General features: G+C 69.4%; 42 protein-coding genes, 1 tRNA gene, 1 pseudogene and 1 riboswitch (2 of these 45 cut by a window edge). Of the genes and pseudogenes, 10 read left to right on the plus strand and 34 right to left on the minus strand.

Features of this window, described 5'->3' with window-relative positions; all coding sequences use genetic code 11:
* Window positions 1-171, plus strand: the 3' portion of a protein-coding gene (locus SPR02S_RS26870; RefSeq protein ID WP_019060108.1) for an ABC transporter ATP-binding protein. Its footprint begins 591 nt before the window's first position; 171 of the gene's 762 nt are visible here — the last part of the coding sequence; its start codon lies beyond the left edge, outside the window; it ends in the stop codon at window positions 169-171.
* Window positions 168-1,253: a phosphotransferase enzyme family protein gene (locus SPR02S_RS26875; RefSeq protein WP_019060109.1), complete on the plus strand. Its 1,086-nt coding sequence runs from the start codon at window positions 168-170 to the stop codon at window positions 1,251-1,253. Before SPR02S_RS26870 ends, SPR02S_RS26875 begins: the two co-directional genes overlap by 4 nt.
* Here the strand turns inward: SPR02S_RS26875 and SPR02S_RS26880 are convergent.
* On the minus strand, window positions 1,228-1,677 hold the full coding sequence (locus tag SPR02S_RS26880) for a GNAT family N-acetyltransferase (protein WP_043258520.1): 450 nt from the start codon (window positions 1,675-1,677) through the stop codon (window positions 1,228-1,230). The genes SPR02S_RS26875 and SPR02S_RS26880 overlap by 26 nt on opposite strands.
* 49 nt (window positions 1,678-1,726) lie before the next feature.
* Here SPR02S_RS26880 and SPR02S_RS26885 point away from each other — a divergent pair, with 49 nt between their 5' ends.
* Window positions 1,727-2,101 carry a hypothetical protein gene (locus SPR02S_RS26885; RefSeq protein ID WP_019060111.1) on the plus strand — a complete coding sequence of 125 codons (375 nt, stop codon included), beginning with the start codon at window positions 1,727-1,729 and terminating at the stop codon, window positions 2,099-2,101.
* Here the strand turns inward: SPR02S_RS26885 and SPR02S_RS26890 are convergent.
* The 18 genes from SPR02S_RS26890 to SPR02S_RS26970 all read right to left on the minus strand — a co-directional run bounded on the left by SPR02S_RS26890 (window position 2,080) and on the right by SPR02S_RS26970 (window position 24,118).
* On the minus strand, window positions 2,080-3,219 hold the full coding sequence (locus SPR02S_RS26890; RefSeq protein WP_019060112.1) for an LLM class flavin-dependent oxidoreductase: 1,140 nt from the start codon (window positions 3,217-3,219) through the stop codon (window positions 2,080-2,082). The two genes, SPR02S_RS26885 and SPR02S_RS26890, sit on opposite strands and share 22 nt — an antisense overlap.
* 15 nt (window positions 3,220-3,234) lie before the next feature.
* Complete coding sequence (locus tag SPR02S_RS26895) at window positions 3,235-4,317, minus strand: LLM class flavin-dependent oxidoreductase (RefSeq protein WP_019060113.1); 1,083 nt, start codon at window positions 4,315-4,317, stop codon at window positions 3,235-3,237.
* Window positions 4,314-5,687 carry an NtaA/DmoA family FMN-dependent monooxygenase gene (locus SPR02S_RS26900; RefSeq protein ID WP_019060114.1) on the minus strand — a complete coding sequence of 458 codons (1,374 nt, stop codon included), beginning with the start codon at window positions 5,685-5,687 and terminating at the stop codon, window positions 4,314-4,316. Before SPR02S_RS26900 ends, SPR02S_RS26895 begins: the two co-directional genes overlap by 4 nt.
* Window positions 5,688-5,706: 19 nt before the next feature.
* The gene (locus tag SPR02S_RS26905) at window positions 5,707-6,927 is read right to left on the minus strand and encodes an LLM class flavin-dependent oxidoreductase (RefSeq protein ID WP_052347050.1); all 1,221 of its coding nucleotides are present in this window, start codon (window positions 6,925-6,927) and stop codon (window positions 5,707-5,709) included.
* A gap of 76 nt (window positions 6,928-7,003) precedes the next feature.
* Entirely contained in the window at window positions 7,004-7,123 is a 120-nt protein-coding gene (locus tag SPR02S_RS66190) for a putative leader peptide (RefSeq protein ID WP_366096911.1), read from the minus strand.
* Window positions 7,124-7,140: 17 nt separating this feature from the next.
* A complete protein-coding gene (locus SPR02S_RS26910) occupies window positions 7,141-7,896 on the minus strand; it encodes a GNAT family N-acetyltransferase (protein WP_019060117.1) in 756 nt (251 codons plus the stop codon).
* Window positions 7,897-7,975: 79 nt separating this feature from the next.
* Entirely contained in the window at window positions 7,976-9,004 is a 1,029-nt protein-coding gene (locus SPR02S_RS26915; RefSeq protein WP_019060118.1) for an ABC transporter substrate-binding protein, read from the minus strand.
* Window positions 9,005-9,083: 79 nt separating this feature from the next.
* Window positions 9,084-9,881, minus strand: coding sequence for an amino acid ABC transporter ATP-binding protein (locus SPR02S_RS26920; RefSeq protein WP_019060119.1), 798 nt, complete (start codon window positions 9,879-9,881; stop codon window positions 9,084-9,086).
* A complete protein-coding gene (locus SPR02S_RS26925; RefSeq protein WP_026150891.1) occupies window positions 9,878-10,858 on the minus strand; it encodes an amino acid ABC transporter permease in 981 nt (326 codons plus the stop codon). Before SPR02S_RS26925 ends, SPR02S_RS26920 begins: the two co-directional genes overlap by 4 nt.
* 334 nt (window positions 10,859-11,192) lie before the next feature.
* Window positions 11,193-11,300: riboswitch (SAM riboswitch) on the minus strand.
* A 78-nt stretch (window positions 11,301-11,378) separates the two neighbouring features.
* Window positions 11,379-12,263 (minus strand): glutathione S-transferase C-terminal domain-containing protein, encoded by an 885-nt coding sequence (locus tag SPR02S_RS26930; protein ID WP_019060121.1) that lies wholly within the window; start codon window positions 12,261-12,263, stop codon window positions 11,379-11,381.
* Between the two features lie 68 nt (window positions 12,264-12,331).
* Entirely contained in the window at window positions 12,332-12,445 is a 114-nt protein-coding gene (locus SPR02S_RS66195; protein WP_019060122.1) for a putative leader peptide, read from the minus strand.
* Between the two features lie 117 nt (window positions 12,446-12,562).
* Complete coding sequence (locus SPR02S_RS26940) at window positions 12,563-13,813, minus strand: alginate lyase family protein (protein WP_026150892.1); 1,251 nt, start codon at window positions 13,811-13,813, stop codon at window positions 12,563-12,565.
* Between the two features lie 27 nt (window positions 13,814-13,840).
* Complete coding sequence (locus tag SPR02S_RS26945; protein WP_373283337.1) at window positions 13,841-17,113, minus strand: alginate lyase family protein; 3,273 nt, start codon at window positions 17,111-17,113, stop codon at window positions 13,841-13,843.
* 167 nt (window positions 17,114-17,280) lie between these two features.
* Window positions 17,281-18,810: a glycosyl hydrolase family 28 protein gene (locus SPR02S_RS26950; RefSeq protein ID WP_019060125.1), complete on the minus strand. Its 1,530-nt coding sequence runs from the start codon at window positions 18,808-18,810 to the stop codon at window positions 17,281-17,283.
* A gap of 57 nt (window positions 18,811-18,867) precedes the next feature.
* A complete protein-coding gene (locus SPR02S_RS26955; RefSeq protein ID WP_019060126.1) occupies window positions 18,868-19,731 on the minus strand; it encodes a carbohydrate ABC transporter permease in 864 nt (287 codons plus the stop codon).
* Window positions 19,728-20,729, minus strand: a complete 1,002-nt coding sequence (locus tag SPR02S_RS26960) for a carbohydrate ABC transporter permease (protein WP_019060127.1) — start codon at window positions 20,727-20,729, stop codon at window positions 19,728-19,730. The genes SPR02S_RS26955 and SPR02S_RS26960 overlap by 4 nt, the downstream gene beginning before the upstream one ends.
* A complete protein-coding gene (locus SPR02S_RS26965; protein ID WP_026150893.1) occupies window positions 20,726-22,075 on the minus strand; it encodes an extracellular solute-binding protein in 1,350 nt (449 codons plus the stop codon). Before SPR02S_RS26965 ends, SPR02S_RS26960 begins: the two co-directional genes overlap by 4 nt.
* A 225-nt stretch (window positions 22,076-22,300) precedes the next feature.
* Complete coding sequence (locus SPR02S_RS26970; RefSeq protein WP_078623005.1) at window positions 22,301-24,118, minus strand: ABC transporter ATP-binding protein; 1,818 nt, start codon at window positions 24,116-24,118, stop codon at window positions 22,301-22,303.
* Between the two features lie 142 nt (window positions 24,119-24,260).
* Between SPR02S_RS26970 and SPR02S_RS26975 the strand changes: the two genes are divergently transcribed.
* Window positions 24,261-25,289 (plus strand): glycoside hydrolase family 43 protein, encoded by a 1,029-nt coding sequence (locus tag SPR02S_RS26975; protein WP_019060130.1) that lies wholly within the window; start codon window positions 24,261-24,263, stop codon window positions 25,287-25,289.
* Window positions 25,290-25,331: 42 nt separating this feature from the next.
* Here the strand turns inward: SPR02S_RS26975 and SPR02S_RS26980 are convergent, their stop codons facing one another.
* From SPR02S_RS26980 to SPR02S_RS26990, 3 genes are read right to left on the minus strand one after another with little or no spacing between them, the layout of a single operon-like run.
* Entirely contained in the window at window positions 25,332-26,201 is an 870-nt protein-coding gene (locus SPR02S_RS26980; protein WP_052347051.1) for a carbohydrate ABC transporter permease, read from the minus strand.
* 42 nt (window positions 26,202-26,243) lie between these two features.
* Window positions 26,244-27,239, minus strand: a complete 996-nt coding sequence (locus tag SPR02S_RS26985; RefSeq protein WP_019060132.1) for a carbohydrate ABC transporter permease — start codon at window positions 27,237-27,239, stop codon at window positions 26,244-26,246.
* 9 nt (window positions 27,240-27,248) lie between these two features.
* Window positions 27,249-28,739 (minus strand): ABC transporter substrate-binding protein, encoded by a 1,491-nt coding sequence (locus SPR02S_RS26990; protein WP_019060133.1) that lies wholly within the window; start codon window positions 28,737-28,739, stop codon window positions 27,249-27,251.
* A gap of 259 nt (window positions 28,740-28,998) precedes the next feature.
* On the opposite strand from SPR02S_RS26990, the gene SPR02S_RS26995 reads away from it, so the two are divergent.
* Together SPR02S_RS26995 and SPR02S_RS27000 are read left to right on the plus strand one after the other, a co-directional pair.
* Window positions 28,999-30,036, plus strand: coding sequence for a LacI family DNA-binding transcriptional regulator (locus tag SPR02S_RS26995; RefSeq protein WP_019060134.1), 1,038 nt, complete (start codon window positions 28,999-29,001; stop codon window positions 30,034-30,036).
* Window positions 30,033-31,994 carry a DUF2264 domain-containing protein gene (locus tag SPR02S_RS27000; protein ID WP_019060135.1) on the plus strand — a complete coding sequence of 654 codons (1,962 nt, stop codon included), beginning with the start codon at window positions 30,033-30,035 and terminating at the stop codon, window positions 31,992-31,994. Before SPR02S_RS26995 ends, SPR02S_RS27000 begins: the two co-directional genes overlap by 4 nt.
* Window positions 31,995-32,048: 54 nt before the next feature.
* Here the strand turns inward: SPR02S_RS27000 and SPR02S_RS27005 are convergent, their stop codons facing one another.
* Both SPR02S_RS27005 and SPR02S_RS27010 read right to left on the minus strand, forming a co-directional pair.
* On the minus strand, window positions 32,049-33,083 hold the full coding sequence (locus SPR02S_RS27005; RefSeq protein WP_019060136.1) for a glycoside hydrolase family 6 protein: 1,035 nt from the start codon (window positions 33,081-33,083) through the stop codon (window positions 32,049-32,051).
* Window positions 33,084-33,197: 114 nt separating this feature from the next.
* Window positions 33,198-35,459 carry a glycoside hydrolase family 9 protein gene (locus SPR02S_RS27010; RefSeq protein ID WP_019060137.1) on the minus strand — a complete coding sequence of 754 codons (2,262 nt, stop codon included), beginning with the start codon at window positions 35,457-35,459 and terminating at the stop codon, window positions 33,198-33,200.
* A gap of 369 nt (window positions 35,460-35,828) precedes the next feature.
* Here SPR02S_RS27010 and SPR02S_RS27015 point away from each other — a divergent pair, with 369 nt between their 5' ends.
* The 3 genes from SPR02S_RS27015 to SPR02S_RS27025 all read left to right on the plus strand — a co-directional run bounded on the left by SPR02S_RS27015 (window position 35,829) and on the right by SPR02S_RS27025 (window position 40,051).
* Complete coding sequence (locus SPR02S_RS27015; protein WP_019060138.1) at window positions 35,829-37,175, plus strand: GH1 family beta-glucosidase; 1,347 nt, start codon at window positions 35,829-35,831, stop codon at window positions 37,173-37,175.
* Between the two features lie 78 nt (window positions 37,176-37,253).
* A complete protein-coding gene (locus SPR02S_RS27020) occupies window positions 37,254-38,255 on the plus strand; it encodes a LacI family DNA-binding transcriptional regulator (RefSeq protein WP_019060139.1) in 1,002 nt (333 codons plus the stop codon).
* 143 nt (window positions 38,256-38,398) lie between these two features.
* The gene (locus SPR02S_RS27025) at window positions 38,399-40,051 is read left to right on the plus strand and encodes a glycosyltransferase family A protein (RefSeq protein WP_019060140.1); all 1,653 of its coding nucleotides are present in this window, start codon (window positions 38,399-38,401) and stop codon (window positions 40,049-40,051) included.
* Window positions 40,052-40,090: 39 nt separating this feature from the next.
* On the opposite strand, the gene SPR02S_RS27030 is transcribed toward SPR02S_RS27025, so the two are convergent.
* The 8 genes from SPR02S_RS27030 to SPR02S_RS64990 all read right to left on the minus strand — a co-directional run bounded on the left by SPR02S_RS27030 (window position 40,091) and on the right by SPR02S_RS64990 (window position 55,941).
* The gene (locus SPR02S_RS27030) at window positions 40,091-42,064 is read right to left on the minus strand and encodes a galactose-binding domain-containing protein (RefSeq protein ID WP_019060141.1); all 1,974 of its coding nucleotides are present in this window, start codon (window positions 42,062-42,064) and stop codon (window positions 40,091-40,093) included.
* 113 nt (window positions 42,065-42,177) lie between these two features.
* Entirely contained in the window at window positions 42,178-45,738 is a 3,561-nt protein-coding gene (locus SPR02S_RS27035; protein ID WP_019060142.1) for a choice-of-anchor D domain-containing protein, read from the minus strand.
* Window positions 45,739-45,990: 252 nt separating this feature from the next.
* Window positions 45,991-48,828, minus strand: coding sequence for a carbohydrate-binding protein (locus tag SPR02S_RS27040; protein WP_026150898.1), 2,838 nt, complete (start codon window positions 48,826-48,828; stop codon window positions 45,991-45,993).
* 228 nt (window positions 48,829-49,056) lie between these two features.
* Window positions 49,057-49,452, minus strand: coding sequence for an Imm7 family immunity protein (locus SPR02S_RS27045; protein ID WP_019060145.1), 396 nt, complete (start codon window positions 49,450-49,452; stop codon window positions 49,057-49,059).
* Between the two features lie 49 nt (window positions 49,453-49,501).
* A complete protein-coding gene (locus SPR02S_RS27050; RefSeq protein ID WP_019060146.1) occupies window positions 49,502-54,217 on the minus strand; it encodes a putative T7SS-secreted protein in 4,716 nt (1,571 codons plus the stop codon).
* Between the two features lie 42 nt (window positions 54,218-54,259).
* Entirely contained in the window at window positions 54,260-54,916 is a 657-nt protein-coding gene (locus SPR02S_RS27055; protein WP_019060147.1) for a hypothetical protein, read from the minus strand.
* Window positions 54,916-55,338 (minus strand): hypothetical protein, encoded by a 423-nt coding sequence (locus SPR02S_RS27060; RefSeq protein WP_020684217.1) that lies wholly within the window; start codon window positions 55,336-55,338, stop codon window positions 54,916-54,918. Before SPR02S_RS27060 ends, SPR02S_RS27055 begins: the two co-directional genes overlap by 1 nt.
* Window positions 55,339-55,677: 339 nt before the next feature.
* A complete protein-coding gene (locus tag SPR02S_RS64990) occupies window positions 55,678-55,941 on the minus strand; it encodes a helix-turn-helix domain-containing protein (RefSeq protein WP_245607624.1) in 264 nt (87 codons plus the stop codon).
* 481 nt (window positions 55,942-56,422) lie between these two features.
* Between SPR02S_RS64990 and SPR02S_RS64995 the strand changes: the two are divergent.
* Window positions 56,423-56,911: pseudogene (locus tag SPR02S_RS64995) on the plus strand (carbohydrate binding domain-containing protein); the annotation flags it as partial.
* Window positions 56,912-57,012: 101 nt separating this feature from the next.
* Here the strand turns inward: SPR02S_RS64995 and SPR02S_RS27080 are convergent.
* Window positions 57,013-57,086 (minus strand) — tRNA-Pro (locus SPR02S_RS27080).
* A gap of 60 nt (window positions 57,087-57,146) precedes the next feature.
* Window positions 57,147-57,671, minus strand: partial view of a YceI family protein gene (locus SPR02S_RS27085; protein ID WP_019060152.1) — the 3' portion only. 390 nt of this gene lie beyond the right edge of the window; the window shows 525 of its 915 coding nt (coding positions 391-915); its start codon lies off the right edge, out of view; the stop codon is at window positions 57,147-57,149.

The raw sequence follows: 57,671 nt of genomic DNA on the forward strand, positions 1-57,671 counted from the left end.
GCGGACACCGTGCACGTCCTGTCCCCCCGCCCGGCCACGATCGTCGACCGCGTCGAGGTCCCGCTGGCCCGCCCGCGCGGCGCCGACGACTTCACCGACCCGGACTTCGCGTCGACGGAACGCCGCGTCCTGGACGCCCTGCGCGGCACAACGGCGGTGCGCACACCATGAGTTCCCACCTCGCCCACGGCCTGGGCACCGACCCGGTCGAACCCGACTGGCCACCCCTGACGGACACCGAGGTCACGGACATCGTGGGCCCGGCCCGAGTGGTGTGGCGCAGCCCGCGCCCGCTGTCAGCGGCGGCCGTCGTGGAACGGTCCAACCGCCGCCTCTTCGTGAAGCGCCACCACACCTCCGTCCGCACGACAGAGGGCCTGGCCGAGGAACACGCCTTCCTACGGCACCTACGGCTGCGCGGCGCCCCGGTCGTCGAGGTGCTGGACGCGGCGACACGCGGCGAGTGGACGTACGAGGTGCACTCGGCCGGAGTCGGCACGGACCTCTACCGCGACGCCCTGTCCTGGTCCCCGTTCCGCTCCCCCGCCCACGCGAGAGCGGCCGGCGAGGCGCTGGCCCGCCTGCACCTGGCGGCGGAGGGCTTCGACGCACCGCGCCGCCAAGTACAGCCGCTGGTCGCGTCGTTCACGGTGTTCGCCTCGGACGACCCGCAGGCGGAGCTGGAACGCTACGTGGAGGAACGCCCCCAACTGGCCAAGGGGCTGGCGGAGTTCCCCTGGCGGGAGGACACGCGCCGCGCCCTGCTCCCGCTGTACGAGGAACTGGCGCCGCACCTCCCGGGCCTCACCCCTCTCTGGACCCACAACGACTGGCATGCCTCGAACCTCCTCTGGAACGAGGACGGTTCGGTCGCAACGGCCCTCGACTTCGGCATGAGCGACCGCACGACCGCCGTGCACGACCTGGCCACGGCCATCGAACGCAACACCGTCCAGTGGCTCCAGCCCGGCTTCCCGGTCCGCGAGGAGGATGCGCTCGCTCTTCTGGACGGCTATCAGTCGGTACGCCCGCTGAGCCCTGCCGAGTCGAAAGCGCTCCCGGCCCTACTCCCCCTGGTCCACGCCGAGTTCGCGCTGTCGGAGCTGGGCTACTTCCACGGCGTGACGCGGTCGGCGGAGAACACCCGGCTGGCGTACGAGTATTACGTGGGGCACGCGGAGTGGTTCGCCGGGGAGAGCGGGTGGCGGCTGCTGGACCTGTGCCGGGCTAGCGGGGCAGCAGGTCCCGGGTGAAGACGACACGTGGCCTGCCCGGTCCGTCGTAGTCCTCCACAACGCGTGCGTCGAAGCCGAGGGTGCGGTGGAAGGCCATCGAACCCTCGTTGGTCACCGAGGTGATGGCCTTGAGGCGGACCGCGCCCTGCCGTGCGGCGGCCTCAATGAACGCCGGGTAGAGGCTGCGGCCGAGACCGGTACCGCGTGCGTCGTCCCGGGTCGCCACCAGGTGCACGTAGCCGGTGTGGTCGGGCGTGACGAACCCGAAGAGGTAGCCACGGATGCCGTCGTCGGCGCGGGCGACCAGACAGGTGGACCCGAACTCCTGCACCAGCGCGGTGAGATGGAGGGCGCGAAGGTCACGCTCTCCCCAGTAGCGTGCGTGGTCCTCCAGGACCTGGTGGAGGTCGGTGACATCGGCGGGTTCGATACGGACGTCCATGGCATCGATCATGGCAGAGTGCCGTACCGAGTCGAGAAGGAGACGGGTCATGATCACGGGTTACGTTCTCGGTGAAAGCCTGCGCCCCGGTGCCGTGTTCGCGCCGCACGGACTGCGCATCCGGAAGGTCGAGCGGGTCGACAACTCGGCGAGTGCGACGGCCGGGCAGCCCGACGCCTGGACGTTCGTCGAGTGGGAGACCGACGACGACAGTGCCGCAGGTCCGATCGCGGACGCGCTTGCCGCCGCTTTGGAGCCGGCTCATGGCTGGTACGCCGACTTCACGGTCGGCGATGAGCGGGTGGTCGTCTTCGCCGGAAGAGTGTTCCGCTATCGGCGCGGCGATGAAGCCGGCCGCGCCGAAGCAGTCGCCTACGGGCGCTCCATGGGGACCCCGGAGCATCAGCTCGACTGGGAGGAGTAACCCCGGCGGCTCCATTCCTGTGCGAGCAACTCGTACGAGCGCACCCGGTCCGCGTGATCGTGGGTGATCGTGGTGATGAGCAACTCGTCGGCGCCCGTGGCCTCTTGGAGTTGTTCCAGCTGGTCGGCGACCCGGCCGGGTGCACCGACGAACTGGGTGTCGATGCGGTCCTGGACCAGTTCGCGGTCCTCGTCCGTCCAGACGTGGGCGCGGGCTTCCTGCGGCGTCGGGAACTGGATGGCGCCCTCCGCCGTACGGATGGAGCGCACCCACAGGCCGTAGCCGGTGGCGAGTTCGCGGGCCGTCTCGTCGTCCTCGGCGACGACGACGTCGGCCGAGACGGTGACGTACGGCTTGTCGAGGGCGTCGGAGGGCTGGAACGCGGCGCGGTAACCGTCCGCCGCCTCAAGGACGGTGGCCGGGCTGACGTGGTAATTCGCCGCGAAGCGCAGGCCGTTGCGGCCCGCGACCTCGGCGCTCGTGCCACCGCTGCTGCCCAGGATCCACACCTCTACGTCGGCGCCCTCGCCCGGTACGACATGCGCCTCGATGCCGTCCGGGGAGCGGTAGGTCCCGGCCAGCAGAGCGAGGACGTCGTCGACCTGCTCCGCGTAGTCCTGGGACTTGGCGTCGGGCAGCAGGAGTAGCTTGCGTTGGAGGGCGAATCGGGGCGAGCCGAGGAGGCGTTCGAAGGAGAAACGGGGTGGGATGCGCAGGCCGTTGGGGGCCTTGCCGTCGACGATCGGGGTCGCCGAAGGCAGCGGGGGTGACGGACGGCCGCCGGAGCGGCCCAGGCCCAGGTCGAAGCGGCCGGGGTGCAGCGCGTCGATCAGGCCGAACTCCTCGACCGTGGACAGGGCGGTGCGGTGGCCGAGTTGTACGGCTCCGGAGCCGAGCCGGATCGTGGAGGTGGCGGAAGCCGTCAGCGCCAGGACAACCGCGGGGGACGTGCCCGCGACGCCCGGGTTGAGGTGGTGCTCGGCGAACCAGTAGCGGGTGTAGCCGAACTCCTCAGCTCGGCGCGCGAGTTCGATGGAGTTGCGAAGAGCCTGGGGCGCGGTGGAGCCGGAGGAGATCGGGACCAGGTCGAGGACGCCGAGGGGGATGCCGGGAGACATGTGCTCACTCACTCCTCAGTGGTCGGCGGCGGAGGCGGGCTCGGGCAGGACCGGTCCCCAGTCGAACGGCGGGTCCGGGATGTCCTTGCGCAGTACCGGAGTCACCGCCGACTGGAACAACTCCAGCGAGTCCCGGTGCTGACGATACGTCAAACCGCTTGCGTCCGCGTGGAGATGGAGCACCGTGTGGCCGAACTGCTCGTGGTAACGGTGCACCTTGTCGATGACCTGCTGCGGGCTGCCGATCAGTGCGGAGCTGCGCTCGACGTAGTCCTCCAGGGTCTCGAAGACGATGGGCAGGCCCACCTGTTGCTGGAAGGCGAGGTTGTTCTCGAAGACCGGCCGGTAGGCGGCCAGCGCCTCCTGGGTCGTGGGGGCGACGTAGAGGCCGGCCGTGCCCGCGCCCACCGCGATGTCCGCCGGGTCGTGGCCGTAGTGCTCCCAGCGTTCACGGTAGTAGCGGATCAACTCGGCATACGGCTCTATGGGGTTGGTGACGTTCGCGGAGAACAGCGGGTCGCCGTAGCGGGCGGCGAGGTCGACGCTCTCCTTGCTCGTCGCGCTGCCGTGCCAGACCCGGATGGGTTGTTGGTACGGCCGCGGCCACACCTCCGCGTCCTTCAGCTCCGGGCGGAACCGCGTCCTCGCCGTCACCTTGTCCTGGCGCCAGAGCTGCCGGAACACCTCGTAGCTCTCGGCGTTGCGCTCCCACTGGTCCTCGGGCGTGACGTGGAACAGCTCGCGCTGGGCGGTGCCGTTGCCCTTGCCGATGATCAAGTCGAGGCGTCCGCCGGAGAGATGGTCGAGGGTCGCGTAGTCCTCGTAGGCCCGGACCGGGTCGAGGAGGCTCAGGGTGGTGACCGCCGTGAAGAGGCGGATGCGGCGGGTCAGCGCGGCGATGTGGCTGAGGACCACCGTCGGCGAGGAGGAGATGAAGGGCCGCTCGTGCCGCTCCCCCACGCCGAAGCCGTCGAAGCCCAACTCCTCGGCCAGCAGGGCGTTGTCGAGGACTTCGCGGAAGCGTTCGTGCGTCGACTTCTGTTCGCCGGTCGTCGGGTCCGGGCGGTGGACGATGAGGGTGATCGCGAGGAACTTCACGATGCCGCCCGTTCCTCGCGCACGTCGTCCGGGTGGGCGAGGCCGAGGTGGTCGCGCAGGGTCGGGCCTTCGTACTCGGTGCGGAAGACGCCCTGTTCCTGGAGGAGCGGGACCACTTTGTCCGCGAAGGGGTCGAGGCCGGTCGGGGTGATGTGCGGGACGAGGATGAAGCCGTCGCTGGCGTCGGCCTGCACGAAGTCGTTGATGGTCTTCGCGACCGTGGACGGGGAGCCGATGAAGGCCTGCCGGTTGCCGGTCTCGATGACCAGGTCTCGGATGGACCAGCCGTTCGCCTCCGCCCGCTCGCGCCATTCACGGGCGGTCGCCAACGGATCGCGGTACATGCGGACTTGGGCACGCCCCTTGGAGATGTGGTTCTCGCTGACGTCCGGGTCGACGTCGGGCAGCGGGCCGTCCGGGTCGTAGGAGGACAGGTCCCGGTTCCAGACGAACTCCAGGTGCTTGATGGCCGTGGCGCCGCTGACCTGCTGGCGGCGCACCTCCTTGGCCAGGTCCTCGGCCTCGGCGTCGGTGTCGCCGAGCACGAAGGTCGCGGCCGGGAGGATGAGCAACTGGTCCGACCTGCGGCCGTACTTGGCGAGGCGGGACTTGACGTCGGTGTAGAAGGCCTGGCCCTCGCCGAGGGTGCTGTACCGGCTGAAGATGGCGTCCGCGCTGGACGCGGCGAACTCACGGCCCTCGTCGGAGTCGCCGGCCTGGAAGATCACCGGGCGGCCCTGCGGGGAGCGCGGGACGTTGAACTGGCCCTGGATGTCGAAGTGTTGGCCCTGGTGGACAAAGGCTCCGGCCTTGGCATCGCTCAGGAACGTACCGCTCGCCCGGTCGGCGACGACCTCGTCGCCGTGCCAGGAGTCGAAGAGTTCCTGGGTGGTGGCGAGGAACTCCTTGGCGCGGGAGTAGCGCTCGTCCTGCGGCAGGAAGCCGCCCCGGCGGAAGTTCTCGCCGGTGAACGCGTCCCAGGAGGTGACGACGTTCCAGGCCGCGCGACCGTCGGAGAGGTGGTCGAGGCTGGCGAACTGGCGGGCCACCTCGTAGGGCTCGTTGAACGTGGAGTTGATGGTGCCGGTCAGGCCGAGGTGTTCGGTGACGGCGGCGAGCGCGGCGAGGATCGTGAAGGTGTCGGGGCGGCCGACCACGTCCAAGTCGTAGATCTTCCCACCCTGTTCGCGCAGCCGCAGCCCCTCGGCGAGGAAGAGGAAGTCGAACTTGGCGCGCTCGGCGGTGCGGGCGAACTTCGCGAAGGAGCTGAACTCGATGTGGCTGCCGGCCGCGGGGTCGCTCCACACGGTGGTGTTGTTGACGCCGGGGAAGTGGGCGGCCAGGTGGATCTGCTTCAGGGGCTTGCTCATGTCGTACGGTCCCTCCGGCTCAGGCGGTGGCTGCGGCAGCGGCGTAGCGGTTGGCGGGGCGGGCGAGCCCCAGTAGGCCGCGCAGGGTGTCGGCCTCGTAGGCCTGGCGGAAGGCGCCCCGGCGCTGGAGTTCGGGAACCAGCCCCTGGGTGATCGCCGGGAGGTCGTGCCCCGCGACGGCGGGCCGCAGCCGGAAGCCGGTCAGGCCTGTCGCCTGCAACTCCTGGAGTAGGTCAGCGAGTTGGGCGGGGGTACCGGTGAAGATGCGGGCGTCGCTGGTGTACGGCTGCCCCGCGAGGGCGTCGAGGCGTTCGCGGCGGGCCACCGCCGTGGCCTCGTCGTCGTCGAGGAAGACCACCAAGTCGCCGAAGATGTGCAGGAGTTCGTCGGCGCGTCCGGCGGTCTGCTGCTCGGCGCGGATCTCCGCGACGATCGCCCGCGCGTCGTCGGTGTCGTGCGGGGTGACGTAGCCGACGTCGGTGGCGCGGGCAACCAGCCGGTACGGGATCGTCTGGTGGGCGAGGGAGCTGACGACCGGCTGTCCCTGTGGCGGGCGGGGGGTGATGGAGGGGCCCTTGACGCTGAAGTGGCGGCCCTCGAAGTCGATGTAGTGCAGCTTGTCGCGGTCGACGAAGCGGCCGGTGGCGATGTCCCGGATCTCGGCGTCGTCCTCCCAGCTGTCCCAGAGGCGGCGCACGACCTCGATGTAGTCGGCGGCCTCGTCGAAGTGCTCGGAGAGCCGTTCCTGTCCGGCCTCGGTCCGCAGGCTCTCCAGGCTGATCGGCTCGAAGGTGCGGCGTCCGAAGTGGTCGGCCTCGTGCGGGCGGGCGGAGAGCTGCACGCGCAGGCCCGCGCGGCCGGTGCTGACGTAGTCGAGGGTGGCGATCGCCTTGGATATGTGGAACGGCTCTGTGTGCGTGGACACCACCGTCGGGACCAGGCCTATGTGGCTGGTGAGCGGTGCGATACGGGCCGCGATGAGCACGGCGTCGAGGCGTCCGCGGACCTGGTCGGTGCGGCCGTCCAGCTCGCCGTAGTGCGAGGACTGGAGGCCGAGGCCGTCCTCGAAGGTCACGAAGTCGAGCAGTCCGCGCTCGGCCTCGGCGACCAGGTCGGCCCAGTACGCGGCGGTGAACAGGTCGCGGGGCCTGGCCACCGGCTCGCGCCAGGAGGCGGGGTGCCAGCCGGTGCCGTCGAGGGCGACGGCGAGATGCAAGGGAGAAGGGGAGGTCGATGACACGAGTGGGTGCCTTCCTGGAAGTCCGTACGAGATCGCCGGCCCATGGACTTGGGCACACGGCGGCTGAGGGAACGGGTCAGGGGCGACAGAGCGCGCCGGCCACGCGCAGCAGGTCTATGTGCTGCCGCGTGGTGAGTCGCACGTGGAGGACGGATGCGCCACACATGTGCTCCACCTCCACAGATTCCGGCTTCATAAGGGGCAACGGCACAGCTATGCCGTTTCTTCCGGATCGGCGGCGGCAGTCGGACCTGTGTGGCGGACGAGCGAGAAGACGGTGCGGGCGCGCAGGGTGAAGCCGATCGACTCGTACAGCCGGATCGCGTTCGTGTTGGTGGCCGCCGCGTGCAGGAAGGGGTGCTCGCCGCGTTCCTTGATACCGGCGGCGACCGCGCGGACCAGGCGGGTGGCCAGGCCCCGGCCCCGGTGGTCGGGGTCGGTGCACACGGCGCTGATCTCGGTCCAGCCGGGCGGGTGGAGGCGTTCGCCGGCCAGGGCGATCAGCCGGCCCTCCTCGCGGATGCCGAGGTAGGTGCCCAGTTCGACGGTGCGGGGCAGGTAGGGGCCGGGTTCGGTGCGGGCGACCAGGTCGAGGATCTCGGGTACGTCGTCGGGGCCGAGGCGTACGGCCTCGGGGTCGGGCTCGGCCCGCAGTGCGGTGTCCACGAGCTGGACGCCCTGCCCCGAGCGGACGATCTCCCAGCCGTCGGGGACCTCGCTCACCCCGCGCACGGCGGCGGTGCCGCCGGGGCCGACGAGGGTGGCCAGGTCCGCCCAGGCGCGTGGGTCGTCGTTGTCGGTGATGGCGTTGAAGCCGGCCACGTCGACGGGGTAGCGGGCGGCGCGGCCGACGCGTTCGGCGAAGTGGGCGTGCGGGCCGGTGAGCGCGGCCCAGGCGGGGTTGTCCAGAACGTGGGACGTGGACGCGGACGTGGACGTGGTGGTTGCGATGCTGGCGGTGGAAGACATCGGGTGACGGCTCCAGTACTGGTCGCGCGGGTGGGGACCCCGCCGCGACGTGGCGGGGTCCCCTTGCCGAGAGGGTGGGTCAGGAGTCGGTCACCGGCAGTCCGGGCGGGTTGACCTCGGACTTGGCGACGGCCTCGTTCGAGAGGTTCCAGGCGGCCAGCCACTTGGCGTACTGCCCGTTCTTGATCAGGTAGTTGATGGCGTCCGCGAGGGGCTTGGCGAGGCCGCTGTTCTTCTTCGCGGTGGCCGCGATCAGACCTTGGAGGGAGGATCCGGCGCCGGAGTACGTGCCCGCGTTACGGACCGCCTTCGCGGAGCCCTTGGTCGAGGAGACCTGGTAGGCGACCGAGGGGTTCGGGGCGAGGTAGGCGTCGATCTTTCCGGCGGCCAGCGCGAGGTAGGTGCTGTTGTTGTCCTGGAAGTACTTGACGGCGAGCGCCTTCTTGCCTTCGGCGGCCAGCTTCTTCTTCCATTCCAGGAGGATCCGCTCCTGGTTGGTGCCCGCGCCCACGGCGACGGTCTCGCCGGCGAGGTTCTCGTAATTGCCGTCGAAGTTCCAGGAGTTGTCGGCCTTGACCGCGAAGCCGAGGTTGTCCTCGCGGTAGGAGGCGAACTCGTACTTCGCCTTGCGCTCCTCGGTGTCGGTGACGTTGGAGAAGGCGACGTCGACCTTGCCGCTGTCCAGTCCGATGAAGAGGTTCTCCCAAGTGGAGTTCTTCAGCTCGGGCTTGAGGCCGAGGACGGCGGCGACCAGGCGGGCGATGTCGGTCTCCGAACCGGTGAGGGTCTTCTGGTCCGAGCCGACGTAGCCGAGCGGCGGGGAACCGGCGGGCAGGAAGCCGACGCCGATCTCCAACGTGCCGCTCTTCGCTATGGACTTGGGCAACTCGGCGCTGATCGACTTCACTTCGGCGACCTTGAGCGTGGCCTCCTTGGCGGCGCCGTTGGAGAGAGCGCCCACGGTGACCGTGCCGGAGGCGGCGTTGCCGGACGTGGTGGCCGCGTCACTGTCTCCCCCGCAGGCGGCGAGCCCGCCCGCGAGGGAGGCGACGACGGTGCCGGCGGTGAGTCCGCGAGTGAGTCTGCTGCGAAGGCTGAGGGGAGACATGGCTGTTCCTAGGCTCGGTGTTCGGGGCTGGTGAAGGTGGGAGTGCGGGCCTGTAAAAGGTGGAGAGTGAAGGCGGGGTTCAGAGGACCTTGCTGAGGAAGTCCCTGGTCCGTTCGTGCTGTGGCTCGTCGAGGACCTCGTGGGGCGGGCCCTGCTCGACGATCTTTCCGCCGTCGATGAAGACGACCCGGTCGGCGACCTCGCGGGCGAAGCCGATCTCGTGGGTGACGATGACGAGAGTGGTGCCGCTGGTCGCCAAGTCCTTGATGACGGCGAGGACTTCACCGACGAGTTCGGGGTCGAGGGCGGAAGTCGGCTCGTCGAAGAGGATGACGCCTGGGCGCAGGGCGAGGGCGCGTGCGATGGCCACGCGCTGCTGCTGGCCGCCGGAGAGCTGCCTCGGGTAGGCACCGGTCTTCTCGGCGAGACCGACCCGGCCGAGCAACTCCCTTGCCAGTTCCAGGGCTTCGGGCTTGCCGAGCCTGCCGGTGGCGACCGGGGCGGCGGCCACGTTGTCCAGGACGGTCAGGTGCGGGAAGAGGTTGAAGTTCTGGAAGACGAACCCGATCCGGCCACGCTGGGCGAGGATGGCCCGCTCGCTCAACTCCTTGAGTCTGCCGCCCTGTTGCTTCACCCCGATCAGCTCGCCGTTGACGCTGACGTAGCCGATCTCGGGCTTCTCCAGGTGGTTGATGACCCGCAGCAGCGTGGACTTCCCGGAGCCGGAAGGGCCGAGGATCACGGTGACCTCGCCGGGTCGTACCGTCAAGTCGACGCCGTCCAGGACCCGGTGGGCGCCGTACCACTTGTGCACGTCGTGCACTTCTACGGCGGCGGGCGTGATGTCCGCGAGCGGTTCGGCTGTTTTCACGGTCATATCGAGGCCTCCCTGCGGATGCGGGCCCGCAGGTCGGTGACACCGGCGCGGAGTTTCTGGATCGGGGTCGGCGGCAGGGAGCGGGTGGCGCCCCGGGCGTAGTGCCGCTCGACGTAGAACTGGATGACGGACACGACGCTGGTCAGGATCAGGTACCAGACGGTGACGACCAGGAGCAGCGGCACGATGTCGCCGGGGTAGGTGGAGCCCATCGTCTGCGCGGAGCCGAACAGGTCGAGCAGCGAGACGTAGAAGACCAGGGAGGTGCTCTTGATCAGGCCGATCAGCTGGTTGACGTAGTTCGGGGTGATGGAGCGCAGCGCCTGGGGGAAGACGATCCTGCGGAACTGGTAGCTCTTCGGCAGGCCGAGGGCGGAGGCCGCCTCGTGCTGGCCCTGGTCGACGGAGAGGATGCCGCCGCGGACCACTTCGGCCGCGTAGGCCGCCTCGTTGAGGCTGAGGCCGACGACGGCGACGGCCATGTCGGTGGCGAGTTTCGACTCGTCGAAGGAGAAGAAGGCGGGGCCGAAGGGGACGCCGATGCTGAGGGTCTGGTACAGGGCACTGAAGTTGTAGAGGAAGATCAGCACCACGATGAGCGGGATCGAGCGCAGCGCCCATACGTAGGTCCAGCTCGCCGCGCGCAGCACCGGGCTCTTGGAGAGCCGGGCCAGGGCGAGCAGGATGCCGCCGAGGAGGCCCAACACGGCGCTCAGCGCGGCCACTTCGAGGGTGATGACGAGTCCGTCGAGGATCGTCGGGCGCAGGAACCAGTAGCCGAAGCGGTCCCACTGGTAGAAGGAGTTGGTGACCAGTCCGTGGATGAACTGGGCGACCAGCACCAGCACGACCAGGGTGACGAGCCACCGGCCGGGGCGGCGCAGCGGCTGAACGCGCTGTGCGGTGAGGGGTTTTGACGGGACATCAGTCGACGGGGCGTCGGCCAGGGACACGGTGGTGCCTGGGGGTTCACTCATGGTGGGCTCCGGCAGGTTCACAGACCCCGGTCCGTGGCGGTGGACGCGCGACGGCGGACGGCACGCGCGGGTGCACGGGACCGGGGGCGGGGAGGGGGCAGGCACACCGACGGGATCGGGTGTGCGTCAGAAGTGCGTCGGCCGACTGGTCGTCAGACCCGACAGCGGGCGCGGCCCGACGCGGTACACAGTGCGCTGCTGACCCGGAGCAGATCGACAGCGCGGTCGGCGACGAACAGGTTGGCGTACGACAGTACGCAGCCCTGCGGGCGGCATGTGGCCGTCCTGGGAGCTGCGTACATGGCGTCACCTGTCACTGTTCCGGCCCCGTGGGGCCTCGCGCTTACCGAACGTCATCCGGTCCGGTCGTCACCTGGGGCACCCCACCGCGTGCGAGGGTTGCCGGTCAGCAAGCCAGGGCTCGTCGCTGACACTCATGACCGTTCTGGGTCGCAAGTTAAGACAATTGTCCGAACGTATGTCAATGGGCCGTCCAGCAACTGGACGCCACAGAACGCGCTCAGCTGCGGCAAGCTCCCGTTTCGTCCGCCGCGTGGGCTGCCCAGTCCAGGATCTGGACAGCGGCACCGGCGGCCTCCAGACCCCGGCAATGGGCGTGGTGGCGGCGGGCGATGCCGTCGAGGTCGAGGTGGGTGCCGAAGGCCGGGTGGGCGGCCAGCCGGCGGGCGTAGGCCCACAGGTGGGGGTGGTCGGCGATGCGCTGCACGGCGGCGGCGTCCAGGTGGTTGCGGTGCACGGTGTCGAGTTGGACCAGTGACACCCACAACTCGACGTCGGCAGCGGTGAGTTCGTCCCGGATCAGGTGCTCGCGGCCGTCCAGCCAGCGGTCCAGTGAGCCGAGCGTCTCCAGCAACCGGCCCAACGCCTCGTCGCGCTCGTCCTGTTCGACACCGGCCGCACCGGCGCGCTGCGCGGCGTCCTCGATGCCTTCGGCGCACAGCCGCTCGACGGCCTCGATCTCCGACTCGGCGCCGCAGGGGTACAGCTGAGGTCCGCCCTCGCCGAAGTGCCGGGCGAGGTCGCGCATGATGTCGGGGGCGTGGGTGCTGACGATCCGGCCGGACCAGTCGTCGCTGAGCACCGGCGCGGCGGCCGGTCCTGAGTAGCGGTGCGCGCTCGCCTCGTAGAGCGGGCGCAGCGCGGAGTGTCCACCACTCGGACAGTCGGGTACTGCGGAGAGGAACACGGCCGGACAGCTCTCGTCGAGGCCGAGGAGGCTGTGGGTGACGGCGATGCGCAGGCCGTCGGCGCAGGCGGTGGAGAGATGGAGGCGGTAGCGGCGCGGCACGGCATAGTGCCCGCTGCGCGCGTCGCGGCCGATCCGGCCCCGGAACGTGGGGGCGGACCTGGGTGAGGGGATGGCGGCGAGAGGCGTGCTGGACATGGGACTCCCCGGGTACGGGCGCGTGGACGTACGCGCGGCGGAAGCGTCGTCGAGCGGAGGACGGGGGCTCAGCGCAGGGGGCTGATCGCGCTGCAGACCCGCAGCAGGTCGATGTGACGGCGGGAGGTCAGAAGAGGCGAACGGTCCACGCGGCTGGTGATGACCGACTCAAGGCGCCCCATTGTTTCCCTACCTGTTCACTAGGATTCCCTACTGGAGTGTCGATCCGCTGTCGCCCGGGGTCAAGAGGGCGTCCACGGGTCGGGCACCGATGCCCGACCCGTGGACGCGCCGTGCTGCTACTTGGCGTACATCAGGGTGCCGAAGCCGAGCTGGTCGTAGCCGCCGCTGTCGGAGCCGTAGTCACCTCCCCCGCCCTCGGGCGCGACGAGGTTGTAGTACATGGCCGAGATGTACTTGTCGTCGAGGCCGATCCGCCGGTTGTAGTGGAAGTGGAGCATCGCCCACACGGGCCGGATCTGGCCGCGCGAGGCGGAGGACACGACCGTCTGGGACGACTGGGCGCAGCTCTGCCCGGTGCCCCAGGTGTAGGTGGTGAAGGGCACGTCGCTGCCGCTGTTGTACTTCGCGACGTACTGGGCGGCCTTCATGAAGCGACGGCTGTCGTACGAGTAGAGGTCGTCGCCCTGGTTCCAGGCCATCTCGCAGATCGCGCCCATCTGGCCCATGCCCAGGACGGTGTGGCCCTGGTCGCGTCCGGACTCCTGCCACTGGCCCAGCGCGTAGCCGTCCGAGTCGGTGTACAGATACGGCACGGTATGCGCGATGGACCCGTTGCCCGCACCGGACTTGAAGTAGCTGACGGCCTGGTCGTACTTGGCGCTGTCCTCGTTGAGGATCGCGATGGCCAGGATCGAGGCCATGTTGCACAGGTCCCAGTTGGCCCAGTAGTTGGTGATGCAGGCGTCGTTGTGGTTGGTCAGGAAGCTGTTGTTGAGCGGGTAGAAGACGTTGGCCAGCATCTGCTGGGCGGCGGCGAGATTGAAGCCGCTGTAGTCCCGCATCAGCTCGCAGGCGTTGGCGAACTGCCAGCCGTAGAGGCCGCCCGCGAGGAACCGGTCGGCGTTGCCGGTGACCGAAGTCAGCGTCGACGACCAGGCGTTGAGGATGTTCGCGGCGCACACGGCGTTCGCCTCGGTGCCGCCGACCTTCCAGCGCAGGGCGTTCTGGTAGGCGGCGGCGATGTCGTTGTAGAGCAGGCTGTAGTTCTGGCCGTCGCCGCCGCGGATGATGGTGGCGGTGGCCCGGTTCGTCCAGGTCGACTGGGAGTGGGAGTTGGCTGTCAGCCTGTTCCAGCCGGACAGCCAGGGGTCGGTTCCCGCCGCGACCCTGACCTTGGCCCGGTTGATGTCTCCGGCGTTGTGGAGCATGCCGGGGTGGGTGAACGTGGCCGGGGCCGCGTGCGCGGCGGTGGCCACGGTGGCGCCGCCGAGGGCGACGGCTGCGGTGAGTCCACCGGCGGTCTTCAACAGACCGCGGCGGCTCAACTCTGTTCTACGGAGGTGCTCGTGGGGGGACGTGCGGCTCATTGCGGTGCATCTCCAATCCATGAAGGATCAGGTGGGCGTGATGCTCACCTCGTCGAACTCGGCGGTGCAGCGGACCAGTTGGCTGCGCGAGCAGCCCACCAGCCCGACGTAGTAGGGGGCGTCACCGAAGCCGGGGATCTCTCCGTCGGCGAGGGGGGTCCAGGTGACACCGTCATCGGTGGACAGCGCCACGCTGAAGGCGGTCCCGACGCGCTTCAGCCGCAGCAGGGCGGGGAGGGTGACAGCGGCTCCGCCGGTGAAGGCGGAGGCACCGGCCACGGTCTTGCGGAGCATGAGCTGGGCACTGGTCCCGCCGGTCACGATCACTCCGGCGGCCTGGTCGAACGGCGACAGCGACTTCGCCATGAGCAGCCCGACCCGGTCGGTGGTCACGCCACTACGGGAGACGATCCGCGCGACGACCTCACAGTCACCGCTGACCGGCCGCCGTACGAACTGCCCTGTCATTCCTTGGCCGTTGGCGTTCAGGTCGACGCCCGCGCCCCGCACGGTGAAGGTGCCGGCGTCGTACGACGTGCTGCCCGGCATGGTGATCGCCACCACGCCCAGCGTCCCGAAGGCACGGTCGTCGAGCACGGTGTCGCCGAGATCGCCGTACGTCCACGGCGATGGCGGCGCGGCGCCGACCGTGAGCGCGAGGGTGCCGGTCGCGGTCCCGGAGGCGTTGGCGGCGGTCGTCGCGACCGTGAACTCGCCTGTCTCCGTGGGGGTTCCGGAGATCAGGCCGGTGCTCCGGTCGATGCGAAGGCCGCCGGGCAGTCCGTCCGCCGTGAACCGTACGGGCTCGTGCGAGGCGCGCGGCAGATACCGGAAGGCCGCGCCCTGGTTGGTGAACGCGGCGGTGGCGGAGGTGAGTTGGGGCTGCGCCGGAGTCGGCATCACGGCCTGCGCCGGTGTCGAACGCGGCCCGCGTCCACCGGCGTTGGTCTTCGCGACCGTGTAGTGGTACGTCGTTCCGGGCGTCCCCGTCGCATCGGTGTACCGGATGCGGGTGCCGAAGCCGACCGGGCCGACGTGGGTGGCGAGGGTCTTGTACGGTCCCCCGGTCCGCGCGGCGCGCAGCACCGTGTACTCGGCGGACAGGCCCGGGTCGGTCCAGGTCAACTCGACTGCGTCGACGCCGGTTTCGGCCCGTAGGTCGGTGGCGGTGCGGGCGGGGCGGGGTACGCACCAGACCGTGCCGGACGAGGAGGTCACGCTGACGTTGTCGAAAGCGCCGGTACCGGCCTCGGCGTAGTCCTCGTCGACGCCGAGGCAGGAGGTGAGGGCGAGGCCCGCGTACACGGTGCGGCCCAACTCGACCTCGGTGGTGCCGACTTCGGTCCAGTGGATGCCGTCCGGGGAGATGGCGCCGGTGCAGCGCGCGCCCTTCCGGGTCACGCGTACCCAGTAGGGCTTCCGCAGCCGGTAGCCGTCGCCCGCGCCCTCGACGTACGGCGCCTCCAGCGGGGTCGCCGACTCGGGAAGGGTGCCGAGGTTGGAGATCGGGAAGGCGGCCGACGTCGTGATCGCCTGCTGCTGGGAGGGCGGTACGGGTGTGCTGCCGGTGGCGGAGATCTGCGCGCCGGTCGACCCGCGTGCCGTCCACACCCCGCTCCACGTGTGCAGCGGCAGGCCCTGGATCAGCATCGAGGCGTGCGCCGCGTTCGCGTCGAGGGACGCTCGGACGGTGACGCCGATCTTGGAGTACTGCGAGCTGAGCGGCCACACGATCCGTGCGGTGACCGTGCCGTCGCCGCGCAGTGGGAGGTGGACGAGGCGGTGGGTGTCGGCCGTGCCGCTCGCCTCCAGGACGAAGCGTTCACCGTCGAAGGCGGCGGAGCCGGGGATCTTCACGGCTCCGACGTCCTGGGTCGACCAGAGGTCGGGGAGACCGGCGGCAGCTGCCGACCATGTCGAACTACCGCTGCTGCCAAGGCTGTTGGAGGCAGCCACCGTGTAGTAGTACGTCCGTCCGGCGTGCACGTTACGGTCCGTGTACGTCGGCTGCCTCACCCCGGACGCGATCTTCTCGTAGCGGCCGTCCACGTCGGTCGCCCGCAGGACCGTGTACGAGTCGGCCCAGGTCGACGGCAGCCAAGTCACCGTCACCGAGCGGTCGTTGCCCACTGCCGTGACACCGGCCGGTGGTGTCGGCACGGTCGGTGAGGGGGCCGTGGCACCGGCGTAGGCGAAGGTGCCCCAGCTCGGCAGGTCGTCGTTGCTGCCCTCGACGATCCGGGTGCCGCCGGTGCCGCGGAAGACGGCGTTCTTCGTGTACGGGGTGTCGAGGCCGCGCACACCGGCGTAATGCGCGTACGCCATCTCGTAGATAGGTGGAAGGCTGCCGCGCGAAGTGGCCGAGACAGCCAGCTTGATGTACTTGCCGGTGCGGTCCAGGTCGGGGACGAAGGGGACGTCACCGCCGAGGTTGTAGCGGGCGGCGTACTCGACGTTGGCGAGGATGCGATTGTCGTCGAAGCCCCAGAGGTCGATGCCCTGGTTCCAGGCGACCTGCGCGGCGTCCGCCAACAGGCCGACCGCGAGCTGTTCGTGACCCTGGTCCCGGCCGCTCTCCTGGCCCTGGCCCGCGTCGGTGACGATGCGGTGGCGGACGCTGCCGTTGCCGGCGCCGGCCGCGGAGAAGCGGAGCGCGTCGTAGAAGAGGGTGGGTTCCTCGCAGAACACACCTATGGCCAGCAGGGATTGAAGGGACGTCAGGTCCCAGTTGCCGTTGGCGTAGAGCATGTAGCAGGACAGGGCCGGGTACCAGACGCGGAGGAAGGAGTCCTCGCAGCGGGCGATGTCGGCGGCGGTCCAGCCGTCGTAGCCGCTGTGGCGGAGGAGTTCGGCGGCGTTGGCGAACTTGAAGGCCTGGAGGCCCGCGCCGAGGGGGCCGTCGGCTCCGGTGATGGCGGTGAGCGAGGCGGCCCACGCGTTGAGGATGTCGCGGGCCTTGTCGGCGTGCGCGGTGTCGCCGGTGACGGACCAGATGAGGGCGTTCTGGTAGGCGGCGGCCGAGTCGGCGACGGCCTGGTTCTGGTAGTTGGCGGGCCCGCGGCCCCAGGTGGTGATCTGGCCGGTGTTCTGTACGGCGTACGACGACGAGGAGCGCGCGTGGGCGGCGAGCGCCAAGTAGCCGTCGTAGACCGGGGATTGCTTGGCGGCGACGGCAGCCTTCATGCGGGCGAGGTCGTCGGCCGTATGCAGCAGCCCGGGGTGGGAGAAGGTCACCTCGGAGTCGTTGCCGGACGCCACCGCCCGGCCGGGCACAAGCAGCCCGCTCGCGCCCGAGGCCAGCAGGAGGGCGGCGGCGCCGCCGAGGAAACCTCGGCGGCTAGGCGAAACCGGACTAGTAGACGCCGGTTCGCCAACCCCCTGAAGGGGCGCGGGGAACGGCGCGACCAGCCACGACGGAGCCGCAGCCAACCGACGGCCCCTCCCCGCCCTTCCAGCGGAGCGCTTCCTCATGACGCGGCAGCCGCCTCGGCCTCGGCGGTGGTGAGGAACTTCAGGTTGGTGACGTGCTCGTTGTAGAACCATTGAATCTCGTCGGTGGTGTAGAACCAGCTCGGCTTCTTCATCGAGTCGGCGACAACCAGCCCATTGATCACCAGGTTCTCGAACGTGACGTTGTTGATGGCGTGTTCGGCGTCGTAGCCGAGGAAGAGGGAGGGATTGGCGCGGGTGCCCGTGTAGCTGAGGTTCTTGACGTACACGTCCTCGATGCCGCGGCCGACCGAGGTGTTGTACTTCGTGTTGTACATGACCTTCATGTAGATGACCTGGCCCCAGCGGAAGTCCTCGATCCGTACGTCCTCGATGCGGACGCTCTTGATCAGGTTGGAGTCGCCGGGGTTGAGGGCGATGCAGCCCTGGTAGTTCATCTGGGGTTCGCGGTGGTCGAGGATGTCGATGTTCTTGATGACGAGGTTCTCGATCGTCTCGGGCGCGTCGGTGTTGCCGTGCGTGCCGACGTTGATCGGGTGGGCGACGTCCGCCCACAGGGTGCAGTTCTTGACGGTGATGTCGCGGGTGTCGCCGTAGTAGTCCCAGCGGTGGCAGTAAATGGCGATGCAGTCATCGGAGTTGCGCATGAAGCAGCCGTCGAAGGTGATCCCGGTCGAGGAGAAGACGTCGAAGCCGTCGCCGTTGCCCTTCGAGCTGAACGCGCGTGCTTTGGTGATGTGGACGTTCTTGCTCTCGCCGAACGTGCCCGCGTATCCGGCCGGGTTGAGGATGATGACGTCCTCGACGCGGATGTTCTTGCTGCCTTCGCAGAGGATGGCGCCGCCGGGGTTGTTGTAGAGCACCCCGTGTCCGATCAGGCGGGACTTTTCCACGTCCTTGAAGTAGACCTGTGCGGTCAGGACGGCGCCGCCCGCGAGGTAGACGGTCTTGCCGCTGGGGACGGTGAGGATGTTGCCGGTGACGGTGTGGACGCCGGGGCCGAAGTAGAGGACGTTCGGGTCGTCGGCGGACGGGGTGTGGTACTCGACGCGGTTGGTGATGAGGTGCAGGGCGTCGAAGGTCTCGTCGTTGATCTGTACGACGACGTCCTTCGGCTCGTCCAGGGTGAACCGCAGGGTGTCGCCGAGGAGTTCGGGCGTGATGCCGTACGAGTCCGGTCTCACCCTGGCCTTGGTGGTGCCGCCCTTGAGGTAGGTCACCTCGATCTCGACCGAGCCGTTGAAGTCGAAGTACACCATCGACGAGTTGTAGACCTTGCCCGACCCGGTGGTGGCGTTGATCTCCTCGAACTGCGGCCGGTAGATGTCGAGGGTCTGCCAGGTGCCGTCGGGGGTGCTGCGGACCCGCACCTGGAAGCTGGTGTTGGTCGGCATGGTCGCCGGACGCGGGTAAGTGACCAGCTTGGGGCGGGAGTTGTGGCCGTCGGAGGCGTGGGCCGCCGTCGCGGTCAGTCCGGAGAGACCGGCGGCGAGCGCGGTGGCGCCGACCGCCTGGAGGGCCGTACGGCGGGACAGGGGTGTGTTCATGGTGCGACTCCTTGCAACAGACGGAAACCTGGGCTTACTTGAGGCCGCTGGTCGGGCCTATTTGAGGCCGCTCGTCGACATCCCGGCGACGAACCCGCGCTGGGCGACGAGGAAGATCAGGAGGATGGGAACGACGTACATCACGGAGGCGGCGGCCTGGAGGTTGGTGTTGGGGGTGCCGGCCGCCGAGACGTAGGTGGTCATCACCGCGACCGCGAGGGTGGAGTGGTCGGTGGAGAGCAGGAGTTGGGGCGCGATGTAGTCGCCCCAGGTCCAGGTGAAGGCGATGACGAAGCTCGCCGAGAGCACCGGCCAGGACTGCGGCAGGAAGATCCGCCAGAAGATCGCGCCGTATCCGCAGCCGTCGACGATGGCCGCCTCCTCCAGCTCGCGGGGCAGGCCCGCGAAGAACTGCCGGAAGAGGAAGACCAGATAGGGGGCGGAGGACAGGCCCCACAGCACCCACGGCCAGTAAGTGTCGACCATGCCGAACTTGGCGAAGATCAGGTAGGTCGGCAGCAGGGTGATCATCTGGGGCAGCATCATCGAGCCGATGAGGATGCCGAACAGCACCTTCTTGCCGGGCGCGGTCAGCCGGGCGAAACCGAAGCCGACCCAGGCGGAGCTGAGGGTGACGAGGGTCGCGTAAATGGTCGCGATGATCAGGGAGTTGCGGGCGTAGCCGAGGAAGTCGATGGCCCTGTAGGCGGCGACGAAGTTGCGCCACTCGAAGTGTGTCGGCAGCCAGTGCACCGGCGCTGCCGCCAGCTCGGCCGGGGCTTTGAGGCCGGTGAGGATCAGCCAGCCGAACGGGCCGAGGAACAGGCCGGTGATGACGACGAGCGCCGTGTAGAGGACGAGCCGGTTGACGCGTATCCGCACGCGGGCCGGGGACTTGGGGTGCACGCTGGTGGCGGTCACTTCTGCGCCTCCGGGTCGACGTTGTAGAACACCACGCCCGAGGTGAACTTGAAGATGAGTCCGGTCGCGATGAGGATCAGGAGGAAGAGCACCCACAGCAGCGCGGAGGCGTAGCCGTAGCGGCCGAGCGCGAAGTACTCCGCGAACACATGGATCATGTAGGTGTAGTTGGACTGCGGGATCGAGGTGAGGCCGCCGGTACCGGCCGTGGGCGCGAGCAGCATCGGCATGATGGTCTGCACCGAGGCGATCACCCCGGTCACGGTCTGGAAGAGCAGCACCGGCGACAGCAGCGGCACGGTGATGCTGCGGAAGGTGCGCCAGGCGCTCGCCCCGTCGATGCGGGCCGCCTCGTGGAGTTCGCGGGGGACGTCCTGGAGCCCCGCCAGCGAGATGATCATGATGTTGCCGGCCGCCCAGAGCACCGTCATGACGAGGACGTAGCGGGCGTAGGGATCGGCCAGCCAGCCGATCGCGTCGAAGCCGAAGAAGGTCAACGCGCCGTTGGCGGCACCGGAGTTCTGGTCGAAGAGGTTCTTGAAGGCGATGCCCGCGCCCACCGGCGGTACCACGGCGGGCAGATAGAGCAGGGTGCGGAAGAGTCCGCGTGCCTTGAGGGGCCGGTTGACGAGGACGGCGAGCGCGAGTCCGGCGATGATCGACAGCGGCACGGAGGTCAGCGCGAACAGGCCGGCCCGGCCCAGGGCGTCCCAGGTGACCGAATCGCCCATCAGCTCGCGGTAGTTGCCGAGGCCGACGTAGTGCCAGTGCGGGGAGATGCCGTCGTAGGTGGTGAAGCTCAGCCACAGCGCGTAGGCCATGGGCGCGATGGTCAGCAGCGAGAAGCCGATGATCCACGGCGAGGCGAACATGTAGAACGCGCGGTGCTTGCGGGTCGTCATGGACGGCCCGGTGCGCGCGGTGGACCGGGTCCGGCCGGTCTTCGCGGTCGGGCGCGGCCGTCCGACGGCCGGCGAGGATGCCTGATCGACCGTCATCCCACCTGCTCCTTCCCGCGTTTGATCTGCTGGTTGATGACCGAGTTGAGGCGTCCGGCGAGCCGGTCGACGGACATCTCGCCGTGCATCGCGGGCGTGGCGGCCTGGTTGAAGAGGGACTCGAAGCCGTCGCCCGAGATGTACGGGGAGACGGCGACCACCGAGAAGTGCTTCAGCTCGTTCCGCTGTGCGCTCAACGTCCGTTTCTGGAAGTCCTCCTGATGGGGCATCAGGGATCGCAGGGACTTCAGGCTGGGGATGCCCCAGCCGCTGGAGGCGCGGGCCTTGGCCGGTGCCTCGCCGAAGAACCATTCGAAGACCCGCCAGGCGGCGTCCTTGTTCCTCGCCTTGCGGGGCATCCACATGCCGGTGCCGCCCTGGCAGGCGCTGATCCGGGGGCCACCCGCGAAGACGGGAGCGGGGGCGAGCCGGGAGACCTCGGCCAGTTTCTTGTCGGCGCCGATCATGCCGCCCATCCAGTAGCCGTTGTTGGACATGGCCATGCGGCCGGCCTGGTAGGTGGGGCCGTCCCAGCCGTTGGGGTCGGGCAGGACGGGGCTGGGGCCGACCTTGAGCCGGCAGTAGTCCAGGTACCAGGCCAGCACCTTGCGGGCCTCGGGGGTGGTGAAGTCGACCCTGGTGAAGTCGTCGGCGAAGAGGCTGCCGCCGGCGGAGGCGGTCATGGTCGCCATGAGCGTGAGTTTGACCAGGCCGTTGTAGCTGCCGCCGAAGACGGTCGTCTGGCCCTTCGAACGCTGTACGAGGTGCTGGGCATGGTCCAGCCACTCCTCGAAGGTGATGGGTTCGGTCTCCGACGGGTAGGCGACGTGCTTCTTGTCGAAGGCCGCGGTGTTGTACCAGTACATGGAGTCCTGGGAGAAGTCCTTGGCCAGGCCGTAGCGGGGGCCCTTGCCCTGGACCTTGCCGTCGTAGCGCCACAGGTCGTTGACGGGGTCGAGGTCGTCGGGCCGCAGAACGCTGCTGGTGGCGAAGTAGGAGTCCAGTTCCTGCATCACGTCCCGCGCGGCGTAGAACGTGGCGTCCACGGCGCCGACCCCGCGCACCAGGTCCGGCGGGCTGCCGCTGGTGAGCATCGCGATCAGCTTGGTGATGTCGTAGTCCACCCGCTTGATCGAGATACCGGTGTCCTTCTTGGCCTGCTTGACCAGGTCGGGGCCGAGGTCGTCGGCCTTCGCCATCACCGTGATGGTCTCGCCCGCTCCGCTCACCCCGGTCGACACCTGGAGGGCGCAGCCGTTCAGCGCCGCCGCGCCGACCCCCGCACCGGTCGCCGAGAGGGCGAGAAATCGTCGGCGACTCAGAGGCGCACCAGCACGTGGGTGCATGACCGCACCACCTCCAATAGAAACCGGTTGTCACGCGTTGGGGCAGAGCTTCTTCCGGCTTGGAAACGGCGTCAAGACCTTGGGCGAACTTTCGAAAAGACTGGGTAACCTCGACGAGACGGCACTGGAACGTGGTCGACTAGAAACCGGTTGTCCACCAGGTATGGCCGAAGACCCGGGAGCCCGATGGTTCAAGTCCCGGGACTTCGGCCGGTGTTCGGGCTGTCAGTGCAGGTCGGCGGCCTGCTCGGGGCTCTCGTCGAGGAACCCGCCCGACTGGTGCTGCCACAGCTTCGCGTAAGCGCCCTCGGCCGCCAACAGCTCCTGGTGCGTGCCCTGTTCGACGATCCGGCCGCGGTCGAGGACGACCAGCCGGTCCATGCCGGCGACGGTGCTCAGCCGGTGGGCGACGACGAGTGCGGTCCGGCCCTCCATGAGCCGCCACAGCGCTTCCTGGACGAGGATCTCGCTCTCGGAGTCGAGGGCGCTGGTGGCCTCGTCGAGCAGCAGGATCGGGGCGTCGCGCAGGATCGCCCGGGCGAGCGCGACGCGTTGGCGCTGGCCACCGGAGAGCTTGATCCCGCGCTCCCCCACCATCGTCTCGAAGCCTTCCGGCAGCGCGTCGGCGAACTCGGTGACGTGCGCCGCCTCGGCGGCCCGGCGGACCTCGGCCTCGGTGGCGTCGGGCCGGGCGAAGGTGAGGTTCTCGCGCAGGGTGCGGTGGAACATCGCCGGGTCCTGCGGTACGTAGGCGATCAGGCTGCGCAGGTCGGTCTGGCGGAGCCTGCTGATGTCCTGGCCGCCGATCAGGATGCGGCCGGCGTCGATGTCCGTCATCCGCAGCAGGAGTCTGCTGAGGGTGGTCTTGCCGCCGCCGGACCGGCCGACGAGGCCGATCTTCGTGCCGCTGGGCACGGTCAGGTCGAGTCCGTCGAAGAGGGTGTCGGCGCCCGAGTGGGCGAAGGTGACGTTCTCGAAGCGGACGGACGCGGGCCGGGGCAGCAACGGCTCCGGCGAGGCCGGGTCGACGACGGTGGGCGGAGCCATCAACAGCTCGGTGAACTGGGCGGCTTCGGTCATCGAGCTTTCCAGCCGCCGGTAGATCTGGTTGAACTCGAACATGATCCGGGTCGCGTTGCTGTAGTACGTGAAGGCGACAACCACCGCCTCCACGCCGTGTGTTCCTCCGCCGAGTGCGACGGCGAGCAGCAGGCCCAGCGCGTTGGTGAACACGGAGAGTGGTGCGACCAGGGTGTCGATGCGCAGGTTGCCGTAGTCCCAGGAGCGCAGGGTGAGGCGCCTCGACAGTGCGACGCGGGAGCGGTGTTCGGCGGCCTCGCGTTCCTCGGCGGCGAACGCGCGGACCGTGTCCATGTTCATCAGGCTGTCGGCGACATGGCCGGACACCCGGGCGATGGCCTCCTCGCGCTCGTCGACGAGTGCCTGGCGGCGCCGGATGAGGGGCGCGACGACCAGGGCGGTGAGCGCGATCATCGCCAACAGGCCTACGACGAGCAGCGGTTCGTAGCGCCACAGCACGACCGAGCCGAACAGCAGCGGCACCAGGCTGCCCACCACCTGGAACGTCATCGTGTCGACGAACTCCTCGAAGCGCGAGGCGAAGCTCAACACCCGCTTGGTGAGCGACCCGGCGAAGTTGTCGTGGAAGAACGCGGCGTCCTTGGCGAAGAGTTCGTCCATGCCGATCACATACAGGTGCTCGATACCGAGCGCGTCCAGCCGGTTCAGACAGTGCAGTCCGAGGCGCCAGAACACCTCGGCGAGCAGGAGGACACCGGCGAATCCGAGGACGTACGGCAGTGTCGAGCGGACGCTGATGTGCGCGTCTCCGGCGATACGGCCGACGAGCTTGGCGACGATCAGCGGCGCGATGTAGTTGATGCCGATGTTGCCCACCGCGGGCAGCAGTGTGGCGGGCGCGGTCCAGCGGCGGAGCCGGGCCAATTCCCGTCCGTAGTAACGAAGAGCGAGTAACACCGAGCCTTTGCGCGGTCCGGTGTCGCGCGATTCTGGCGATCCCATTCCCACCCCGTGGTGTCGACGGCAGCCCGGTGAAAGGGCAGGCCGGAAGTGGCAGTGTCCCGCGTCGACACCCGCGTGGTCCAAGCGTTTTTCCCTCAACAGCTGTGATGCGCACGGGGTTTGCGGGCCCTACGGTGACACTATGGCGACCGATCCCGTGAGCGAGCCGATGCGGCTTGCCGACATGCCGTTGCACGATCCGTTCGTCGTGGCCGACGACGCGACCCGCACCTATCACCTCTACACGTCCAACGACCCGTCCGTCTCAGGCGTGCAGGGTGTCGGCACGATGGTCTACCGCAGTCGTGACCTGCGCGACTGGGCGCGTCCGGTGGTGGTGTTCCTTGCGGCGGAGCAGCCCAACCTCTGGGCAGGGGACGGCGGTTGGGCGCCGGAGGTGCACGCTTGGGACGGCAGGTACTACCTGTTCACCACACTGCACGACGAGAAGAGCCCGCTCCCGGTGCCCTCAACTGGCCGCTGGGGCACGCCGTTCCAGCTCGCGAACCACCGGCGCGGCACGATCACGGCCGTGTCCGAATCCCTGCTGGGCCCCTTCACTTCGGTCGACCCCGCGCGCCCCACCCCGCCCGAGCACCTCATGACCCTGGACGGCACGCTGTTCGTCGACCCGTCCGGGCAGCCGTGGATGGTGTACGCGCACGAGTGGTTGCAGACCGTCGACGGCACGATGGAGGCGATCCGGCTGACCCCGGACCTGACCGGGACGATCGGCGACCCGGTCTTTCTCTTCAAGGCCTCGGACGCGCCCTGGATCGGCGAGGAGATCCCCGCCGGTGTACCGCACCAACTCCCGCCCTACGTCACGGACGGCCCGCAGTTGTACCGCACCCCGGACGGGTCGCTGCTCATGCTGTGGTCGACGTACGAGAAGAACGTGGTCGGCGCGGACGGCAGCCTCACCGGTGGCTACGTGCAGACCTACGCGGTCTCCAAGTCCGGGGAGATCAAGGGTCCTTGGCGGCAGCAGCGACCGCTGGTCCGGAACGACAGCGGTCACGGCATGCTGTTCCACACGTTCGAGGGCCGGTTGATGATGATCCTGCACCGGCCGTTCGAGAACGCGCGCGGCAAGCTGTACGAGATGGAGATCGTCGGTGACGAACTGCGGGTACTGCGGCAGCGGAAGGACCTTGACGGCGGCGGATGATCCGTCGGCCGCTGCCCTCAACTCCTCGACGGCCGCTCCTCGTTACTGCTTGACCGCGCCCGCCAGCCCGTTGATGAAGAACCGCTGGAGCACGATGAAGATCAGGACGATGGGCAGCAGGGTGATGACCGACCCCGCGCACACCAGGGTCCACGCGGTGGAGTTCTGGCCGATGAAGTTGAACATGCCCACGGACAGGGTGTGCAGTTCGGGGCGGGAGAGGGTGAAGACCAGCGGGATGAAGAAGCTGTTCCAGGCGTTGATGCAGGCGAACAGGCCGACGGTCGCCAGCATCGGTCCGGACAGCGGGAGCATGATCCGCCAGAAGATCTGGTGGAAGTTGGCCCCGTCCACGCGGGCCGCGTCCTCCAACCCCCGGTCGATCGTCGTGAAGTAGCCCATGAAGAGGAAGGTGCCGAAGACCATCCCGCCCGCCGACTGGACGATGACCACCGACCAGAGGGTGTTGAGGAGATGGAGCCGCTGGATCAGGTCGAAGACCGGGATGATCGTGTAGCCGTGCGGCAGGAACAGCGTTACCCCGACCAGGCCCAGCCAGATCTTCTTGCCGGGGAACTCGGTGCGGGCCAGGACGTAGCCGGCCATCGAGGTGGCGAGCAGGGTGACGATGACCGTACCGGTCGCGAACAGGACCGTGTTGACGAAGAACCGGCTGAAGTCCGCCTGGGTCCAGGCTTCGCTGTAGTTGGACCAGTGGAACTCGGACGGGATCGGGTTCAGCCCGCCGGAGAAGAAGCCGTCGGTGCTCTTCAGTGAGCTGCCGAGCGCCCACAGGAACGGGTAGAGCCAGATGAGGCCGCCACCGAGCAGCGCGAGATAGAGCAGTCCGCGCCGGCCCTGGCGCAGGCTCAACCGCGTTCGCGGGCGCGGACGTTGGGACAGTGTGGACATCGACGTGACCCTTTGCTGGTTGGCGGCCGTTGATCGGCTGGCTTATTGGTCGGCGGCCGCGCGCCGGCGGCTGATCCCGCGCAGGGCGAGGACCTGGAGCGCGGAGAAGACTATGAGCAGCAGCCCGTAGAGGAACGAGGCGGCGGAGGCCAGGCCGATGTCGGGCTCGGCGGCGGCGCCGGCGGAGCCGCCGAAGGCCAGGTGGTAGATGTAGGTGTTGACGACCTCGGTGGCGAAGTACGGGCCGCCGCCGGTGAGGACCTGTACCAGGTCGAAGACCTGGAAGCTGCCGATGAAGGCCAACACCACGATGACGACGCCGACTTGGCGCAGCAACGGGATGGTGATCCGGAAGAAGGACTGCACCGGGCCGCAGCCGTCGAGCTTCGCCGCTTCGTACAACTCGGCCGGGATGGTCTGGAGTCCGGCGAGGAAGTACACGAGGTTGTAGCCGAGGGTGTGCCAGATGCCGATCGCGATGATCACGGCCAGCGCGGTGTGCGGGTTGCCGAGCCAGTCGATGTGGCCGTTGGTCATGCCGGTCTTGGCGAGCAGACTGCCCGCGGAATCACCGAAGTTGGCGAGCATGAGCTGGATGACGACGCCGACGACCGCGGCCGAGGTGACGACCGGGATGAAGTAGACGGTCCGGAAGAACAGCGCGAACTTGAGCTTCGGGTTGTTCAGCACCAGCGCGAGCGCCAACGCCAGAAGCAGCTGCACCGGGACGAGCACGAAGGCGTAGACGAAGGTGTGCCCGACGGCGCCCCAGAAGATGCTGTCGTGCAGGATCTGCCGGAAGTTGGCCAGGCCCACGTAGTCACCGGGTGCGCCGATGCCGTTCCAGCGGTAGAAGGTGTAGCCGAAGGACGCGAAGATCGGGTAGACCACAAAGGCCAGCAGGAGCACGGCCATCGGGGCGAGATAGAGGTACGACCACTTGGCGGCGCGGATGCGCTGGCCGAGGCCGGGGTGGGCGGCGGCGCGTGGTGGGGTCGGGGACGCTCGCTTGCGCTCGCGGGTGTCGAGGAGTGACATGGTGACGGCTCACGCCTTCTTCTTCGTGGTGTACGGCTTGGTGGGGTCCCAGTCCGCGAAGACGTAGTCGGACATGCTGACCTTCTTGCCCTGCTTGGCCACGGCGGCGACCGCGTCGGACAGGAGCTGGTACTTCTTGTCGGCCAGGCTGCTCAACGCGCCCTGGACGTCCTTGATCTGACCGGTGTAGACGCCGGTGACCACATCGCTGATGTCCGGCTTGGGGACGCTGGGCGCGACGCCGGCCAGCTCCGGGTTGCGTACGAGGGGTACCGGGCCGCTCAGCACCTGCTCGGTCATGCCGATGAAGGCGGCGAAGGGCTTGGAGTCGATGCCGTCCGGGTTGTTGTTCGCGGGGTGGGCCGAGACGCCGTTGAGGTCCTCGACCCAGCGGCGCCCGGCGGCGGGGGACGTCAGCGCGTCGAGCCACTGGAACGCCTCGTGCGCCTTCTTGCTCTTGGCGGAGACCGCGGCGAAGGTGCCGTTGCCGACCGGGTCGGCGTAGTAGTAGCCCTTCGGTGTCGCGGTCGGCGAGGGCAGGGTGACCAGGCTGTAGTCGGTGAACTTGTGCTGGGTCCACTCGGGTTGGTTCCACACACCGCCGACGGTCATGCCGAACTTGCCGCGCTCGAAGAACGCGCGGGCCGCTTCGTCGGACAGGCTCACGGAGTTGGGGTGGAAGAAGCCGCGCTTCTTCCATTCGACGAACAGCTCCAGGAAGTCGGCGTACGCCCGGTCGGTGCCGAACGTCCACTTGCCGACGCGGTAGTCCATGCCGGTGCCGGGCACGGTGGGGGCGCCGCCGGGTGCGCCGGCGCCGCGGACGAACAGGTCCAGCCACCAGGCGAGGACGCCGATGCCGTCGGCGTTGCCGAAGCCGAAGCCGTACGACTTGCCGCCGCTCTTCTTCGTGATCGTCTGGGCGGCGCTGGTGACTTCGTCCCAGGTGCGGGGCAGCTTCACGCTCCCGTCCGGGTTCGTCAGGCCGGCGGACTTGAAGACGCCGTGGTGGACGTAGAGCTGGAGCTGCGGACCCGAGCCCTTGAGCGGGGCCGAATAGACCTTGCCGCCAAAGACGTTGGCGCCTTCCAGGAAGGTGCCCTCCGGGAAACGCGCCTGCCATGCCGGGGTCGCCCACTCGTCGAGCGGGTGCAGCCAGCCCTTGGCGACCTGCTCGGCGACGCTGGGGACCTGCGGGATCATGAAGACGTCCGGCGGGTTGCCGCTGCGGTTGGCGAGCGCGACCAAGTCCGGGTACTTGGCGTTCTGTTGGGTGGTCTTCTTGACGCTGACGTCGCTGTGGGCCTTCTCGAAGAGCTCGATCTCCTTGTCCACCCAAGGGGCTTGGGTGACGTACCAGTCCCAGTAGGTGAGCGCGTCCGCCGCCGAGGAGGGGGAGCCGGAGCCGCACGCGCTCAGGCCGCCGCCCAGGGCGAGGGTGCCGGCGCCGAGTGCGGCGGTGCGCAGGAGGCCGCGTCTGGAGACGTTCGACGAAGTCATCTGGTGTTCCTCCGAGGCATGTAACGTTCACTTAACCGGTTACAGGAACTGGGACGTTATGGGGGCGACTCACAGCCGTCAAGAGGTTTGACAATGCTGGGGAAACTCCGACAGGTAGCTGCACCCGGGCCGTAGAGAAACCCTCGCCAGTTGTGTAACTTTTTCATCGTTGTTACTTACATCGGCTGTTCACCGGGGCGAGGAGAAGCAGAGCATGGCTCAAGGTCGGGGTTCCGCAGGTCGGGCGACGATCCGTGACGTGGCGTCGCGCGCGGGCGTTTCCGTCGCCACCGTGTCGCGGATTCTCAGCGGGGCGTACACCGCACCTCCGGCGACGCACGACCGGGTCATGCAGGCCGTGCAGGACCTCGACTACGTGGTCAACGCCAACGCCCGCTCCCTGAACACGACTTCGGGACTGATCGCGATGGTGGTCAACGACATCACCTCGCCGTTCTTCATGAACGTCGCCTCCGGAGTGGAGGAGCAGGCCGTCGCCGACGGCCGGGTCTGCCTGGTCTGTTCCACGCAGGGTGTCCCGGAGCGCGAGTTGTCGGTGATCGAGCTGATGCGTCAGCGGGGTGCGGAGGCGATCATCCTGGTCGGCGGCATGGCCGAGACCGAGGAGCATCTCGCCCAACTCACCGCCGCCGCCGAGGGGTTGGAGCGGGCAGGTTCCCGTCTGGTGCTCTGCGCCCGGCCGTGGAAGGGCGGCGCGAAGGCGCCGGTGGACGTGGTGGAGTGCGACATGGAGAGCGGCGCGTTCGCCGCCACCAGCCATCTGCTCTCCGCCGGGCACACCCGGGTGGCCCACCTGGCGGGCCCGCACGAGTTCAGCGTGGCGGGCCAGCGCCTCGAAGGGTACGAACGGGCGCTGCGCGCACACGGCGTCAAGCCCGACCCGGCGCTCGTCGCCGAGAGCGACATGACCCGGGAGTCCGGCTACGAGGCGGCCTGCCGTCTCCTCACCGACACCGACGCGACCGCGATCTTCTGCGCGAGCGACATGAGCGCGGCCGGTGCCATCGCCGCCGCCCGCGACCTGGGCCGCTCGGTCCCCGACGAGCTCTCCGTGGTCGGCTTCGACGACATCCCGCTCGCCGAGGACCTCTACCCCCGGCTGACCACCGTGCACGTCCCCCAGCAGGAGCTCGGCCGCTCCGCGACCCGGCTCGCCCTGCACCGCCGCCCCATGGACCCGCCGAGCCGCCGGGTGGTGCTCGGCTCGCACGTCGTCGTACGGCAGTCGGTGGCGCCCCCGGCCCGCCTCAACACCCTTGGAAAGGTGGACAGTTGATACCGGAGGACCGGCTCCTCTCCCCGTACACCGGCTGGACGCGCACACACTGGGAGGCGCTGGCCGACGCGCAGTTGACCGCCGTCCGCCCGTACGCCACCGACCGGCACGCCCTGCTCCACCTCCCCGGCCCCGCCAGCCGCAACGGCCGGCACAGCGACGGCCTCGAAGGCTTCGCGCGCACCTTCCTCCTCGCCGGCTTCCGCCTGGCCCAGTCCGGCGACAACGACCCGTACGACCACGCCAGTTGGTACGCCGAGGGCCTGACCGCCGGCACCGACCCGCACTCCCCGGACCACTGGCCGAGCATGCGCGAGTGCGGGCAGGCCAAGGTGGAGTGCGCGTCGGTGGCGATCGCGCTGCACGAGACCCGGCCCTGGATCTGGGACCGGCTGGACGACGCCGTACGGCAACGGATCGTCGCCTGGATGACGGACCTGCTCGGCAGTGAGGTCCCCGACAACAACTGGGTCTGGTTCAGGGCGATCACATCGGCGTTCCTGCGCTCGGTCGGCGCCCCGTGGAGCGCGCCCGACATCGACCACGCGATCGCGCGCACCGAGTCCTGGTACGCGGGCGAGGGCTGGTACTCCGACGGAGGCGGCACCGGCGGCCCGTTGCGCCACTTCGACCACTACTCGGGCTGGGCCATGCACTACTACCCACTCTGGTACTGCCGCATCTCCGGCGCCGACGCCGACCCCGCCCTCCTCCCCCGCTACCGGGCCCGGCTGCGCCGCTACTTGGACGATGCCCAGCACCTGGTGGCGGCCGACGGCGCCCCGCTGTACCAGGGCCGCTCCCTCACGTACCGCTACGCGACGCTCTGCCCGCTGTGGGCGGGCGCCGTCTTCGACGCCACTCCCCTGCCGGCGGGCCGTACCCGCCGCCTCGCGAGCGGAGTCCTACGGCACTTCACCGACGCCGGCTGCTTCGACGAGCGCGGGCTCCAACCACTGGGCTGGCACGGGGAGTTCACCGCCATCCGGCAGCCGTACTCGGGGCCCGGCTCGCCGTACTGGTCGAGCAAGGGCTTCGCCGGGCTGGTGCTGTCGCCCCAGCATCCGGTCTGGTCGGAGAAGGAGGAGGCGTCGCCGATCGAAACCCGGGACGTACGGCGGACGTTGACCGCCCCGGGGTGGCTGGTCTCCGGCACGGCGGCGGACGGGATCCTACGCGTCGTCAACCACGGCAGCGACCACGCCTTCGGTGACGGCACCGCCCCCGAGGCGGACGATCCGGTGTACAGCCGCCTCGCCTATGCCTCCCACGCCGCGCCCGACAGCACGGAGGCGAACCTGAACGACCCGCTCGACTCGCACATCGCGCTGCTCGACGCCGACGAACGGCCGTCCCACCGGCGCCCGTTGACCCGCCTGCACGTCGGCGTGCGCACGGCCGTCTCCCGCCATCGCGCGCACTGGCCGGTCGGCCCGGTGCCCGCCCCGTACGCCCACGATCCCGCGCCCGAGTTCCGTACAGGTCCATGGATCACGACGGCGTCCCTGCTGAACGGCCCGCTGGAGGTGCGCCTCACGCGCGTCGACGGCTCGGTCCAGGAACCGCTGCGGTTGCGCCTCGGCGGCTACTGTCTGGCCGCCGCCGAACCGCCGAGCATGCACCTGGAGCCGCAGCCGGCCGCATGGACGCGCAGCCCGACCGGCCTGTCCAGCACGGTGGTTGGACTGCGCGGTTTCGACGAGGCGGGCGTCGCCACCGCACGCGACGCCAACGCCTTCGGGTCGCACTCGGCGACACCCTGGCTCGCCACCACGGCGGAGGTCCAACTGGGCACGGTCTACGCCGCGTTGGTCTGTCTCTCCGGGGTGGTCGAGGGGCCGGGTGCCGCCGAAGCCGTACGACTTGAGGTCTGTTACGACGGTGACGGCACCGCCCTCGCGTCTGTCAGCTGGCCAGACGGCACCCAGGACAATGTCCGTCTGGAGCCGCCGAGTTGATGAGCGGGACGGTGTGGGACGCGGGCTGTCAGGGGCCCGCGCCCCACACCGGGATCATGTGCCGTCGATGAGCCGGACGGCGAGATCGGGACTGAACTGTCCGGCGGGCACCGTCGGTGCGATGCCGCACTGCCCGTCGGAGTTGCCCGGTGTCTTGACCCACAGCAGCAGGTCCTCGGCGCCGCCCACGCGCGGGGTGACACCGAGTTTGCGTCCGGCCGGGTTGCACCATTCGCCGTTGGAGCCGTTGCCGTTGCGGCTGGTGTCGACGGCGAAGTGGGAGGTGCCGCCGAGCGCCGAGTTGATCGAGTTGCCGTAGGTCTCCGAGGACGGGGTGGTGTAGAAGTTCGAGACGTTCAGGGAGAAGCCGCGGATGTTGGCCACGCCCGCGGAGTTCAGTCGGCTCGCCATGGTCGCCGGGGCGACCCAGTTGGTGTGGCCCGCGTCCAGGTAGGCCCAGGTGTTGGGTGCCTTCTGCTGGAACATCTGGGTGGCGTAGGAGAGCATCGCGAGGCGGTCGGTGATCTGTGCGCTGGTCAGGCAGCTGAAGTCCGACAGGGCGTCCGGCTCGATGACGACGACGGCGGGGTGGGTGCCGACGGCTGCCGCGAAGGTGGAGATCCAGGTGCGGTAGGCGGCCACGCTGCCCGCGCCGCCGGACGACTCGCCGCCGCACGCGTCCCGGCCCGGGATGTTGTACGCGACCAGGACCGGCAGCTTGTCGTGGCTGTCGGCCGCGCCGACGTAACCGGACACGGCCGGTCCGATCCCCGCGCTCTCGTTGGCGAACCAACGGGCGATCGGCTGGGAGGAGATGGCCGACTGGATGCGTGCGGCACGGGAGTCGGAGGGGTTGTTGCGGACCCAGACGGCCGGGCCGGAGTCGGGGTTCGAGTAGAAGCCGCTCGTCAGGGAGACCGGGCTGGCCGCTGCCGCCGAACCGGTCGCCACGAGCGACAGTGGCGCAACGAGCAGACAGATCAGGGCAGTTCGGAGCAAGACCGTTTTGAGCGAGGTGGTCTTGTGCGGGTCGGTTGTGAGCGAGGCGGTACTCCGGGGGCTGGTTTTGAGCAGGGCTTTCCAACGCATGGTGCGTCCCTATCTCTTGGGTCGGGGCTGCCGTGGGCCCCTCGGCTCGGCTCCCGCCCGCGCTCGTCCAGCGCGGGCGGAGCCACGGCGGTACGTACGGTTCGAACAGCAGGCTCAGCGCGCGGAGTCGGCGGCGAAGGTCGCCACCCAGGCGAGCGCGGAGTTCCAGTTGATGGCGATCTCGTTGGTCGAGTACGAGTAGATGTCGTCGATGTAGCAGGTGGCGGGGGCGCAGCCGACGAGGTTCTGTTGCGCGACCGGGTCCTGGAGGGCGGAGTCGGGGCCGCCGGCGAGTGAACCGGGCGGCGGGCTGGGCAGGTTGGGGTCGATCTGGTGGGCCCAGATGCGGTTGTGCTGGTTGTGGCTGAACTGGGTGCCGTAGCCGGTGACGAAGGACTGGTTCAGGGCGTTGCGGCCGAAGAGGTAGTCCAGGGACTCCAGGACTGCGCTGCGGTAGCTGTCCCGGTGGGTGAGGTCGTAGGCGGTCGCGATGACCATGGCGTTGTTCGCGGTGACGCTGTTGGAGCCCCAGACATAGGCGCCGTCGGTGGGGAGGTTGGGGTTCGGGTAACCCTGCGAGCGTTCATCGCTTACGAAGCTGTCGGCGACGGCGAGGACCCGCTTGCGGGCGGCGGTGACCATGCGGGCGGGGAAGCGGTTCGGCAGCCGGACGACGGTGAGGTCGGCCAGCGCGCCGGTGTCCCGCCAGGAGAACCCGGCCGGGGTGATCTCCGTGTCGATGCGGGACAGGTAGGCGCGGTCGTGGGTGGTGGCGTACAACTCCGTTGCGGCCCAGGAGAATTCGTCGGTCACGTCGGTGTCGGCGTACGCTCCGCCGCCGACGCTGTCGCTGCTCGGGGCGTACACGTCGGGGTGGGCGAGCGCGGCCTTCCAGGCGGTCTCGGCGGCGGTCAGGCAGGTGCGGGCGAAGTCCGCGTCGTAGCGGGCCCAGACTCGGGCGCACTGGGCGCCCGCGGCGGCCAGGTTGAGGGTCGCGGCGGTGGACGGCGCGTGCAGGTAACGGGGTTGGGAGTCCTTGTCGGGCTGGGTGGGCAGGGCGCTCCAGGCCAGGTCGTGCACCTTGTGGTGGACCATGCCGGCCAGCGGTTCGCCCGCCGGGACCTGCATGCTCAGCAGGAACTCCGTCTCCCAGCGGGACTCGTCGAGGACGTCCGGGACGCCGTTGTGGTTCTCCGGGATGCTCAGCAGTCCGTCACGCAGTCCGGCGGTGTCGCCCTCGGCGCGGGAGCGTTCGTAGGAGTCCATCAACTGCCAGGCCGCCAGGGCCCCGTTGACGACGTACTTGCCCTGGTCGCCCGCGTCGTACCAACCACCCTGGACGTCAAGGGAGTAGTCGCAGGTGCCGGGCAGGCAGGGTACGTCGGTGTCGCCCTTGTTGGGGGCCACGCCGATGTGTCCGGCGGGCCGGGCGTAGGCGTCGCCCGCGTACTGCGCCTCGATGGGCGTACCGCTGCGGACGTCGTAGAAGTACCCCAACGCGTCCTTGCGCAGGGAGGTATAGGGGTTCTCCGCGATGGCGAACGGATAGCTGGTCGCGTCGCCGACGACGAGCGTGTATCCCGTACCGGCCTTGCGCACCGAGCTGAAGTCGGCGATGTGCACATGGTCGCCGGAGGCGGCGTCCGTGCCCTGGACGTCGGTGCGGCCCGACTTCACGACCTCACCCGAGTCGTCGAGCAGCCGCCAACGCACGGGCTTCGTCGAGGAGTTGACGATGGACGCCTTCTTCGGGCCGTGCACCGCGTAGCCGTATTGGTTCGTCCGCACCGGGGAGCCGAAGTCCCGTCCGCCGCCCGGGGGTATCGCGCCGCCGGTGAGGGAGACGTCGTCGAGGCAGAGGGTGAACGGCTGGGCGGCGCCGCCCTGTTGGAAGGAGAGCTGGGCGTGCAGGTTGGCGGTGGTCGAGGTACCGGTGAACTGGAAGGTCTTCGGCGTGGTGGTGAGGGCGGCGGTCTTGTTGAAGGTCGTCGTGACCGGGGCGGCGGGCACCTGAAGCACCGCGTGGATCGACACGTCCCGGGTGGCGGAGGCGGTGAAGCGCAGGGTGTAGGGCTGACCCGCCTCCAGCGGGATGTCGTTCTGGCCGATCATCGAGTCCCAGACGTTGACGGTCCCGGCGGGGACATCGGCGCACAGGCGGCCCGAGTTGACGGTGGACGGTGTGTTGCCGCTGCTCCACCACGAGGTCTTGCCGTTGTCGAACGTGCCGTTGAGCACCCGTTCGTAGGGCGCGTCGGCGGCCTGCGCGGACGTCACGGGAAGCACGGGGGTCGCGGCCAGGGCGGCGACGGTCAGGGCGGGCGCGAGGAGGACCGCGCCCCATCTGGTCCTGCGGAATCTGGTGCTGCGGAACATACCGGGCCCTCTCGGTGACAGGGTCCCGGCTCGGTGCGGCGTCAGTGCCAGATGGTGGGCGGGGGCGACGAAGCTGTCAAGACTTCACGCACAGGAGTCTCTTCCGCAGCCACTTCCACAGCCACATCCACAGTCTTTCCACGTCCGGACCCTTCACAGACCGAACGTTCCGCTTCTAGTCTGCGACTGTTAGCGCTTCCAGTTTCTTACTGAGGCATCGCACAGGAACCGGCCGGGCTGTGGCGTCAACCCAGTTCCATCCCAGGTCAGCAGCGGCATTCGGATCGAGGACGCGGACACTCCGATTGTCACCGCTCTCGGAATATCCCGTAGACGGAGGTTCAAGTCAGTGAGGTCGAGTCAGTGAGCATGTTCGATCCCGGCTTCCTGTGGGGCGCCGCCACATCGAGCTACCAGATCGAGGGCGCGGTCACGGAGGACGGCCGGGGCCCCTCCATCTGGGACACCTTCGCGACCACTCCGGGCGCGGTCCGGGGCCGTGACACCGGGGCCATCGCGGCCGACCACTACCACCGCTTCCCCGGGGACATCGCGCTGATGGCCCAACTCGGCCTGCGCGCCTACCGGTTCTCCCTCGCCTGGCCCCGGATCCAGCCCACCGGCTCCGGCCCGGCGAACCAGCGCGGCCTCGACTTCTACCGCCGGCTCACGGACACCCTCCTCGACCACGGCATCCAGCCCTGGCCCACCCTCTATCACTGGGACCTGCCCCAGCCGTTGGAGGACGCGGGCGGCTGGCCGGTGCGGGACACGGCCGAGCGGTTCGCCGAGTACGCCGCCCTCGCGCACGAGGCGCTGGGCGACCGCATCGCCCGCTGGACCACCCTCAACGAGCCGTGGTGCTCGGCCTTCCTCGGCTACGGCACGGGCCGGCACGCCCCCGGCCGCCGCGAACCCGCCGCCGCCGTACGGGCCGCACACCATCTGCTGCTCGGCCACGGCCTGGCCTCGGAGGCGATACGGGACTCCGCACGCGTCGGCATCACGCTCAACCTCACCCATGTCACCCCGCTCAGCGCCGAGCCCGCCGACCTGGACGCGGCCCGCCGTATCGACGGGATGCAGAACCGCCTCTTCCTCGACCCGCTGCTGCGCGGCGCGTATCCCGAGGACGTGCTCGACGACCTCGGCGAGGTGACCGGCACGGGCCATGTCCGCGACGGCGACCTGAAGCGGATCGGGGCTCCGCTGGACTACCTGGGCGTCAACTACTACGCGCCGATGCTGGTCGCGGGCAGCCCGACACCGACCCAATCCGCCTACGTGGGCTCGCCGTTGACCCGGGTCGCCGACGGCGGCCGGCCGAAGACGGCGATGGGCTGGGAGATCGACGAGCGGGGACTCCTGGACCTTCTCCTGCGACTGAAGGCCGACTATCCGGCCGTACCCCTGTACATCACGGAGAACGGAGCCGCCTTCGACGACGTGGTCGAGCAGGACGGGGAGCACGAGGTGGTGCACGACGCGGACCGGATCGCCTACCTGGACGGCCATCTCCGTGCCTGCGCGGAGGCGATCGGCCACGGTGTGCCGCTCAAGGGCTACTTCGTCTGGTCGCTGCTCGACAACTTCGAGTGGTCCTTCGGCTACGGGCCCCGCTTCGGCATCGTGCACGTCGACTACGCGACCCAGCGCCGTACGCCGAAGGACAGCGCCCGCTGGTACGCGGAGGTCATCCGGCGCGGCGGCCTGTGACGCCGTCAGCGCTTACAGTGCTGCTACCGCCCGCCCCCGCCACCGCCCGCCCCTCCGTACGAACTGGAGTCGCCCCCCATGACCTCACGGCCGCCGACGCTCGACGAGGTGGCGCTGCGCGCCGGGGTGTCCGTCGGAACCGTCTCGCGGGTGATCAACAACCGCCGGCATGTCAGCCAGAAGGCGCGGCAGGCGGTGGAGAGTGCCGTGGCGGAGCTGGGTTATGTGCCCAATGTGGCGGCCCGTTCGCTCGCCTCGCAGCGGCGCGGCGCGGTGGTGCTGGCGATCTCCAGCGACGATCCGGCGCTGTTCGCCAACCTCTTCTTCGCCGAGGTCATCACCGGGGTGAACGCGGTGATGGAGGAGACCGACCTCGAACTGCTGCTGATCCTGGCCGCGAGCGAGCGGGGCCGGGACCGGCTCACCCGCATCCTTCAGTCCCGCGGTGCGGACGGCGTCATGCTGCTGGCCCTGCGCGAGAACGACCCGCTGGCGAAGGTCGTCGAGGCGGGGAACGTCCCCGTCGTGCACGGGGGCCGCTCCCTCGAACGGCCCCCGCGCTGGTACGTCGACGCCGACAACCGGGGTGGCGCCCGGGAGGCCGTGGAGTATCTGATCGCGATGGGCCGTCGTGCCATCGGCACCGTCACCGGTCCGCTCGACATGCACGCGGGTGTCTCCCGCTACCTGGGCTTCCGCGAGGCGGTCGCCCTGGCCGGCCTGGCGGACCATCGCGTGGCGCACGGCGACTTCAGCGAGTTGAGCGGGGCCACGGCGACCGCCCGTCTCCTCGACGAACACCCGGATCTGGACGCGATGTTCGTCGCCTCGGACGCCATGGCGGCGGGCGCTCTGCACGTCCTGCGCGAGCGCGGCCGGTCCGTGCCCGGGGACGTCGCGGTCGTCGGGTTCAACGACATCCTCACCGCCCGGCACACCCAGCCCGCCCTGACGACGATCCGCCAGCCCATCGTGGCCCTCGGCAGCGAGATGACCCGGATGCTGGTGCGCGTGCTGGCGGGCGAGGAGCCGACGCCGCTCATCCTGCCGACGGAACTGGTGATCAGGGAATCCGCGTAGCGCGGCGGTCCCGGTCGTCCGGGCGTTCGCACATTCCGTAAGGCGCACCCCAAGGGCCGTACAACTAATCCCCAACAACAAGTGTCTCGTAGGGCAACAACACTTGTCCCGGGGGGGATATTTTGATCAAGGTAAGCGTTGTCGTGCCTGTCTACAACGCCGGTTCCTACATTGACCGTTGTGCGCCGTCGCTGGTCAACCAGAGCCTGGGGGCCGACGCGTACGAGGTCGTGTACGTCGACGACGGGTCGACGGACGACTCCGCCGAACGACTCGAACGGCTGGCCGAGGCGCATGAGCACGTCCGGGTGTACCGGCAGGAGAACTCCGGCTGGCCGGGCAAGCCGCGGAATGTGGGGGTCGACCGGGCCAAGGGGAAGTACGTCCAATTCGTCGATCAGGACGACGAGTTGTCGTACGAGGCGCTGGAGCGGCTGTACGCCCTGGCGGAGCGCAACGGGTCGGACATCGTGCTGGGCAAGGTGCACGGGACGATGCAGGGGCCCAGCAATGTGTTCAAGCGGACGGTCGAGCGGTGCACGGCCGCCGACGCGCCGCTCTTCGAGAGCCTGACGCCGCACAAGATGTTCCGCCGGGAGTTCCTTCGGGAGCACGGGATCCGCTTCCCGGAGGGGCGGGTCAGGCTGGAGGACCAGTTGTTCATGGCGCGCACCTATGTGCGGGCCAAGACGGTGTCGATACTCGGCAACTACCCCTGCTACCAATGGAATCGGCGGGAGGACGGCGGCAACAACAGCGGCCGCCGGATCACCGCCGACGACTACTACGGCCACTTGGACAAGGTCGTGGAGGCGATCAAGGAGGGCACACCGCCGGGCGACCTCCAGGACCGGCTGCTGCGCCGCTCGTACCGCGTGGAGTTGCTACGGCCGGTCAGCGAGCCGCGCGTACTGCGGCGCACCGGCAAGGACTTGGAGGAGTACTTCACCACCGTCCGCCGGATGGCGATGACGAGCTATCCGCCGGGGGTGAGCGAAGGGCTCCCGGCGATCAGCCGGCTGCGGGCGGAGCTGCTCGTGCGGGACCGGCTGGACTCCCTGGTCGAACTCGCCCGCCGTACCGAGCAGATCAAGGCGCACGTCGAGGTGGACGACATGCGCTGGCGCAACGACAAGCTGGTGCTGCGGACCCGGATCGGCATGGTCCGGGGCGACGGCGAGCCGCTGACCGTCGTGGAGCGCGGCGGCCGGATGCTGCTCGACCCCGAACTCCTGGACGGTATAAGGGGAGCGGAGGACTGGGAGGTTCCCGACCCCTTCTCGTACGCGTACGGGGAACTCATCGTGCACGACACCGCCGACAACCACTGGTGGTACCCGGACGGGGAGTTGACACCGACGCTGGAACCGCTCGGCGGCGGCCGTCACCGGGTCGTGGTCGCCGGTGAGTCGGTCATCGACCCGCTGACTCTGAGCGGTGACGCGCCCATGAGCACCGGCGCCTATCAAGTCTGGGGCAGCGCCCAGCTGTTGGGTGTCGGGCGGCGTCCTCGGCTGGCCCCCGCGCCGGGCAGTACCCGTATCGCCCTCGGCACCGTCGCGGTCGGCACGCCCCCACGCTTGGTCTCCCCCACTTGGGCCGGCCCGGGCGGACAGCTCCGGCTCACCGTCGGCGACCCCGGCCGGATCGGCACCACCCGCCGCGTCCTGCTCCGGACCACCGCCGACCACCGCCTCCGCCACGGCGTCCGCGAGGTACTGCGGCGTCTGCCACCGGGCGCACGCAAGAACATTCGCGCCACCGCGCGGCGGGCGGAGGGCTGGATGCTCGGGTAGCGGGGGCACGGGGGTCGTAGGGGCGAGACCCGGTGTCCGTCAGGCGCCGAAGACCTGGAACTCCGAGACCTGCCCGGCCGGCCAACCGGTGTTGGCGGTGAAGGTGAGCCGTAGGTAGCGGGTGGTGACGGTGGACGGGAGCGTGAGGGTCGCCGCGTTGCCGGTCGCCGGGTCGAAGGTGTAACCCGCCGGGGCGAGGAGCTGGGTGGTGGTGCCGGCGTCCGTGCCGCCCTGCACGGTGATCGTCTGGGTGCGGGTGGCCCAGGCGGTCGCCGGCGGAAGGCGGAGGACGATCCGCTTGACGCCGGTCGCTGCGCCCAGATCGACTTGGACCCACTGGGGGAACGCGTTGTTGGCGGACTCCCAGTAGGTGTTCGTGTCGCCGTCGGTCGCATTGCCGGAGCCGTAGATCTGGGTGTGGCTGCTCTCCGAAGTGGGTTGGTGGAGGGCCAGGTTGGTGGTGCCGGACGGGGGGTCGGTGGTGACGGTGGCCTGGTTGGAGGGCTGCGAGACGTTGCCCGCCGCGTCGTGGGCGACGACGTCGAAGGTGTAAGCGGTGGACGCGCCAAGTCCCGTGACGGTGAAGGAGGTTGAGCCGGTCGTGCCCACCTGGGTGCTGGTGGAGCCGGACACCTGGAGGATCCGGTAGCCGGTGACACCGACGTTGTCGGTCGCCGTGTTCCAGCTCAGCGAGACGGAGTTGCTGGTGTGCCCGGTGACGGTCAGGCCGCCCGGCGCGGCGGGCGGTGTGGTGTCGCCGCCGGTCGGAACCACCGGCTGGGTGGGGCGAGTTGGGGTCAGCGCGAGCTGGCCCTTGAGCATGCGCCCGCCGTCGCCGGTCAGGCGCAGGTAGTAGTCGGAGGAGCAGGCGGTGCCGTCCTCGTCGAGGGCGAGGAAACCGGAGTTCGTGGGCACCCAGGCCTGGGTCTCGGCGGTCTTGGCGATCTGGTTGCCCTCGTTGTACTCGTCGAACATGGAGATGTAGATGCCCTGCACCCCGGCCCGCACCATGTTGTAGAACTGCCGCCACATGAAGTCGCCGTGCGCGCGCTGCCGCCCGGAGACGTCGCCGGGCAGGACGCAGGGCTGGAAGTCGATGCCGTTGGCGTTGCAGTCGGCCTGGTCGGGGACGGTGTAGGTGGTGTAGGCGTTGTCGGCCTCGGTGATGTTGCCGATGGCGCCGACCATCCACGGCGAGATCATGTTGAAGGCGTGATAGACGCCCAGGAAGCCGGACTTCGAGCCCCCGGTGCCCGTCCGCCATTCGCGCGGGACGCCGCCGATGACGTAACAGCCCTGATTCTTGAACCAGTTGACGACGTCGAGGCAGGCGTCGGCGGTGAAGGGGTGGTTGGGGTCGTCGAAGCCGAAGCCCCAGATGCAGACGACCGGCTTGCCGTTCTGCTTCCCGTAGGCCGAACTCGCGGTGTGCGCGGACATCTTGTTCGTCCAGTCCGTCTTGATCTCGGACTGCATGTTCGTCCAGTTGGAGACGTCGTACATGATGTAGAACTTCCGCCCGTACGACTCGGCGGCGCTGCGCACCTTGGTCGCCATGGCGTCGCGGGTGGGGCCCTCGCCGCCGGTGGGGTTGAAGCGCTGGAGAGCGGCGGTGTCGATGTTGTTCTGCTGCATCCACAGGAAGTGGGTGTTCACCGTCTGCTGGTCGTAGGAGGAGAACAGCTTGGCGGGCTGGCCGTTGCCGAGGGCGGCGTACGACGTCTGGTAGGTGCTGCTGTACTCGCGTACGTCGGGCCAGCATTTGATGTTGGTGTTGGTCGGGGACGGAGGCTGGCCCCAGTCCTGGCTCCAGTGCCACCAGCCGTTGATGGGCGCGCCGTCGCCGCCGCAGGCGAACCAGCCCTGGTAGCCGACGGTGATCTTGCCGACGACATCGCCCGGCGCGCCGGCCGCCGACGCGGTCGGGGCGAGTGCGGTCTCGGTCGCTCCCGCGGCTCCCACCGCGGTGGCCGCGATCGCGGCTCTCAGGAAGACTCTGCGTGTGACACCCATATCTGGACTCCTCCGCACTCCTGTTGACGCCTGTTGACGGTTGTTGACTCCGCCTGGTGGGCGGTGCCGCCGAGCGCGCTCACGCTCGCGCTCGGCGGCACCATCGGGTCGGATCAGCTGTTCCAGACCTGGAACTCCGAGATCTGACCCGCCGGCCAGCCGTTGTTCGCCGTGATGTTGACCCGCAGGTATCGCTGGGTGGTCGCGGTGAACGTGAGGGTGACCGTGTTGTTGGTGGTGGGGTCGAAGGTGTACGTCGCCGACGACTTGAGGGTGCTGAAGGTGGCGCCGTCGGTGCTGCCGGACAGGGTCAGCGTCTGGTTGCGGGCGCCCCAGGTCGCGGGGAGCTGGAGGACGACCCGGCCGGCGCTCTGCGCTGAGCCGAGGTCCACCTGGACCCACTGCGGGAAGGCGTTGTTGGCGCTCTCCCAGTAGGTGCCCTGGTTGCCGTCCGTCACGTTCGACGACGCGTACACGTCGGTGTGGCTGGACTCGGTGGTGGCCGCGCCGGCCGCCAGATTCCGGCTTACGGTTCCCGCGCCAACTCCGGTCAGCGCGACCGTGGTTGTGCCGTTCGACGCGTTGCTGGCGATGCTGAGATCACCGGCGCGGGTGCCGGACGCGGTGGGCGTGAACGTGACGCTCACCGTGCAGGAGGCGCCCGCCGCGATCGACGAACCGCAGGTGTTGGTCTGCGCGAAGTCGCCCGTGACGGTGATACCCGAGACGGTCGCCGCCGCCGTACCGGAGTTGGTCACCGTGACCGTCTTCGCGCTGCTGGCGGTGTTGAGCGCCTGAGTGGCGTACGACAACGACGTCGGGTCGGCCGACAGGGTCGCCGGTGAGGAGCCGCCGCCGCTGGGGAACACCTCGAAGTCCGACAACTGGGCAGCGTTCCAGCCCGAGTTGGCGGTGATGTTGACCCGTACATAGCGCGCCGTGGCCGAACTGAACGTGATGGTCACGGTGTTGGCGTTGGCGCTCGGGTCGAAGGTGTACCCGGCCGAGGCCTTGAGCGTGGAGAAGCTGGAGCCGTCCGTGGAGCCCTGCACCGACAGGGTCTGGGTGCGGGCCGACCACGCCGTCGCCGGCGGTAGCTTGAGCACGACCTTGCCGACGCCGTAGTTCTGGCCGAGGTCGACCTGGGCCCACTGCGGGAACGAACCGAGCGTGCCCTCCCAGTACGTGGACGCGTCCGTATCGGTGAGGTTCGAGGCGACGTACGGACTGCTGCTCGAACTCGCCGAAGCCGGCCGCCCGGCGGCGATGTTCGTGGTGCTGTCGATGCCGGTGCCGGTCAGGGAGACCGTGGTCGGGCTGTTGTTGGCGTTGCTGGTGACGGTCAGGGTGCCCGCGCGCGCTCCGCCCGTGGTGGGCTTGAAGCCGACGTTCACCGTGCAGGAGGCGCCGACCGCGAGGGTGGAGCAGTTGTTGGTCTGGCTGAAGTCTCCGGTCGCCGTGACGGCGGAGATGCTCGCCGACGCCGTACCCGAGTTGGTCACGGTCACCGTCTGCGCGGTGGCCGAGGAGCCGACCACCGTTCCGGCGAAGGACAGGCTCGCCGGGTCGGTGTTCAGCACCGGGCCGGGCGCGGTGCCGGTACCGGAGAGGCTGACCGTGTTGGTGGTCCCGCCCGCGTTGACGGTCAGGGATCCGTTACGGCTGCCCGCCGCCGTCGGCGCGAACTTCACACTGACGGTGCACGAGCCGTTCGCCGCGATCGACGAACCGCAGGTGTTGGTCTGGGAGTAGTCGCCGCTGGTGGCGATCGAGGAGACGGACGCGGCGCTGTTGGTCGGGTTGGAGACCGTCACGGTCTGCGCGGCGCTCGTCGAACCGGTCGCCACGGAACCGAAGTTGAGCGCGCCGGGGGTGGCCGTGACGCCCTCCGACGGGTAGGGCGGGTAGACCGGAGCGGGCCAACCGCCGCAGTACGGCGTGCCGCTGATGCCGGAGTTGCCGCCGCCGTCGGTGACGACGAAGTTGCCGCCCGAGCAGTTGTAGACCGGATTCGAGTAACCGACGCCGGTGGCCGTGACGTTGGTGAACTTGGCGGCGCCGCCGGTCTGTTCCTGGAGGGCGAAGGTTCCGGTGCCGGCGATGGTCACGTTGTTGAGGTTGACGCCGCTGATGGTGCCCTCGACCCACTGGACGGCTTCGTAAGGGCTCTGCTGGATCAGCGCGTTGGTCACGTTGATGGGGCCGGTGATCGCACCCTGGCTGCCGTCGAACCACAACGCGCCCACGCCGAACTGCCAGTTGGGGTCGAGGCTGCCGGCCCTCACCATGGTGTTGTCGGAGATCGTGGTGGTACCGACCGGCGTCGAGGTGAAGCGCTGTCCGACGTGGATGCCGCCGCCCTGGGCGATGCCGGTGTCGACCACACGGTTGCCGCTGACGGTGTTGTCGTGGCCGCCGTAGATCGCGATGGCGTTGGCGAGGATCTGTAGCGACACGGTGTTGTTGGAGATCGTGTCGTTGGCGTCGGCGCCGAGGGCGGAGTCGGCCCAGGTGGCGATGCCGTCGTCGCCGGTGTTGCGGATCTCGCTGTTGGTCACCTTCGAATTGGTGACGCCACCATGGAAGTTGATGCCGTCGGCGGTGGTGTCACGGATGCGCATGCCGGTGAACGTCAGCCCGTCCATCGGCCCGTCCATCCAGGCGCCGACCTTCATGTGGTCGATCCACAGGTTGGAGACGGTCGAGTCGCTCATCGCGCCGCCGATGCCGTTGACCTGGGCGCTGTCGTCGCGTTCCTGCACATTGCCGAAGATCGCGAAGTTCTGGAGGCGTACGTCGGTGCTCGCGTTGGGCGCGGAGTTGCCGTAGAAGCCGGGGGCCGTGCCGATGACGGTCGAGTACCACATGCCGGCGCCGGCGATCGTGACGTTGTTGACGCTGATGTGGCCGGGGATGTTGAAGGTGCCCGGCGGGATCCACACGGTGCCGCCGGGGCCCGCCGAGCTGATCGCGGCGTTGAAGGCGCTGGTCGCGTCGGCCACACCGGTCGCGTCGGCGCCCTTGCTGGTCACCGACACCGCGCCCGAGGGGGCGGCCAGGGCGGCGCCGACCTGCTCGAAGTCGGCGAAGTCGATCGTGTACGAGGAGGCGGTGTCACCCGCGTCGACCTGGAACTTGAAGGTCGTTCCGGCCGGATACGTGGTGGAGAACAGGCGGTGGGCCTCGTCGTAGAAGTGGTGCGGGTTGCTGCCCGGCGTGTTGGTGAAGGGGTAGCTGCCGTAGTACCAGCTGTAGGCGTTGGTCAACGTGAAGTCGGGCTGCTTGACCCCGTTGACGTACAGCGACAGCGCGGCGGTGTAGACCGAGCCGCCCGAGGTGTCGGGGATGCTGTAGCGGAAGTTGATCGAGTTGGTCGCCACCGGCGTGGTGAACGTGACGTACTGGCCGGTGCCCTGAAGCGTCGTCGCCTTGCGGTACGACGCCTCGTCGGCGAGTTGGCCCGCGGTGTAACTCGGGCCGATGTTCGTGCCGTTGGTCGCGGAGTTCTCCGCCTGCACCTCGACGTACGGGAGGCTCGCGCCGCTGCCGCCGGTGGCGGTGGACGCCGCCGCGGCGGGTGGGACGGCGAGAGCGAAGACGCCTACGGCGGTCAGCATCGCGGTGCTGACCGACCAGACGAGGGCTCGTCTCAGATCTCGGATGGAATGGAACACGTGCCACTCCTTACGTAATGAAATGCCGGAACTGTCGCGCTGGCGCCGCCAGAGAGGGAGGGGAGACGGGGGGCTGGTGACGATGCATGGAGGACCGTAATGACGTTGACATGATCACGCAATAACTAGACAGAACTCTGCAACAAACAAATTTCCAGCCCGCAAGATCTCATGTGCCCCGTGCACATGATGGTGCCGCCGGACGGAATGTCCGGCGGCACGGTGCGGAAGGGACGGAGAGGGCAGAGGGAGTCAGGCGGTCCAGACCTGGAATTCGGAGACCTGGCCCGCGGGCCAGCCGGTGTTGGCGGCGATGGTGACGCGGTAGTAGCGCCGGAGCGCGGCCGGGAAGGTGAGCGTGACGGTGTTCTTGGTGCCCGGGTCGAAGGCCTGGGCGGCCGAGGACTTCAGAGTGGTGAAGGTGGCGCCGTCGGTGCTGCCCGACAGGGACAGCGTCTGGCTGCGGGCGCCCCAGGTGACGGGTAGTTGCAGGACCGCGCGGGCGGCGCTCCGGGCCGAGCCGAGATCGACCTGGACCCACTGCGGGAACGCGTTGTTGGCGCTCTCCCAGTAGGAACCCTGGTTGCCGTCCGTCACGTTCGACGACGCGTAGACGTCGGTGTGGCTGGACTCGGTGGTGGGCCTGCCCGCGGCGAGGTTGGTCGCGGGGGTGTCGGAACTCGCGGTGAAGCCAAGGGAGTTGATGTTCCAGCCGCCGCTGTCCTGATTGAGGGTCAGGATCTGCCGGCCGGCGGGCAGGGTCACCTGGGCGGTCGCCGTGCCCCAGGTCTGCCAGTCGCCGGTGGCGGGCAGGTCGACGGCGCCGGTGAGGTTCGTGCCGGAGGCGTCCGACAGGTGCAGCGCACCGGGCACCGCGGATGGTGCCGCGATGCGCAGGTCGAGGGTGTAGGTGCCGGCCGCGGCGACGTCGACCGTGTAGCGGAACCACTGTCCTGCACCGGTCCAACCCAGGTTGTAACCGCCGCCGGTGTCCGAGGTGTTGTCGAGGTCGACGCCGTCGGCGCGGTAGGAGTTGGCGTTGCCGTTGACGGAGGTGACGTTGTACCCGACCCCTTGCCCACCGGTGTCGTAGTTCTCCGCTTGGACCGTTCCAGGCACGGCTGCCGGGGTGCCGCCGAAGGGTCCCTCGGGAGCGGGCGGCGGCCAGTGGTTGTCACTCAACGTGGCGGTGAAACCGGTGGAGTTGTTGACGAAGGCCGAGGTGCCGGCGCCAAGTCCCGTGACGGTGTTGCCGGTTAGCGTCGCGGAGCCGGTGGGCGCGGGGTAGAACGGCGGCGAGATCGCGATGCCGTTGCGGCCGGGGGCGTTGACGGTGTTGTCCTGGAGCAGGGTGTTGGTCGAGGTGGAGAAGGCGATGCCGTCGTAGAGGGAGTCGGTGACGGTGTTGCCGGTCACCGTGACCTTGTCGACGGTCCCGGTGTTCTGTCCGTCGCCGCCGTTGCCGATGTGCAGTGCGGGCTGGCCCTGGCTGTAGGCGTTGCCGCCGGAGCGGACCACGGTGTTGCCGGTCACGGTCGCGGACAGCAGATCGCTGCCGTTGACCCCGAAGCGCCCGGCGCCCAGGCCGATGTAGCGGGCGGTGTCGCTGATGTAGTTGTTCCTGACCTGGTGGCCGCTGCCGCCGTAGATCCCGATGCCCTTGCCGCCCCAGGGTGCGATCGAGGTGTTGTTGCTGACGGTGACATCGGTCATCGGGTTGTAGTGGGTCTGGGAACCGTCGCTGTTGGGGTTGTACGCCACCGAGTTGATGGCGATCGCGTCGTCCCCGGTCCCGCGCACGAAGTTGTTCGTGACCGTCAGATTGTTCCCGGTGTCCGCGTTCAGCGACACGTTGTTGACGTTGATCCCGTCCGCCCAGATCGACGTCAGCCTGCTGTTCTTGACCGTCCCGCCGGTGCCGGAGGCCCAGAAGCCCGACATGGTGTGCTGGGTCCAGATGCCGTCGGCCGACCAGTCGGTGCCGGTGGTGTCCATCGCGCCGCCGTCCCCGCCGATGGTGCTCCGGCTGACGGCGTTGGCGTCGATGTGGAAGTCACGCACCGTGCACGAAGTCAGGTCGAACAGGGCTGCCAGCGGGGTGGAGTTGGGGACGGGTACGTCACGGTAGACCGTGCTGTACCAGAGGCCCGCGCCCGCGATGGTGATGCCCTGTGCGTCCAGTCCCGCCGTGCCCTTCACATAGAAGGTGCCCTGCGGGATCCAAAGGGTCTTTCCCTGTTGCTCGGCCTGGTCGATGCAGTTCTGGATGGCGGCCCGGCTGTCCACCGACTGGCTGTCGGCCGCGCCGTTGGTCGGGGTGTTCTCCGCCACCGCGCCGCAGCTCGTGATCGAGATCGAGTCCGCGGGCTGGGTCCGCGGGGCGGGCGGGTTCTCGACGTCGACGGAGTCCACGTCGTAGAAGGAGGCGCTGTTGTCGGAGTCCTTGCGGAGCGAGAACGTGGCGCCCGCCGGGATCGGGGATCCGGTGACGAAGGTGTGCGACTCGTCCCAGAAGACCCTCGGGTCACCGTCGGCCGGGTTCTGGTCGTCGCTCGTGTTGTAGTTGCCGTTGCCCTCGTACACCCAGCTCTGCTTCGAGTTGAGGTTCAGCGCCTGCCGGAACACCCCGTCGACGTACAGGTCCAGCGTCCCGGTGATGCCGCCGCCGGACGCCGAATCCGGGATGCTCGCGCGGACGTTGAGGAAGGAGATCGGCTGCCCGGTGGTGTTGGTCCACTGCACGGACTGGCCCGTGCCGTCCAGGTGGACGTAGGAGTGGCCCGATGCCTCCAGGGCGGCGCTCGAGTACTGCGTCGTCGGCGCCGAGGTCAACGCCCGAACGGCCGCGCCGCCGCCGGGAGTTCCTCCCTCGGCTTCATAGACGGAGAACGGCGTGGTCGCACCCAGCGCCGCACTCGCCGCGCTCGCCGCACTCGCCGCAGCCACCGCCGTACTCGCCGCGCTCGCCGCCGTCGTGGCCGGCGGCGCCTGCTGTGGGGTGGCGGCGGCCGGTAAAACGGACACGCACAGCGCGCCGACCGCGGCGACGGCGGCCGCCGCCAGTCGCCTGGGTCTGGGGATCGTCAGCATCTGATGCTCCTTCACGGGGTGGGGGGAACCGGCGCCCCGACCGTACAGAGGCCCCATCCAGCCCGCTAGATTCCGACGAAGTAAAGAATTAATTGCGCAAGCCACTGCAAGTTCCTTGCTCAGATCCGCAAATCACCGATGGCAGCACAGATCGCAGGCACGCTGAAGGGGCGGTCCCGGATTTCTCCGGGACCGCCCCTTCAGCTGCGGCTCTCGGCGCTCGCCCGGTCAGTCCTCGATGAGGGGCCGTACCGGTGACAGGAAGGGATCGAGGCGTACGGTCACCTCGCCACGTGCCAGCACCCGCACCCTGAAGGCGCCCGGCCCCGGCGGTGACGAAAGGTCGTCCGAGCGCTCGTACAGGAGACCCCACGCGCCGGGGAAGCGCCCCGCGATGAAGGCGATCAGGGCGTCGAGCTCGTCGGCCTCGTCGCGCCGCCGGTTGACCAGCCCGTCGGCGCGTACGAACCACTCGCCGTTGTGGGCGCGCAGTACCGCCTCGCCCGTCGACCAGTCGAGGGCCTCGACGCGTTCGCGCAGCTCGGCGATGCCCTGGTCCAGGGTGCCGGTGTCGGCCTCCTCCGTCGACTCCGCGATACCGAACCAGCCGTGGAACTCGTACATGGTCCTCTTTCGGTGCGTCTTTCGGTCTGTCGGTGCGTCTGTCGGTGCGTCACAGAGGGCTGATGTCGATGACGGGTTCGATCCCGTATCGCCTGCCGTAGTCCTTGAGCTTGTTGATGACCTCGGGGGTCGGCTCGCCCTCGAAGTGGAAGTAGGGGGTGCGGCCGGATTCTATCGATCGCTCGAAGGTCGCCTTGGCCTGGTTGCGGAAGGCGCTGCCCATCTGCATGCCCTCGGGCTTCGTCTGGGCCACGTAGTCGTCGCTGATCGCGTCGAACTCGCGGCCCGACGGATCGTTCTCGAACTTCAGCCGGGACTCGCCGCCCAGCTTCTCGGCGAGCTTGTCGGCGGCCGGGTCCGGCTTGTTGACCTTCTGGAGTTCGCCGAGACCGCCGTTGTTCTCGTACGGGGCGAGGCCGAGCGGATCGCTGGTCGTGCACGGGTTGTGCACATAGCCGGCCGGGTCGGGCGCCGGGGCGAGACCCAGCGGGTCCGGAGTGGTGTACCGGGCGGTCAGCGGGTCGTAGTAGCGGTGGTGGTTGTAGTGCAGGCCGCTCTCCGGGTCGAAGTACTGGCCGGGGAACCGCAGTGGTGTGTACGCGTCGGCGTCCGCGTTCCACGCCGTGACGCCCCACAGCGTGGCGCGTGACTGCCAGGCGATCCGGCCCTGTTCGTCGACGAGTTCGGTCGGGGTGCCGATGAGGTCGGTGGTGATGGCGAAGAACCGGGCGTCGATCTCGACCTGGGTGGCCTCGTCGGTCAGCCGCTCGGTCTGCGCGATCGGGGTGAGGCCGTCGTAGTCCCAGGTGAGCGTGGTGCGATGCGGCAGTTGGCCGTTCGGTGCGGTGCTCTGCTCGGCGAGGACCGGGCCGTCCCACACGAACTCGGTGCGCTCCACGACGCTTTCGCCGTCGGGGCCGAGCCGCTCCTTGGCGACGCGACGGCCGAGCGGGTCATAGTGGTACCGCCACAGCGTGCCGTCGGGCGTGCGCACTTGTTGGAGGCGGTCCTCGGCGTCGTAGGCGTACGTCCAGGTGTCGGGCTTGCGCGAGAGGCGCTTTCGGGTACGGCGGACCAGGCGGCCGGCGTCGTCGTAGGCGTAGCTGTTGGCGCCCGCCGTCATGACCCGGGTGCCCTGGTAGTCGCGGGCGCCCGCGGCATCCGCTCCCGGGTGCCGTTCGGGCCAGCCCGCGTCGGCCGTCGCACTGCCCGCGCCCTGGTAGGCGTACGTCTCCTGCCAGTGCTCGGCGGTGACGCCGGTGATGCGTCCCGCGTCGTCGAGGGTGTAGCGGCGCGGGCCGCGCAGGCTGTCCTCCTCGGCCGCCAGCTGCCCGTCGGGCGTGTAGGCGTAGCCGCGGCGGTGCACGGCGCGGCCCGCGTGCGCGAGGTCCCGCCCGGTGATCCGGCCCGCCGCGTCCCGCTCTGTCGTCAGCGTGAGCGCCTCGCCGAAACTCCGGGTCAGTTCGTCGCCGGCCGGGTCGTAGGTGAAGGCGACCTCGCGTCCCGCGACGCCGAGCCGCTCGGTGCGCCCCGCTCCGTCGTGGTCGTACGTCGTCGTCCGCCCGCTCGGCGTCATCCGGCGGGTCCGGCGGCCCGCCGCGTCGTAGGTGAAGGCGAGCGCGCGGCCGTCCGTCAGCTCCGTCTTGACCCGGCCGCAGCGGTCGTACTGGTAGGTGAGTGCTCCGCCGGGCGCCGCCGCGTGCGCGAGGCGTCCTGCCTGGTCGTACTCGTAGGTGGTGACCGCGCCCGCCGCGTCCTTGCGCACGACGCGGCCCATCGTGTCGCGGGTGTAGCGGACGGTCTCGCCGAGTGGGGTGTGCCGGGCGGCGACGCGGCCGAGCGGGTCGTTGTCGTAGCGGGTGGTGCGGCCGTCGAAGTCGGTCTCGCCGACCAGGCGTCCGGCCGGGTCGTAGGTGTAACTCCAGTGCAGTCCTTGCGGGTTGGCCACCTCGACGAGCCGCAGTTCGGTGTCGTGGACGAATGTGTGGCGCGTGCCGTCCGGGTCGGTGCGGGCCGCGATCAGGTCGAAGTGGGTGTACGCGAAGCGGGTGGTGCGGCCTGCCGGGTCGGTGTGCGTCAGGCAGTTGCCCTCGCCGTCGTACGTCCATGACTCGGTGCCGCCGTCGGGGCCGGTGCGGCTCGCCAGGCGTCCCTCGGGGGTCCAGGCGAATGTCGTCAAGTCGCCGCGTGGGCCTGTGAGTTCGACGATCCGGCCGAAGGTGTCGCGGCGCCGCCGGCTCACGCCGCCCGCCGGGTCGACGCGTTCGACGAGCAGTCCCGCCGGGTCGTGGCGCAGCCGGGTCACCGCGCCCAGCGGATCGGTGACCGACGTCTGATGGCCGTGCTCGTCGTGCGTGTAGCGCGTCGTGCGGCCCGCCGGATCGGTGACGCTGTGGCGCAGCCCGCGCTCGTCGAACTCCTGCCGCCAGCGTGCGCCGCCGGGCAGCGTCAGTTCGACGAGCTGCCCCTGTTCGTCGTAGGCGGCGCGCTGCACGCTGCCGTCGGGCCGGGTGACCGAGACGAGCCGGTCCGCGCCGTCGTACGCGAAATGGGTCTGTCCGCCCAGCGCGTCGGTGCGGGAGAGCAGCCGGTTGCGGCGGTCGCGGGTGGTGCGCACGGTGGCGCCGGTGGGGTCCTGCTCGGCGACGACCTGGAGGCGCTCGTTGACCAGGTAGCGCCAGGTGTGGCCGAGGGAGTCGGTGACGGTCGTGGTGGTCAGGCCGGTGGCGGGGTCCGGGTCCGAGTAGTGGAAGTCGGAGTACAGATGGCCCTCGACGCCTGTCTGGGTGACACAGCGGTCCCGCTCGTCGTAGCCGAACGTGAAGCGGGAGCCGTTGGTGTCGGTCCAGGAGGTGACGCGCCCCTCGTCGTCGTACGTGAACCCGGTGGTGTGCCCCGCCGAGTCGGTGAGGGACGTGAGGTGACCGTCGGTGTAGCCGTAGCGGACGAGCGGCCCGGGTCCCGCGCCGGCCAGGGTCAACGCGGTGATCCGACCGTCGTGGACCGTGAACTCCAGTCGCCGGCCGCCGTGTTGGACCAGTGCGAGGGGCGCCCCGTCGGCGTCGTACTCGGCGGTGACGGTACGCCCGGCGCGGTCGCTGACGGACGCGAGCAGGGCGGTGCCGTCGCCGCCGGGCTCGGCGCCTTCGGGGGCGTGGAAGGTGTACGTCAGACCGGATGCGGGGTCGGCGAGGGTGTAGCTGCCGTCCGGGTGGCGTTCGAGGGGACGGCTGGGCCCGGCCTCGGGCAGTACCGGAGTGCCCGGCGCGGGATGCGGATAGGGCAGCAGCAGGTTGTCCTCGCCGTGCAGGACGACGCCGATCGCGTCGACTTCGAGTCGCTGGTCGATCGTCGAGGACCAGGTGGGCCCGAACCAGCGGCCCGCCCGGTAGGAGGACTCGTAGTCGCGCCGCAGGACCAGGGGCAGCGAGCCGGGCAGGTCCACGTCCACCTGTGGCAGGAACATCCGCCCGGTGGCGAAGTCGACCGGCTCGCGCCCGGAGCACTTGCAGTTCGGCGGCCGGGCCGGGTCGCGCATGTCGTCGGCGCGCCGTCCCGCCCCTTCCGCGTCGTCGGCCAGGCCCTCCGCGCGCCGGGCCGCGTTCGCCGCGTCGGCCGCTTCCTCGGCGAGCCGCGCGCCCTTCACCCCGGCGCCCGCTCCGCCGGTGGCGGCGGCCAGCACGACGTCGGGAACCAGCGTGCCCAGCCCTTCGGCCGGGTCCTTCATGAAGTCGGTGACCATCTGCTTGCCCGCGCCCCAGGGGTCGTTGGCGACGGTGACGAGCCCGGCCACGGTGCTGTCGAGGTTGGTCAGGTACTCGGCGGGGTGCGTGATGTTGTACGGATCGGTCGGGTTGAGCCCGCGCGCGAAGTTGACGAGACCCGCGGTGCCCTTGAGGATGCCCGCGCCGAAGTGGGTCTTCATCAGCTCGTACTCGTCGAGCCCGTCCTGGGCCTGCTCGGCGTAGGAGGGTTTGGCCGGGGCGGCGTCGCGGGCGTGGGTGACGGCGCCGCGCGCGGTCTCGGCCGCGGCGTTGCGCTGTCTGCGCGCCTCGGCCAGGATGTCCTGCGCCTCCTGCATCGACTGCTTGCCGGGATCGGTGAACTCCCCCGGCTTGGGCGGCAGTTGGGACGGGTCACGCTGGTCGGCGGGCTTGGCGTTGTACTGGTCGACGGCCTTGTTGTAGCTGTCGACCTTGCTCTTGTGCGCGTCGGCGGCCTTCTCGGACGCCTCCGTCCCGGTCTTCCACTTGTCGATCGCGGTCTGCGCCTGGTCCTGCGCCCAGGTGACCGTGCCGGCGAACGCGTCCAGGGCCTTCGCCGCTTCCTCGAAGGCGTCGGCGCCCTTGTACCACCTGGGCGGTTCGATCTTCACGGTCGCGCGGAAGGCGTCCGCCGCCTGCCCCTTGAGGGTGTCGGAGTCGAGCCCTTCCAGTCCGAGGCCCACGTTGTCGAACGCCCGCTGGAAATCGCGCAGATGCGCCGCCGTGGACCGCAGCTTGCCGGGACTGCCGTAGATCAGCTTGGTCTTGTCCTCGGTCTGTCCGAGGTCCATCTCGTCGACTTCCGCGCCCATCCGGTTGGCCACCGAGCGGGACTTCTCGCGCACCCAGTCGGCACCCGACTCCCAGCCGACGTCGTCGAGCCGGTCCGCCGTCCAGTTGCCGACGTCCTCGACGCGGTTACCGGCCCACTCGACACCGTCCTCGACCGCGTCCTCCACCGAGTCGGGCGTGAGGTCCTTGATGAAGTCGCCGATGCCCACAGCCAGTTGCCCCCGTCATCGCTCAATTGCCCGCGTCATCGCTTAGTTGCCCCCGTCGGCACTGCCCTGCTGCGCCTGCTGCGCCCGCTCCTCGGGCGAGGGTCCGAAGGTGTCGTCCACCGCCTGGTCGAACTGCTGCTGGTCGACGCCGAGCACGTCGTTGAGCAGGTCGGACTGCATTCCGCCCCTGCCCTCGGTCAGCAGCGAACGGCCGGTGTCCTTCCACGTCTGCGCCGCCTCGTCGCCGGCCTGCTCGAAGGACTTGGCGCTGTAGTCGGGGTCGAGCCAGTCGGGCTTGGCCACATCTCCCCAGCTCTGCTTGCCGATCTCGTCCTCGGAGGCGTACGGGTTGCCGCCCGCGATCGCGTTCAGGCCGTACTTGAGCGAGGTCTCGACGTACCGGTCCTCCTCCCAGACCAGGCCCGCCGCGAGGCCGAGTTTCGCGGCGATCGCGTTGGCGTCCTGGACCAGGGCGCGCACGCCCCACTCCCAGCGCTCGCAGTAGTCCTCGAAGTCGACGGACAGACCGTGGTGGCCGGCCTCCATGCCCGTCATGGCCAACTGCGAGAACCCCTTGCCGAGCACGGAACCGGTGGCGTCACCCACCTCGCCCAGTTCCCCGATCGCCTCGTTCAGACCTGTGGTGATGCGCCGGACACTGTCCGGATCGATGTGCAGATCCGCCGCCTCGCCGCCCATCAGCCCACCTCCCCTGGAGCGTCGGGATCCCGGTCCACCGCGGCCGCCTCCGGCACGATCCCGAGCACCGGAGGAAAGAGCATGGCCCCGTCCCCGTCGGCCACGTCGACGGCGATCCCGGCGGGCTCCCCCATGCCGGGCACGACCTCGTCGAGCAGCCGGGCCCCGAGCAACTCGGCGTATTCCCAAGCCTGTTGACTGTTCCCACGACTGCGCGCGAACCGGGCGAGAGACGCCTCACCGGTGAACGCGAAGATCCACCGTACCCCGCCCAGGTGACCCGTCCACATCCCGCCGCCGTCGAGCGGCACCAACAGCGCCGCCCGCCGCAACTCCCCGACCATCGCCCGGGGATCCCCCACCCCGCCTCTGTACCTGGCGATGCGCTCCGCAAGCGTCGCCCCCGCACCGTCACCCACCACGACCTCCCCCGCGCCCGCTCGACAACACGACACCCTCCAGCACCGTAGGCGAACACGCCGTGCCGGCACAGCCGGTTGCGTGCGGTACGGCCTTCGGCGCATCTCCCCCGCATTTCGGACGCATCTCCCCCGCACCCGATCCTGAGTGGTTGTTCAGCCGTGCAACGACCGGTAGGCCGCGACCGCTCCGGGGTGCAGGGGGATGCCGCCCGTGCCGATCAGGCTGCGGACATCCAGGAACTGGGCGCCCACGGCGTGGTCGGGGACGAGTGCGGTGGCGGGTCGGACCAGTACGCGGCCCGCGGAAGGCGGTGGCCGAGGTGCCGACCGCGTGCCGTGTCAGGTGCTTCGGTCGCCCTGTCGCCGGGGCGACTGCCCGTACGTGCCGCGGTGGGCGCGGCGGAAGTGGCGGGGATCGACGAACTGCCGGCGTGCCGCGACGTCGGCGACGGTGAACGGGCCGCAGGGAAGGCCGAGTTCGCGGCGGGCGCCTTCGAGGCGACGGCGGCGCACATACGCCATGACGGTCTCGCCGTCGGCGAAGGCACGATGAAGGGTGCGCACGGAGACGTTCAGCGCCCGGGCGATGGTGGCCGGGGTCAAGGCCGGCAGCCGGGTCCGGTGCAGGTGGACGGAGGCGGCACCGGCTGAACCTCCGGAGCGAGCGCCGCGTATCAATTCCGCAGGGACAGTTCGGGTTTCTGCCACGGGACGGAAGGAGAGCGCCGTGCCCACACCGCCCGCGTCCGACGCATCGGACGACCGCACCGCGCTGGAGCCCATCCGCGTGCTGCGCCCGCGCAACACCGACGCGCTGGCCCAGCTGCTCGACGAGATACGCCAGGACAAGAACTACCGCGCCCACGCGGCCGTGACCGTCCCCGTCCCACCCCCTCCGACCGACGCCGAGACAGCGGAACTCCCGCCCGTCCCCGGCGACAGGACGGAGAAACTCCCCGCATCCGACGGCAACGCCCGTCCGCCGCGCCCCGTGGACCGCCCGCGGCTACGGCCCGGACAGCGCCGCGCGGCCCTGGTGATCGCGGTCGCCGCGGCGGCCGTCGCCGGCTTCGGCTGCTCCCTCCTGATCCCCAGCCCCACCGGGGCCACCCCCGCCGCCCCGTCGGCGAGCTCGTCGGCCGCCCCATCGTCGGCGGCCCCGTCGTCGGCCGCCCCGAGCGCGGTCGTGGCGGCCGACCAACTGACCAACCCCGGCTTCGAGTCGGGCAGCATCTCCCCGTGGAGCTGCGCCGGCAACCCGGGCTCCATCGTCACCTCCCCCGTCCACTCGGGCTCCAAAGCCCTCCAGGGGGCGGTGAGTTCGAGCGACACCGCGCAGTGCGACCAGACCGTCGCGGTACACCCGAACACCACTTACTCACTCAGCGGCTGGGTCCGCGGCTCCTACGTCTACCTGGGCGTGAACGACTCCACCTCCACCTGGGCCACTTCCCCCGCTGCCTACACCCGGCTGACCGTCTCCTTCACCACAGGCCCGACCCAGACCAAGGCGACCGTCTACGTGCACGGCTGGTACGCACAGGGCAGGTACTACGCCGACGACATCGCCCTCAAGTGATCCCGCACGTTGAACCACGGACGGCCAAGACGCCGAAGGGGCGGTCCCGGATCTCTCCGGGACCGCCCCTTCAACTCATCTACGACTCTCTCGAGTCGGGACGACAGGATTTGAACCTGCGACCCCTTGACCCCCAGTCAAGTGCGCTACCAAGCTGCGCCACGTCCCGCTCGCGCCGCACCCGACAGTTCGGGTGAACGCGCAGGTAAACCCTACCGCATGCGCAGGGTCACTTCGGCGGCGTCGGGGTGTCGTGGGTGCGGTACATCGCCTGGATGTCCAACTCCAGCTGGACGGTGGGGCCCACGACGGCGATGCCCCGGGCCAGCATGCTGCGCCAGTTCAGGGTGTAGTCCTCGCGGTGCAGTTCGGCCGTGGCGAGGGCGGCGCAGCGGAGTTCCTCGGCGTAGCCGCCGTTGACCGTGCCCAGGTAGGTGGTGTCGAGGTTCACCGAGCGGCTCACGCCGTGCATCGTGAGCGAACCCTGCAACGTCCACTTGCTGCCGCCCCGGTAGGCGAACCGGGTGCTGGCGAAGTCGATGTACGGGTAGCGCTCCACGTCGAGGAAGTCACCGGAGCGCAGGTGGTTGTCCCGCGTGGTGTTGCCCGTGGTGATGCTGGACGCGTCGATACGGACGTGGACCCGGGAGTCGGTCATCTCCTGGGCGATCTGGATACCGCCCTGGAACCGCTCGAACCGGCCGTGCACATGCGCCATGCCGACATGCTTGGCGATGAAGCGGATCGCGGTGTG

It is taken from the genome of Streptomyces prunicolor NBRC 13075 (genome assembly GCF_000367365.1).
In the GTDB taxonomy this organism is placed as follows: Bacteria; Actinomycetota; Actinomycetes; order Streptomycetales; family Streptomycetaceae; genus Streptomyces; species Streptomyces prunicolor.

Excerpts from the sequence above, each read along its gene's own strand:
- SPR02S_RS27055 (WP_019060147.1), bottom strand. The coding sequence starts at position 54,916 with ATGGGCGGCGAGGCGGCGGATCTGCACATCGATCCGGACAGTGTCCGG.
- SPR02S_RS27010 (WP_019060137.1), bottom strand. The coding sequence starts at position 35,459 with ATGTTCCGCAGCACCAGATTCCGCAGGACCAGATGGGGCGCGGTCCTC.
- SPR02S_RS26965 (WP_026150893.1), bottom strand. The coding sequence starts at position 22,075 with ATGCACCCACGTGCTGGTGCGCCTCTGAGTCGCCGACGATTTCTCGCC.
- SPR02S_RS26890 (WP_019060112.1), bottom strand. The coding sequence starts at position 3,219 with ATGTCTCCCGGCATCCCCCTCGGCGTCCTCGACCTGGTCCCGATCTCC.
- SPR02S_RS27015 (WP_019060138.1), top strand. The coding sequence starts at position 35,829 with ATGTTCGATCCCGGCTTCCTGTGGGGCGCCGCCACATCGAGCTACCAG.
- SPR02S_RS26875 (WP_019060109.1), top strand. The coding sequence starts at position 168 with ATGAGTTCCCACCTCGCCCACGGCCTGGGCACCGACCCGGTCGAACCC.
- SPR02S_RS26920 (WP_019060119.1), bottom strand. The coding sequence starts at position 9,881 with ATGACCGTGAAAACAGCCGAACCGCTCGCGGACATCACGCCCGCCGCC.
- SPR02S_RS26960 (WP_019060127.1), bottom strand. The coding sequence starts at position 20,729 with ATGACGGTCGATCAGGCATCCTCGCCGGCCGTCGGACGGCCGCGCCCG.
- SPR02S_RS26915 (WP_019060118.1), bottom strand. The coding sequence starts at position 9,004 with ATGTCTCCCCTCAGCCTTCGCAGCAGACTCACTCGCGGACTCACCGCC.
- SPR02S_RS26940 (WP_026150892.1), bottom strand. The coding sequence starts at position 13,813 with ATGAGCCGCACGTCCCCCCACGAGCACCTCCGTAGAACAGAGTTGAGC.
- SPR02S_RS26925 (WP_026150891.1), bottom strand. The coding sequence starts at position 10,858 with ATGAGTGAACCCCCAGGCACCACCGTGTCCCTGGCCGACGCCCCGTCG.
- SPR02S_RS26910 (WP_019060117.1), bottom strand. The coding sequence starts at position 7,896 with ATGTCTTCCACCGCCAGCATCGCAACCACCACGTCCACGTCCGCGTCC.
- SPR02S_RS27005 (WP_019060136.1), bottom strand. The coding sequence starts at position 33,083 with ATGCGTTGGAAAGCCCTGCTCAAAACCAGCCCCCGGAGTACCGCCTCG.
- SPR02S_RS26900 (WP_019060114.1), bottom strand. The coding sequence starts at position 5,687 with ATGAGCAAGCCCCTGAAGCAGATCCACCTGGCCGCCCACTTCCCCGGC.
- SPR02S_RS27040 (WP_026150898.1), bottom strand. The coding sequence starts at position 48,828 with ATGCTGACGATCCCCAGACCCAGGCGACTGGCGGCGGCCGCCGTCGCC.
- SPR02S_RS27030 (WP_019060141.1), bottom strand. The coding sequence starts at position 42,064 with ATGGGTGTCACACGCAGAGTCTTCCTGAGAGCCGCGATCGCGGCCACC.
- SPR02S_RS27045 (WP_019060145.1), bottom strand. The coding sequence starts at position 49,452 with ATGTACGAGTTCCACGGCTGGTTCGGTATCGCGGAGTCGACGGAGGAG.
- SPR02S_RS26930 (WP_019060121.1), bottom strand. The coding sequence starts at position 12,263 with ATGTCCAGCACGCCTCTCGCCGCCATCCCCTCACCCAGGTCCGCCCCC.
- SPR02S_RS26975 (WP_019060130.1), top strand. The coding sequence starts at position 24,261 with ATGGCGACCGATCCCGTGAGCGAGCCGATGCGGCTTGCCGACATGCCG.
- SPR02S_RS27020 (WP_019060139.1), top strand. The coding sequence starts at position 37,254 with ATGACCTCACGGCCGCCGACGCTCGACGAGGTGGCGCTGCGCGCCGGG.
- SPR02S_RS26980 (WP_052347051.1), bottom strand. The coding sequence starts at position 26,201 with ATGTCCACACTGTCCCAACGTCCGCGCCCGCGAACGCGGTTGAGCCTG.
- SPR02S_RS26880 (WP_043258520.1), bottom strand. The coding sequence starts at position 1,677 with ATGGACGTCCGTATCGAACCCGCCGATGTCACCGACCTCCACCAGGTC.
- SPR02S_RS26990 (WP_019060133.1), bottom strand. The coding sequence starts at position 28,739 with ATGACTTCGTCGAACGTCTCCAGACGCGGCCTCCTGCGCACCGCCGCA.
- SPR02S_RS66195 (WP_019060122.1), bottom strand. The coding sequence starts at position 12,445 with ATGGGGCGCCTTGAGTCGGTCATCACCAGCCGCGTGGACCGTTCGCCT.
- SPR02S_RS26985 (WP_019060132.1), bottom strand. The coding sequence starts at position 27,239 with ATGTCACTCCTCGACACCCGCGAGCGCAAGCGAGCGTCCCCGACCCCA.
- SPR02S_RS26970 (WP_078623005.1), bottom strand. The coding sequence starts at position 24,118 with ATGGGATCGCCAGAATCGCGCGACACCGGACCGCGCAAAGGCTCGGTG.
- SPR02S_RS66190 (WP_366096911.1), bottom strand. The coding sequence starts at position 7,123 with ATGAAGCCGGAATCTGTGGAGGTGGAGCACATGTGTGGCGCATCCGTC.
- SPR02S_RS26885 (WP_019060111.1), top strand. The coding sequence starts at position 1,727 with ATGATCACGGGTTACGTTCTCGGTGAAAGCCTGCGCCCCGGTGCCGTG.
- SPR02S_RS26950 (WP_019060125.1), bottom strand. The coding sequence starts at position 18,810 with ATGAACACACCCCTGTCCCGCCGTACGGCCCTCCAGGCGGTCGGCGCC.